41 protein-coding genes (1 of these 41 running past the window's edge) are annotated in these 57,671 nt (G+C 40.4%); 28 read left to right on the top strand and 13 right to left on the bottom strand.

The window, feature by feature from the left end; all coding sequences use genetic code 11:
• Positions 1-530 precede the first annotated feature (530 nt).
• The 3 genes from MUN53_RS08125 (at position 531) to MUN53_RS08135 (ending at position 7,934) form a co-directional block, all read left to right on the top strand.
• On the top strand, positions 531-2,522 hold the full coding sequence (locus MUN53_RS08125) for a hypothetical protein (RefSeq protein WP_243324661.1): 1,992 nt from the start codon (positions 531-533) through the stop codon (positions 2,520-2,522).
• A gap of 15 nt (positions 2,523-2,537) precedes the next feature.
• Positions 2,538-4,220, top strand: a complete 1,683-nt coding sequence (locus MUN53_RS08130) for a right-handed parallel beta-helix repeat-containing protein (RefSeq protein ID WP_243324662.1) — start codon at positions 2,538-2,540, stop codon at positions 4,218-4,220.
• A 189-nt stretch (positions 4,221-4,409) separates the two neighbouring features.
• Positions 4,410-7,934: a glycosyl hydrolase gene (locus MUN53_RS08135; protein WP_243324663.1), complete on the top strand. Its 3,525-nt coding sequence runs from the start codon at positions 4,410-4,412 to the stop codon at positions 7,932-7,934.
• Between the two features lie 97 nt (positions 7,935-8,031).
• Here the strand turns inward: MUN53_RS08135 and eno are convergent, their stop codons facing one another.
• Both eno and MUN53_RS08145 read right to left on the bottom strand, forming a co-directional pair.
• Positions 8,032-9,312 carry a phosphopyruvate hydratase gene (eno, locus tag MUN53_RS08140; RefSeq protein ID WP_243324665.1) on the bottom strand — a complete coding sequence of 427 codons (1,281 nt, stop codon included), beginning with the start codon at positions 9,310-9,312 and terminating at the stop codon, positions 8,032-8,034.
• Between the two features lie 300 nt (positions 9,313-9,612).
• Positions 9,613-10,218 (bottom strand): OmpH family outer membrane protein, encoded by a 606-nt coding sequence (locus tag MUN53_RS08145; protein WP_022456968.1) that lies wholly within the window; start codon positions 10,216-10,218, stop codon positions 9,613-9,615.
• A 380-nt stretch (positions 10,219-10,598) separates the two neighbouring features.
• On the opposite strand from MUN53_RS08145, the gene MUN53_RS08150 reads away from it, so the two are divergent.
• The 3 genes from MUN53_RS08150 to MUN53_RS08160 all read left to right on the top strand — a co-directional run bounded on the left by MUN53_RS08150 (position 10,599) and on the right by MUN53_RS08160 (position 14,734).
• Positions 10,599-12,059, top strand: a complete 1,461-nt coding sequence (locus tag MUN53_RS08150) for an aminoacyl-histidine dipeptidase (RefSeq protein ID WP_243324667.1) — start codon at positions 10,599-10,601, stop codon at positions 12,057-12,059.
• 151 nt (positions 12,060-12,210) lie between these two features.
• Complete coding sequence (locus tag MUN53_RS08155; RefSeq protein WP_243324668.1) at positions 12,211-13,683, top strand: hypothetical protein; 1,473 nt, start codon at positions 12,211-12,213, stop codon at positions 13,681-13,683.
• A gap of 25 nt (positions 13,684-13,708) precedes the next feature.
• The gene (locus MUN53_RS08160; RefSeq protein ID WP_243324671.1) at positions 13,709-14,734 is read left to right on the top strand and encodes an endonuclease/exonuclease/phosphatase family protein; all 1,026 of its coding nucleotides are present in this window, start codon (positions 13,709-13,711) and stop codon (positions 14,732-14,734) included.
• A 253-nt stretch (positions 14,735-14,987) separates the two neighbouring features.
• Here MUN53_RS08160 and MUN53_RS08165 read toward each other — a convergent pair whose 3' ends face one another.
• From MUN53_RS08165 to argR, 5 genes are read right to left on the bottom strand one after another with little or no spacing between them, the layout of a single operon-like run.
• The gene (locus MUN53_RS08165) at positions 14,988-16,121 is read right to left on the bottom strand and encodes an aspartate aminotransferase family protein (protein WP_243324672.1); all 1,134 of its coding nucleotides are present in this window, start codon (positions 16,119-16,121) and stop codon (positions 14,988-14,990) included.
• A gap of 20 nt (positions 16,122-16,141) precedes the next feature.
• Positions 16,142-17,110 carry an N-acetyl-gamma-glutamyl-phosphate reductase gene (argC, locus tag MUN53_RS08170; protein ID WP_022456975.1) on the bottom strand — a complete coding sequence of 323 codons (969 nt, stop codon included), beginning with the start codon at positions 17,108-17,110 and terminating at the stop codon, positions 16,142-16,144.
• Positions 17,107-18,306: an argininosuccinate synthase gene (locus MUN53_RS08175; protein ID WP_022456976.1), complete on the bottom strand. Its 1,200-nt coding sequence runs from the start codon at positions 18,304-18,306 to the stop codon at positions 17,107-17,109. The genes argC and MUN53_RS08175 overlap by 4 nt, the downstream gene beginning before the upstream one ends.
• A 50-nt stretch (positions 18,307-18,356) precedes the next feature.
• Entirely contained in the window at positions 18,357-18,923 is a 567-nt protein-coding gene (locus MUN53_RS08180) for a GNAT family N-acetyltransferase (protein WP_243324673.1), read from the bottom strand.
• A 26-nt stretch (positions 18,924-18,949) separates the two neighbouring features.
• On the bottom strand, positions 18,950-19,393 hold the full coding sequence (gene argR, locus MUN53_RS08185; protein ID WP_243324674.1) for an arginine repressor: 444 nt from the start codon (positions 19,391-19,393) through the stop codon (positions 18,950-18,952).
• 506 nt (positions 19,394-19,899) lie between these two features.
• Between argR and MUN53_RS08190 the strand changes: the two genes are divergently transcribed.
• The 16 genes from MUN53_RS08190 to MUN53_RS08265 all read left to right on the top strand — a co-directional run bounded on the left by MUN53_RS08190 (position 19,900) and on the right by MUN53_RS08265 (position 43,103).
• Positions 19,900-21,837 (top strand): glycogen debranching enzyme N-terminal domain-containing protein, encoded by a 1,938-nt coding sequence (locus tag MUN53_RS08190; protein WP_022456980.1) that lies wholly within the window; start codon positions 19,900-19,902, stop codon positions 21,835-21,837.
• A gap of 14 nt (positions 21,838-21,851) precedes the next feature.
• A complete protein-coding gene (locus MUN53_RS08195; protein WP_022456981.1) occupies positions 21,852-23,117 on the top strand; it encodes a glycosyltransferase in 1,266 nt (421 codons plus the stop codon).
• Between the two features lie 38 nt (positions 23,118-23,155).
• On the top strand, positions 23,156-24,481 hold the full coding sequence (locus tag MUN53_RS08200; RefSeq protein ID WP_243324675.1) for a glycoside hydrolase family 57 protein: 1,326 nt from the start codon (positions 23,156-23,158) through the stop codon (positions 24,479-24,481).
• Between the two features lie 408 nt (positions 24,482-24,889).
• Complete coding sequence (locus tag MUN53_RS08205; protein ID WP_022456983.1) at positions 24,890-26,053, top strand: efflux RND transporter periplasmic adaptor subunit; 1,164 nt, start codon at positions 24,890-24,892, stop codon at positions 26,051-26,053.
• 1 nt (position 26,054) lies between these two features.
• Positions 26,055-30,557, top strand: coding sequence for a multidrug efflux RND transporter permease subunit (locus MUN53_RS08210; RefSeq protein WP_243324676.1), 4,503 nt, complete (start codon positions 26,055-26,057; stop codon positions 30,555-30,557).
• 381 nt (positions 30,558-30,938) lie between these two features.
• Entirely contained in the window at positions 30,939-31,526 is a 588-nt protein-coding gene (locus MUN53_RS08215) for a nucleotide exchange factor GrpE (protein ID WP_243324677.1), read from the top strand.
• A gap of 15 nt (positions 31,527-31,541) precedes the next feature.
• Complete coding sequence (dnaJ, locus tag MUN53_RS08220) at positions 31,542-32,696, top strand: molecular chaperone DnaJ (protein ID WP_243324678.1); 1,155 nt, start codon at positions 31,542-31,544, stop codon at positions 32,694-32,696.
• 266 nt (positions 32,697-32,962) lie between these two features.
• Complete coding sequence (mce, locus tag MUN53_RS08225; protein WP_243324679.1) at positions 32,963-33,376, top strand: methylmalonyl-CoA epimerase; 414 nt, start codon at positions 32,963-32,965, stop codon at positions 33,374-33,376.
• Positions 33,377-33,526: 150 nt separating this feature from the next.
• A complete protein-coding gene (locus tag MUN53_RS08230; RefSeq protein ID WP_022456987.1) occupies positions 33,527-35,080 on the top strand; it encodes an acyl-CoA carboxylase subunit beta in 1,554 nt (517 codons plus the stop codon).
• A gap of 19 nt (positions 35,081-35,099) precedes the next feature.
• The gene (locus MUN53_RS08235) at positions 35,100-35,999 is read left to right on the top strand and encodes an OadG family transporter subunit (RefSeq protein ID WP_243324682.1); all 900 of its coding nucleotides are present in this window, start codon (positions 35,100-35,102) and stop codon (positions 35,997-35,999) included.
• A 26-nt stretch (positions 36,000-36,025) separates the two neighbouring features.
• Positions 36,026-36,457 carry a biotin/lipoyl-containing protein gene (locus tag MUN53_RS08240; RefSeq protein WP_243324685.1) on the top strand — a complete coding sequence of 144 codons (432 nt, stop codon included), beginning with the start codon at positions 36,026-36,028 and terminating at the stop codon, positions 36,455-36,457.
• A 4-nt stretch (positions 36,458-36,461) separates the two neighbouring features.
• Entirely contained in the window at positions 36,462-37,658 is a 1,197-nt protein-coding gene (locus MUN53_RS08245; protein WP_243324687.1) for a sodium ion-translocating decarboxylase subunit beta, read from the top strand.
• Between the two features lie 497 nt (positions 37,659-38,155).
• Positions 38,156-39,886 carry a lysine--tRNA ligase gene (gene lysS / locus MUN53_RS08250; protein WP_243324689.1) on the top strand — a complete coding sequence of 577 codons (1,731 nt, stop codon included), beginning with the start codon at positions 38,156-38,158 and terminating at the stop codon, positions 39,884-39,886.
• 15 nt (positions 39,887-39,901) lie between these two features.
• Positions 39,902-40,897, top strand: a complete 996-nt coding sequence (locus tag MUN53_RS08255) for an NAD(P)H-dependent glycerol-3-phosphate dehydrogenase (protein ID WP_243324690.1) — start codon at positions 39,902-39,904, stop codon at positions 40,895-40,897.
• A 12-nt stretch (positions 40,898-40,909) separates the two neighbouring features.
• Positions 40,910-42,256 (top strand): glucose-6-phosphate isomerase, encoded by a 1,347-nt coding sequence (locus MUN53_RS08260; RefSeq protein WP_243324692.1) that lies wholly within the window; start codon positions 40,910-40,912, stop codon positions 42,254-42,256.
• 106 nt (positions 42,257-42,362) lie between these two features.
• Complete coding sequence (locus MUN53_RS08265) at positions 42,363-43,103, top strand: HAD family hydrolase (RefSeq protein ID WP_243324693.1); 741 nt, start codon at positions 42,363-42,365, stop codon at positions 43,101-43,103.
• Between the two features lie 54 nt (positions 43,104-43,157).
• Here MUN53_RS08265 and MUN53_RS08270 read toward each other — a convergent pair whose 3' ends face one another.
• Both MUN53_RS08270 and MUN53_RS08275 read right to left on the bottom strand, forming a co-directional pair.
• The gene (locus MUN53_RS08270; RefSeq protein ID WP_243324694.1) at positions 43,158-44,057 is read right to left on the bottom strand and encodes a sugar phosphate isomerase/epimerase family protein; all 900 of its coding nucleotides are present in this window, start codon (positions 44,055-44,057) and stop codon (positions 43,158-43,160) included.
• A 155-nt stretch (positions 44,058-44,212) separates the two neighbouring features.
• Positions 44,213-44,734, bottom strand: coding sequence for a DUF4251 domain-containing protein (locus MUN53_RS08275; RefSeq protein WP_243324695.1), 522 nt, complete (start codon positions 44,732-44,734; stop codon positions 44,213-44,215).
• 123 nt (positions 44,735-44,857) lie between these two features.
• Between MUN53_RS08275 and MUN53_RS08280 the strand changes: the two genes are divergently transcribed.
• On the top strand, positions 44,858-45,781 hold the full coding sequence (locus MUN53_RS08280) for a TIGR01212 family radical SAM protein (RefSeq protein WP_243324696.1): 924 nt from the start codon (positions 44,858-44,860) through the stop codon (positions 45,779-45,781).
• A gap of 25 nt (positions 45,782-45,806) precedes the next feature.
• Here MUN53_RS08280 and MUN53_RS08285 read toward each other — a convergent pair whose 3' ends face one another.
• On the bottom strand, positions 45,807-46,787 hold the full coding sequence (locus tag MUN53_RS08285) for an alpha/beta hydrolase (protein ID WP_243324697.1): 981 nt from the start codon (positions 46,785-46,787) through the stop codon (positions 45,807-45,809).
• Between the two features lie 122 nt (positions 46,788-46,909).
• Here MUN53_RS08285 and MUN53_RS08290 point away from each other — a divergent pair, with 122 nt between their 5' ends.
• From MUN53_RS08290 to MUN53_RS08300, 3 genes are all read left to right on the top strand, one after another.
• Positions 46,910-49,591, top strand: a complete 2,682-nt coding sequence (locus tag MUN53_RS08290) for a calcium-translocating P-type ATPase, PMCA-type (protein ID WP_243324735.1) — start codon at positions 46,910-46,912, stop codon at positions 49,589-49,591.
• A 65-nt stretch (positions 49,592-49,656) separates the two neighbouring features.
• The gene (gene tsaB / locus MUN53_RS08295) at positions 49,657-50,370 is read left to right on the top strand and encodes a tRNA (adenosine(37)-N6)-threonylcarbamoyltransferase complex dimerization subunit type 1 TsaB (protein WP_243324699.1); all 714 of its coding nucleotides are present in this window, start codon (positions 49,657-49,659) and stop codon (positions 50,368-50,370) included.
• Positions 50,371-50,379: 9 nt separating this feature from the next.
• A complete protein-coding gene (locus MUN53_RS08300; protein WP_243324701.1) occupies positions 50,380-51,417 on the top strand; it encodes a DUF3810 domain-containing protein in 1,038 nt (345 codons plus the stop codon).
• A 190-nt stretch (positions 51,418-51,607) separates the two neighbouring features.
• Here the strand turns inward: MUN53_RS08300 and mutY are convergent, their stop codons facing one another.
• Positions 51,608-52,687 carry an A/G-specific adenine glycosylase gene (gene mutY / locus MUN53_RS08305; protein ID WP_243324703.1) on the bottom strand — a complete coding sequence of 360 codons (1,080 nt, stop codon included), beginning with the start codon at positions 52,685-52,687 and terminating at the stop codon, positions 51,608-51,610.
• Between the two features lie 184 nt (positions 52,688-52,871).
• Here mutY and MUN53_RS08310 point away from each other — a divergent pair, with 184 nt between their 5' ends.
• Both MUN53_RS08310 and MUN53_RS08315 read left to right on the top strand, forming a co-directional pair.
• Positions 52,872-53,144 carry an HU family DNA-binding protein gene (locus MUN53_RS08310; protein ID WP_022457004.1) on the top strand — a complete coding sequence of 91 codons (273 nt, stop codon included), beginning with the start codon at positions 52,872-52,874 and terminating at the stop codon, positions 53,142-53,144.
• 226 nt (positions 53,145-53,370) lie between these two features.
• Entirely contained in the window at positions 53,371-54,945 is a 1,575-nt protein-coding gene (locus MUN53_RS08315; protein ID WP_243324704.1) for an Rne/Rng family ribonuclease, read from the top strand.
• 84 nt (positions 54,946-55,029) lie between these two features.
• On the opposite strand, the gene MUN53_RS08320 is transcribed toward MUN53_RS08315, so the two are convergent.
• Complete coding sequence (locus tag MUN53_RS08320; RefSeq protein WP_243324706.1) at positions 55,030-56,862, bottom strand: LTA synthase family protein; 1,833 nt, start codon at positions 56,860-56,862, stop codon at positions 55,030-55,032.
• A gap of 74 nt (positions 56,863-56,936) precedes the next feature.
• A protein-coding gene (locus MUN53_RS08325) for an ABC-F family ATP-binding cassette domain-containing protein (protein ID WP_243324709.1) crosses the window boundary here: on the bottom strand, positions 56,937-57,671 show its end. It continues 882 nt past the right edge of the window; only the last 735 of its 1,617 coding nucleotides appear in the window; its start codon lies off the right edge, out of view; it ends in the stop codon at positions 56,937-56,939.

The raw sequence follows: 57,671 nt of genomic DNA on the forward strand, positions 1-57,671 counted from the left end.
TTTTTGCAACACTAAGATAAGTGAAAATTCTGACATGGCAAAATCCTGGGCAACTTTTTGTTGCTCAGGAACTTATAAATAAAGTTAAATTATAGTGTTGCGGAATTAAGGATGAAAATATGTTTTTCGTGTTAATCAACCTCTGTCTCTTATATAATTTTGTGTAGAGACAGAGGCTTATTTGCTTATATAGTATTATTGCCTTCATTGGATATAAAGTGAACTAACATGTATATATAACTTTTCAATATGGCAAAAATAAAATATATTCTCTTTCAAATATCATCTTTTCCCCACATCCCAAATTCCAAACAAGGGTTCACACACCCCTCTATATAAATAATATTCAGTGAATTACTGTGAAGGGTGTGAAATCTCTTGACTTTTTTACTATGAAGACTATTAAAGCATGTTTGTTAAGCTAGAGAAGATATACTGAGAGAAATATTATCGTGATTCTTTTCTCTTGAAGAAAGAGAATCCAATAAAAAACATAACTTTACCTTTCAATAACATAAAGATAATTATCCATGAAAAAAGTAGTATTGTTTATTTGTTTAGTATTTAGTTATTCAGTGGGTATATATGCCCAGCAGCGATGGTATTTGAATCAGGATGGAGGAATCTCTTGGGAAGTAAAATCGGGAGATAACGCTCATAGTGATCATATTGAGATGAGTGGCTTAAAAGTCTCAACAGTGGTTCGTTATGGTGTTGATGATGAGGGAAATTTTCTTTTGAACAGAGGTATGGTTTGGCCAATGCTGAGAACGATTCCGAATGATACCCATGCAAGTCTGATGCGAAAATTGGGTTGGAATCCGCTGGAGAATGTGTTGATTAATAATGCTCAGATAAAGGAACAGGTACGTCGGATCTCTTTGGATGGAACGATGGAAGTGGAAAGTGATTTATCTACCCGACAAGGTGTAGTTGGCTTGACGCGTATCTTATTTCCTTCTATAGCCCAACCGATGTTTTGTGAGAAATATGTATTGGAGAATAAGGGTAATAAAGCTGTTACTGTCGAGATTAATCAGGTTAAGAATGTAATGACGACTGCTGCAGAGAAAGGCGTGAATGGTAGTTACCGGATTATTCAGGCATTGAACGGAGCAGCATATACTTCATTGCAACCTGGACAGTCTGTTTCTTTTTATGTTTATACGGTGGGATATGAACAGGGGGAGCCGGAAGTGATTCCTGATATAGAGCGTGAATTAAGCAAACGTCAGGCTTTCATTCAGGAGTTGTGGGGAAAGTTGGTGTTGAATACTCCAGATCCGGTGATCAATACAATGTTTGCCTTTGCTAAAATCAGAGGAGCAGAAAGTATCTATGATACCGCTTGCGGATTGTTGCATGGTCCGGGTGGAGAATCTTATTATGCAGCGATTTGGGCAAACGACCAGGCTGAATATATCAATCCTTTCTTCCCGTTTTTGGGATATGATAAAGGAAATCAATCGGCATTGAATGCTTATTTGCAGTTTGCCCGTTTTATGAATGATGCGTATAAACCTCTGCCTAGTTCGATTATTGCTGAAGGAGCGGATGTCTGGGGTGGAGCGGGTGATCGTGGTGACGCTGCTATGATTGCTTATGGTGCATCACGATATGCTTTGGAGAGAGGAAGTAAAGAGGAAGCCGAGCAGTTATGGCCACTTATTGAATGGTGTTTGGAATATTGTCATCGGAAGGTGAATGCTGACGGAGTAGTCGCATCTGATTCGGATGAATTGGAAGGACGTTTTCCGGCAGGTGATGCGAATTTGTGTACTTCGTCTTTGTATTATGATGCCTTGAATTCGGCAGTGTATTTGGGAAAAGAATTGAAGAAAGAGGGGAAGTTACTGAAACAGTATACCAGTCAGGCTAAGTCTCTGAAGGCAAATATCGAAAAGTATTTTGGGGCAGAAGTTGAAGGTTTCCAAACGTATCAATATTATAAAGGAAATGATGTGTTACGTTCGTGGATTTGTATCCCTTTGACGGTGAATATTTTTGATCGGAAAGAGGAAACTGTACGGGCGTTGTTTTCTCCTCGTTTATGGACTGAGAACGGACTTCTGACACAAGCTGGTAGTGAAACGTTTTGGGACCGCTCTACTTTATATGCGCTTCGAGGTGTGTATGCGTGTGGAGAAACAGAAAAGGCTACGGAATATCTGAAGTTTTATTCCGGTCAGCGATTGTTGGGCGAACATATCCCTTATGCCATTGAAGCATGGCCGGAAGGTAATCAGCGGCATTTATCGGCTGAAAGTGGATTGTATTGCCGGATCATTACAGAAGGTATGTTTGGTATTCGTCCAACGGGATTTAAATCGTTTGTCTTGACTCCTCGTTTACCGGCAGAATGGAATCAGATGAGTTTGCATAAAATTCAGGCATTTGGTTCTTCATTTGATGTAGAAATCCAAAGAGCAGGAGAGAAGTTACAAATTACCGTACTGAATCAAGGTAAAGTGTGTATGAAGAAGACTATCAAGGAAGGAGATAGTTTGATGGTTAAATTATAAATTGAATCTATAAAGATGAATAAAAGAAGATATATACTGTTTTCTGTTTTGAGTATCTTGGCTTGTCATTTGGTAATGGCTTCTGGCCAAGATAAGATGATTAATGTAACAGATATGGGTGCCCGTCCGGATGACGGTAAAGACGATACCCGGGCATTAAGAAGAGCCGTTGCTTATGCCTGTGAACATCCGGGAACGACTTTATATTTTCCGAAAGGTATTTATGAATTAAAAGATAAAGAGGCCATAACCTTGGAAACGAAGGTGCTGAATGGCGAGATGGGAGAAAATCCAGAAAAAGTCATTTATACGCCTTATTATCCATATGTGAAGGGATTGGATTTCACCGGAGCTAAACAGGTAACAGTTTTGGCTGATCAGGCAACTTTATTGTGTGAGGGTTGGATGGAACCAATCTCTTTGGATCAGTGTGAAGATGTTACCGTAAAAGGTATCACGATTGATTATAAACGAAAACCGTTTGTGTCTGGTGATATAGTAGAGATCACATCTGATTATTTTGATGTCCAATTTGGAGAGGATAAGATTGTCACGGAAAAAATGCCTCTGACGCGGATGACGTTTTGGGATAAAGAAAAGAACCGGTTGTATCCGGAGCCGATTTATTTCCCGAAAAGAGAATTGTTGGGAGGCAATAAAGTCCGTTTTTATCATTCTCTTCCACAAACATTGAAAGGAAGTAATGCCACAGCCTTAAATTCATTCCATTTTCGTCCGGCCATATTGGTTTATAGATCTGTATCAACTTGCCTGGAGGATGTTACGATTCATGCTCAGCCAGGTATGGGGATTGTCGGTTTCGACAGCAAGGACATTTTTATAAAACGCCTGTCAATCCGTCCGTCTTCTAGTTATTACCAGTCCACCAATACCGATGCAACACATTTTGCCTGTTGTGAAGGTGTATTGCATTTCCAAGGGTGTTATTTCCAAGGTCAGGGAGATGATGCGACAAATGTTCATGGTTATTATCAGACAATAATTAGAGCGGAAGGAAATAGTGCGGATCTGGAAGTAAAAGCAGGAACTTATACGCACGCACAAGTGGCGGATGTCCCAAGAGTTGGGGACGAAATGGAACTGGTTGAAATACGGACATTAAAACCTGTACAAACATATAAAGTAAAGGATGTCCGGCATTCGATTCCGGAAACTCAAGTTCATGTTACTTTATCAGATCCATTGCCGGAAAATATCTCAGACTATTATCTGATGAATGTGACGAAACTTCCTCAACTGATATTTGAAAATTCGGTGATAAACAGCCATCTGGCCCGTGGTATCTTGGTGAAGACCCGAAACGTAACTATTCGGAGCAATGTTTTTCGGAATTGTACGGGCACGGCAATTCATATAGGAGCAGAAGCTTATTGGCACGAAGGAACTCATGCTAAGCATGTATTGGTAACCGACAATGTGATGATGGGGTGTGGCAAAGGTGCCGGAAGTCAGGCCGGTGCTGCCGGGATTGCTGTTATCATCGAAGCAGAAGATACAGGAAAGGAATATCTGCATGAAGATATAAAGATAACCGACAATTTGATTGCTGGAGAAGGAAATGATTGTGGTATCTATGTGGGTAATGCAAAAGATGTATTATTGCAGGGGAATAAAATCACCGGGTGTAAGCAGGCATATAAATATCATAGTGCAGACCAGGTACTATTGGAAGAATAAGTAACGAGAATTGAAAAAGAAAGTAACGGGAATCATTTTTAAATCCCGTTACTTTTGTTTTCAAATACGCCAGCTTTTCATCAAAAGCCGGCGTATTTGAAGAAAAAGCCGGCGTATTTTGGAAAGGAAATGATGTTGAATATAGAGTGTTGATTTTATGTATGTCAAACTGATAATAATAAAAGTCAAATGAAAAAATTACTCTTTTTGTGGGGGATGATGGTGCTTTCTGCCTCAATGGTAGCGCAATCTATTCTTCCAGCAGGACATCCAAGTCGGGATAAGGATTTGGATGTGCTTCCAGGATTTCAGAATCCTCCGTCTGGTTATGGGGAAGTTCCTTTTTATTGGTGGTTGGGTGATACGCTGACACGTGAACATCTGACTGGGCATTTAGATTTGCTGAAAAATAAAGGAATCAGTAGTTTGCAAGTCAATTATGCACATAGTGACAAAGGAGGTAAGTTATGGGGACTAACGTTTAAATCTAAACCGGAAATCTTTACGGAGGAATGGTGGGATTTGTTCGGTTGGTTCATGCGTGAAGCCAAGAAGCGTGGAATGACCGTTAGCTTGAGTGATTATACTTTGGGCGTTGGTCAGGAACAGTATGTGGATGAAATCTTAGCTGATTATCCTGAAATTTCCGGAAGCGAGTTGCGTTTCATGAAGAAAAGAGTGAGTGGATCATTACATTGGGAGTTACCGGAGAAACCTCTTTCCGTACAAGCTTATCGTTTTGAGAAAGATAGTTCTTTGATCGCTTCGTCTGTGATCAATTTGGAATCTTCTTGTTCTGGTAAATCGTTGAATTGGAAATCGCCGGCAGGAGAATGGTTGGTAACAGTTGTATATGCTTCTCCCAAAAGTCTTTCTTACAATCCGATGCATCCTTTGTCTGGGAAAAAATATGTGGAATATTTTTTCCAGCGTTTTGAAGATCGTTTTCCGGAAGATTCAAAAGGTGGATTGAATTTCTTTTTCTCTGATGAATTGAACTTCCAGTTAGGAAATTTAATTTGGGATGATTATTTCCAGTCGGAGTTTAAGAAACGGAAAGGTTACGACATTGTGCCGTATTTGTCGGCCTTATTTGTGGATATGGGAGAGAAAACATCTAAATATCGTTTGGATTACAACGATGTGATGGTTTCATTGAGTGAAGAACATTTCTTTGAACCGGTATATCGCTGGCATGAAGACAGGGGATTGATTTACGGTTGTGACCATGGCGGACGAGGACTTGATGTGGCTGAGTTTGGAGATTATTTCCGTACCCAACGCTGGAATCAAGGTCCGGGTTGCGATCAGCCGAAGTTATCAAAGCATATTATCAAGAACAAAGTGGCATCTTCAATAGCCCATATGTACAATCGCCCTCGAGTTTGGCTTGAAGGTTTCCACAGTAGTGGTTGGGATACTTCTTCCGGTAAGTTGCTGGATGCTATTTTTGCCAATTTTGTACAAGGACAGAATTTGCTGAGTTTACATGGTTTATATTATTCTACACCGGGCGGATGGTGGGAATGGGCACCACCTTGTAACCATTTTCGTATGCCTTATTGGGCCGAAATGGATAAACTGTTGGCTTGTTCTGAACGATTGAGTTATCTTTTATCCCAAGGTTATCACTGTGCTGATGTTGCTATGTTGTATCCTGTTGAGCCGGTTGTGGCCGGAAATGGACGGGCATCGGTTGACTGTGCATTTAAATTAGGAGAAGAGCTCTATCATCAGGGAATTGATTTTGATTTTATGGATTATGAATCATTGGCTCGGGCCGAGATTAAAGGTTCTGAATTGCAAGTGGCAGGTGAATCTTTTCGAGTATTGATTGTACCAGAAATGGAAACGATACGTTCGACTTCCATTGAGAAAGCTGTTGCTTTTCAGAAAGCCGGTGGAACTGTTATTTGGGTAAATCGTTTACCTAATGCAACAGAACAGGGTGAAGCCGATGAAACTATGCTGCGTTTGGTGGCAGAACAGATAGTGACTCCAGCTTCATTGGTGTTAAGCGAGGTGAATCAGGCTACGAAACGTGACTTTGCTATTGTTGAGGGGAAGATTGATGAACCCAATGTCATGCATCGGAAAGTAGGTCATCGGGATTTGTATGCAGTTTATCATGTAGATAAAGGAGCCAAATGTTATTTCAGGAGTTTAGGTGGAGCAGAATTATGGAATCCTTGGACGGGAGAAGTTCAACCGTTATCTGTTTGTCAAACTGACGAAGAAGGTTCGTATATCCGTATGCCATTAGAGAAGACTGAAATGCAACTGATCGTGTTTGATCCGAATAAACCGGCAAAAATAGAAGATGTTCATCCGGTTGTTCCAACAACTACGTATCCTATTTCCGGGAAATGGGAAACAGAACTGATCCCCGTGTTGGATAATCGTTGGGGAGATTATCATTGGCCGGCCACACCTGCGTTGATAGGAGCCGAGATTCGTAAGATGGATTATGCCACGCAAGTCTCCGACAATTGGAATACTGCTTTATGGGAAACAAGAGGTTGGACCGAACAAAGCGTAGGATTCGGGGATTATATGATTTGCTTGGAAGCTCTTTCCCAACCAATTGATGAGACAGATTTGCTGCAAAATACTTCTCGTTTCCCTTGGAAACCTTATGCCTTTTCTTGGCGTTGGGGTGTAGAAAACGATTATGGGCATCAAGGATATCATGGGTTGAAAACCGAAATGTATGCTGATTTCATTCGTTTGGGAAGTATAAAGGATGAGTTTACTCAGCTAAAACGGGTGGATGATCCGAGAGGAAAGCATTATTATCTTTTGACAGATGTGGTAGCTCCGCAAGCAGGTATGTATGAAGTTGTATGTGATACGATTCTTCCGATGGATGTTTGGATTAACGGTAAGAAGATACCTATCAGGAAAAATGGGGAACGTATATCTTTACAATCGGGTAAAAACCGGATGATCCTTCATTATCAAGGAGCTTGCACCACTTATTTCTTGTTGCGTGATCCTGATAAGAAAGGGCAGATGGTGGAAGAGACCTTGGCCGAACGTCCTCTTTCGATGCCATGGAACGGCGATTTATCTCTTCTTCCTTTTATCTCTCCTTCCCATTCTTCGAAACAGTACTATCGTTTTGTTTCGGCACCGGGATTACAATCACTGTCGTTTTCGGCTTATACTTCCCAACTGAAAGTCTGGATTAATGGTGAACCGGCCCAGGTAAAAGAAGGAACAACCCGAAAGGATGGATTGACTTCATTCGAAGTGAAAGGGGAAGCAAGAAAATCTCCGGCATTGATAACTATGGAAGTTGAAAGTTCTTATCCAGGAGGCGCCGTTTTCCCTTATCCGATCCAGCAACATTGTGGCAAGGGCGAGATTGAGTTAGGTGATTGGAGCCGTTTATCCGGTCTTAACTGTTATTCAGGAGGTATGTGGTATCGAAAGGAAATCGAGTTGACGAAAGAAGAATGTGAGCGCGCATTAACACTTGATTTAGGAGATGTTGTTTCTACGGCAGAGTTGTTTGTCAATGGAAAATCTGTGGGTTTGCGTATGGCCGCTCCTTGGAAATTTGATTTATCTGGAGTATTGAAGCCTGGAAAGAATTTGTTTGAAATTCGAGTTTATAATACGGTTGCTACGCATTATTTGTCGATACCTACCATGTATCGAGGAGAAGTCACATCCGGTATTTTAGGTACTCCGCAATTGTTGATGAAATAACAAATCGTATCATTACTGATAAACCATGAAAAAGCCCGGAGATTATTACACCTTCGGGCTTTTTTATAACTAAATCTCAAATGATGATTTACCTGTTTTATTTCAATCGCTTGTAACCATATACAGCGCGTTCTCCCAATTCCTCTTCAATACGTAACAGTTGGTTGTATTTAGCCATACGGTCTGAGCGGCTCAACGAACCGGTTTTAATCTGACCGCTGTTGGTTGCTACAGCGATGTCTGCAATGGTTGCATCTTCCGTTTCGCCTGAACGATGAGAAGTTACTGTTGTATAGCCATGTCGATGTGCCATTTCGATTGCGTTAAGCGTTTCAGTCAGTGATCCGATCTGATTAACCTTGATCAGGATAGAGTTGGCACATCCTTTCTGAATTCCCTTAGATAAGAATTCAACGTTGGTAACAAACAAATCATCTCCTACCAATTGGCAACGATCTCCAATGCGTTCGGTCAGTTTTTTCCAGCCAGCCCAATCATTCTCACTCATACCATCTTCAATCGAATCAATCGGGTAGGTGTTGATAAGCTTTTCCAGATAGTCAATCTGTTCGTCGGATGTGCGTTTCACGCCCTTCTCTCCTTCAAAGATGGTATAGTCATAAACTCCGTCTTTGTAGAATTCGGAAGAGGCACAATCCATACCAATCATAACGTCTTTACCCGGTTTGTATCCGGCTGCTTCGATGGCTTTCAAAATTGAATTCAAGGCATCTTCTGTTCCTTCCAATGCCGGAGCAAAACCACCTTCGTCTCCTACAGCCGTACTTAATCCTCTATTATGCAATACTTTCTTCAAGGCATGAAATACTTCTGCTCCCATTCGCAATCCTTCGTGGAATGAATTGGCTCCAACTGGGCGGATCATAAATTCCTGAAAAGCTATCGGAGCATCGCTATGTGAACCACCATTGATGATATTCATCATCGGAACCGGCATTACACAGGTATTGGTTCCGCCAATGTAGCGGTATAAAGGAATATCCAGATAATTGGCTGCCGCTTTGGCAACTGCCAGGGATACTCCTAAAATGGCATTGGCTCCCAGATTGGATTTGGTAGGAGTTCCGTCCAAAGCCAGCATGGCGTTGTCAATACCCATTTGGTCTAATACTGACATTCCTTTTAAGGCTGGAGCAATCACGTCGTTGACATTTTTGACAGCTTTCAGAACGCCTTTACCTCCATATCGGTATTTGTCTTGATCCCGTAGTTCTAGCGCTTCATGTTCGCCTGTTGATGCTCCGGAAGGTACAGATGCTCGTCCCATTACTCCTGATTCCAGTAATACATCTACTTCAACTGTTGGATTGCCTCTTGAATCCAATATTTCACGGCCTGTAATTTTTTCTATTCTCATAATTACTTTAATTAATTTGTTTGGCAAAGATAGTTTGCCATCTCTTGTTTCTAAATAACTATTTATGATGATATTTAGTTCTTAAGCCTCCCTTTATTTAGGTATTTTTATAGGGGGAGACAATATGGATATTAGAGAGGAAAGAAATAATCGGAGAGAGTAAATACAAAAAAGGCTATTTCCCTTTGTGAGGAAAATAGCCTTCATATAAATTTATTTGTTTTGACTTGGTCAAACGATATTCGTTGGAATTAATTTTAATTCTAGTGAGTATTAAAATCGATTCTCGTTACTTCTAAATTATTTCTTAGTTGCGTAGTTTTTGTTCAAATATTCCAATAATTCAGCAGTGATATCATAAGCGTCGTTTGCTAAAAGAATATTGTCGCCTGCTGTATTGCTGAATACCACTTGGAAACCACGGCTCTGATTGAATACTTTTAATTGAGAAACGATAGAATCACGTAATTGTTCGTTTAATTTTTGCTGTTCTTCCATCAACTCTTGTGAAAGGCGGTTGTCAAGATCCTGAAGTTCCTGACGTTTGTTCAGTAAGCGCTGTTGTTCTTGTTCTGCTCTTTCCTGAGTTAAAAACGCATTATTGGCTATTTTCCGTTGGAATTCTTGCATTTCACTTTGCAGGGAGGCTGCCTTCTGGTTCACATTAGCCCTTGAATTTTCAGCCTTTTTCAAAATGATTTCATTCAAATCTTTTGCATAATTATAATTCTCCAGCAGAGAATCAACGTTGACATACGCTACAGGAAGGGTAGAAATCGTATCCCCTGTTTCAGTGGCAACTGCTTTAGTTTCACTAACTTCTTTCTTTCCTGAAAATTGCATGACAAACAGAATCACAACGGCAACAGCTAGTACACCATTGATAATGTAGTTAACGTTCTTCATAAAATGTAAAATATTATCTTTTTATTTTTTATCAGTTTGTTTTTCCAATCTATCATATAGATTCTTATGCTGAACTTGCAAACGATGCTCTGTCTTAGCACAATATATGCCTTTCTTGGCCAAAGCTTTATTCCCTTCAATATGAGTGTTCGGGAAGCGTCCGCCTTTTTTCAGGAGCACTTTCACACAAAGTAATACTACACAGATTACAATAATTATGAATGTAAGCAATAACGTTTTTAGCATTTTCTATATATTTGTGGACGCAAATATAAGGCTTTCACCGATTATAAAGTAGATTTTTCCAATTTAATTCTACTTTTTTTCGATAATAAGTTCAATTTGTGTGTATAATTAACGTTATTAATACCTGAAAAGAAATGAAAATAACAGATTTAGAACCTCAGATTGTGTGGAAATATTTTGATGAGATTACAAAAGTTCCACGTCCATCCAAAAAGGAAGAGAAGATTATTGCCTATTTGGAAGATTTTGCTCAGAAGAATCATATAGTCTATAAGAAGGATGAAGTGGGTAATATCGTAATGTCTAAACCCGCCACTCCGGGTATGGAGAATCGGGAAACAGTCGTTTTGCAATCGCATGTCGATATGGTGTGTGAAAAGAATAATGGTACCCAACATGATTTTGAGAAAGATCCGATTGAGACTATTGTTGACGGCAACTGGCTTCGGGCTAACGGAACAACCTTAGGTGCTGATAACGGTATTGGAGTTGCTGCTGAATTGGCTTTGTTAGCTTCGGACAATATCGAGCATGGTCCAATTGAATGCTTGTTTACGATTGATGAAGAGACAGGTTTGACAGGAGCAAAGGCTTTGAAATCCGGATTCATGACCGGTAATATCCTGCTGAATCTGGATAGTGAAGATGAAGGACAGATTTTTATGGGCTGTGCTGGTGGTAAAGATACGCAAGCATTATTCCATTATCAGGCAGAACAAACTCCGGCAGATCGTCAATATTTCCGAATTGATGTAAAGGGATTAAATGGAGGACATTCTGGTGGTGAAATACATAAAGGATTGGGTAATGCCAATAAATTATTGGTTCGCTTCTTGTTCTTATTGAAGAAAAATAAGATAGATTTCTTACTTTGTTCGATTGATGGCGGTAATTTGCGGAATGCCATCGCTCGTGAAGCTCATGCAGTGGTTGGTCTTCGTCCTGAAGATAAAGAAACTGTGCGGATTTTATTAAATCATTTTGCGGCAGATGTCGAAAATGAATTGAAGCATGTAGATAAGAATGTCCGTTTGGTAATGGAATCAACGGATAAGCCTGAAACTTATATTGATTCTGCAACAGCCGAAAAAGTTATTTATGCAATGCATGCGTGTCCTCATGGTGTATTAGGTATGAGTCATGATATCGAAGGACTTGTTGAAACTTCTACTAATCTGGCTTCTATCAAGATGAAAGAGAATCATACAATTTTAGTAGGAACCAGTCAGCGAAGCTCAATAGAATCATATAAGGAAATGGCTGCTAATCAGGTTGCTTCAACCTTCCTGCTGGCAGGAGCAGAGGTTTCTCATGGAGATGGTTACCCTGGTTGGGCTCCGAATCCGGATTCTGTTATTCTGAAAGTTGCTCAGGAAACATACGAACGTCTATTCCATAAGCAGCCGGAAATTATGGCTATTCATGCAGGTCTTGAATGTGGCTTGTTCTTGGAAAAGTATCCTACACTGGATATGATATCATTTGGTCCGACATTGCGTGATGTTCATTCACCAAATGAAAGAATAGAAATCAAGACTGTTGGTATGTGGTGGAGTCATTTACTTGAATTGTTAAAGAATATTCCTGTAAAATAAATTACAATCTAATCCGTTATAAAAGAGAAGTTGTATGAATATCATTCATGCAATTTCTCTTTTTTATTTTTCTATTTACATAATTTATATTACTTTTGTGAAAGAATAGCGAATAAATGTATGTAGAAAAATAATCTTAACTGGAAAAGATATGAAGAAAATAACATTACTTATATTAGGATTGTTGTCATTATTTTCATTGATAGGTACATCATGTGACGGGCTGGATGAACATTATTCTACGAATCCGAATTATCGTTTGTCATTCTCTGTTGATACTTTATCTTTTGATACTGTTTTTACAACGATAGGTTCCGCAACAAAACAATTTATGGTTTATAATCCGAATAAAGAAGCCTTGAATATACAGTCAATCATGTTGGCTAGTGGAGGTGAATCGGGTTTTCGTTTGAATGTGGATGGCCGTAAAGGAGATTATTTTGACAACGTAGGGATTTTGGCAGAAGACAGTATGTTTGTCTTTGTTGAAGTAAATGTGAATCCGAACGATTCTAATCAGCCTTTATTAGTGGAAGATTCGGTTGTCTTTATGACGAATGGCGGAAAACAGACAGTTCTGTTGGAGGCTTACGGACAGAATATGCATTTGTATAAAGGAGGTTTACATATCACGAAAGATACAACATTTACAGCAGATTTGCCTCATCTGGTATATGATAGTATTATGGTAGCCGAAGGTGCAACTTTGTATTTGACAGAAGGAGCAACCTTATATATGCATGATAAAGCCAATATCGTTGTTTCTGGTCGGTTGATCTCTGAAGGATCGTTGGAGAATCCGGTTGTGATACGTGGCGATCGTTTGGATTTTGTTTTGGATGATATTTTACCATACGATCGGACTCCAGGACAATGGGGAGGAATTTTCTTCAAATCGGGAAGCTTTGGAAACCGGATGGAACATACAATTGTCCGGAATGGAACAAGTGGCATTACCATTGAAGCCTCAGAGCCTGTGGATACAAAACTGGAAATTTCCAATTCTCAGCTTACAAACATGAAAGGAAACGTTTTGACGTCTATCAATAGTAAATTAATGGTGACGAATACCGAGATAAGCAATGCCGGAGGATCTGTAGTTGCCTTGGCCGGAGGTGATTATCAGTTTACCCATTGTTCGTTGGTCAATTATATGCGTTTGGTTCAACGTTCAACAGAATGTTTGGTTATGGCTAATGCTTATATGCAAAATTCTGAAAATAAAGTTGTCCCTTTAAAAGCTCGTTTTGACAATTGTCTAGTAGATGGAAGTTTTGGCGCCGGAAAGAATCCTCTTTCAGGAGAAATCGCATTGTCTTCAGTGGATGAGGCTGATTTTGATTATTATTTTAATCATTGTGTGTTGACAACGGTTGGAAGTGATAATGGTTGTTTTGAGTCGACTTTGTTTACTACAGAAGATAATTATCCTAGTTATCGGAAAACTGGTGGCGAAGCCAATAAATATCAGTTTGATTTCCGTCCGGACACGGTTATCTCTTTAGGTGTTGGAAAAGCCGATCCTGCTGTCTCTGCGAACTATCCGGTAGATCGGTTGGGAATAAATCGACTGGAAAGTAGTGATGGTCCGACGATAGGTGCCTATGAATTTGTGAAAGAATAAGCTGTAATAATAGAAAACTTTAGCTATGAAATTTATCTGTTTGCTGATTGGGGCGGGAGTATTCTTGCCCTTTTCTTGTTTTTTAGGAAAAGCTCAAAATACTTTTCGGGTGATGAGCTATAATGTGGAGAATCTGTTCGATACGGAAAATAATCCGTTGATGGAAGACGATGAATTTACACCCGATGGAAATCGTTTTTGGACAAAAGGACGTTATTACCGGAAGTTACAGCATGTGTCTCAGGTGATTCAAGCGGCTGGAGAATGGAATGCACTAGCTTTAGTTGGTCTATGTGAAGTCGAAAATGATTCTGTAATGGAACATTTGTTACGAAGGACACCTCTTTATAAACAAGATTATCGGTATTGTATGACACATGGCTGCGATATACGGGGAATAAACGTTGCATTACTTTATCAGAGAGAGCAATTCCGTTTGCTTGGTTCGGAAGAATTAAGGGTCCCGACAACCGGAAAAGAACGTCCTACCCGTAACATTCTTCATGTTTGGGGAGAAGTTGTTTCGATCGATACGTTGGATGTATTTGTTTGTCATCTTCCTTCCAGATATGGAGGTGAGTTGGCTAGCAGAAAACGCCGAAAGGATGCAATAGGAGTCTTGAAGAAGTGTACAGATTCGTTATACTATTGCCGGAAATATCCGAAGATACTTATTATGGGAGATTTCAATGATACTCCTCAGGACGAATCTTTGGAAGAGGAACTGGAAGCGAAAGCTTATTCTCCGGATAACAAACCAGTGAAGTATAAACTCTACAATCTTTTTTACGATGCCAAAGGTTCACATAAGTATCAAGGAGAATGGAATCAGTTGGACCATATTATTGTGAATGGAGCTTTGCTGCAAGAAAATCAAGCATTGCATGTACAGAAGGATAGTTACCAGGTGTTTTCTCCTTCTTTTCTGCTGATCCCTGATAAGACATGGCGTGGTGTTCGTCCGTTTCGGACCTATTATGGCTTTAAATATGAAGGAGGTTATAGTGATCATTTACCACTGGTTGTCACGTTTGAATGGAATAAAATGTGACTTAAAATCAAGAAGAAGTCACATTCATTGTTTTTTTGTGACTTAAAAATGAAAAGGAGTCACATTCTTTGCTCTTTCTTGACTTAAAAACGAAAAGGAGTCACATCCTTTATACTTTTGTGACTTAAAAATAAAAAGTGGTCACATTCTTTATTCTTTCGTGACTTAAAAATAAAAAGTAGTCACACCTGAAGACCAGATGTGACTTAAAATGAAAAAATATGTCTTTCAACGATCGAATACAAAAGCTGAATTATTCGTTTACTCCTAAAACTTTGCGGAATCGGCTGATAAATTCAGCAGCTTCTTCCATGCTCAGACATAATGGCGGTAATAATCTGATTGTATTAGTTCCCGCAACTCCTGTAAATACTTTTTGTTCAAACAATAATTTAGAACGAATTTCTTTGATAGGTTCTTCGAATTCGATACCGATCATTAATCCACGTCCACGAATTTCTTTGATACCTGGGAGTTTGTGCAATTCTTCGAGCAAGTAAGAACCTACTTTTTCGGCATTTGCAACCAAACCTTCGTCGTGCATGATGTCTAATACCGCAATAGCAGCAGCACAAGCCAAGTGGTTACCTCCAAATGTAGTTCCTAACATACCATATATAGGTTTAAATATAGGACTGATCAGGACAGCGCCCATCGGGAAACCATTCGCAATACCTTTTGCTACTGTAATCATATCCGGACGTATTCCGGCATACTGGTGAGCAAAGAATTTACCACTACGTCCATAACCCGACTGAATTTCATCAATAATCAATACGGCCTGATATTTTGTACATAGTGACCGCAATTCCTGCAGAAAATCATCAGTTGGTACCTGAATACCTCCAACTCCTTGGATACCTTCGATGATAACAGAAGAAACATCTCCTTTTTTTAATTCGGCTTCAACAGCTGCCTTATCATTCAGCGGTAAATAAGAAACGTCTAATCCTTCATTAACCGGAGCAATGATTTTAGGATTATCTGTTACACGTACAGCGGCAGAAGTACGTCCGTGGAATGAATGCTGGAAAGCCAAAACACGTTTTTTCCCGTTGTGAAAAGAAGCCAGTTTCAACGCGTTTTCATTGGCTTCAGCTCCAGAATTGATCAGGAACAATGAGTATTCATCATAACCGGAAGCTTTACCGAGCTTGTCTGCCAAGGTTTGCTGCAAGCTATTGATGACAGAATTTGAATAAAATCCCAGTTTACTTACTTGTTCACTGATTGCTTTTACGTATGTTGGATGACTATGTCCGACTGAAATAACCGCGTGGCCACCGTAAAGATCCAAATATTCGTTACCTTCTTTGTCCCATACATGGCAACCTTTTCCTTTAACGATCTCTATATTGAATAAAGGATAAACATCAAAGAGTTTCATACGCTTTAATTTATTATTTGTTAGAAAGCTGATGGTTTGAGATGCAATCCGACTTTTTCTTCTAAGCCAAACAGCAGATTCATGTTGTGGACTGCTTGTCCGCTGGCACCTTTTAACAAGTTGTCGATCATGGAAACAATCAGCAGTTTATCTTCATATTTTTGTAAATATATCAAGCATTTATTGGTATTTACAACTTGTTTCAAATCTGGATTCTTATCGACTACGAATGTGAAAGAATGATCTTCGTAATATGACTCATAGATACGTTTGATTTCTTCCAAATCAATTTTACAATCCAAATAGGTTGTTGCAAATATACCACGAGAGAAGTTCCCTCTTACAGGAATGAAGTTGATACTACTATCAAAGCTATTCTGCAATTGTCTTAAACTTTGCTTGATTTCTGCCAAATGTTGATGTGTAAATGGCTTATAAATCGAAATATTATCATTTCTCCAGCTGAAGTGTGAAGTTGCAGAAGGCTTGACGCCGGCTCCCGTTGAACCTGTAATGGCATTGACATGTAAATCCGAATTCAACATCAGGTGCTTGGCTAAAGGCAAAATACCTAATTGAATACATGTAGCAAAACATCCTGGATTGGCAATGTGCTTGGCAGCACAGATCCGACGACGGTTTAATTCGGGTAGTCCATAGACGAAATCGTGTTCTTCACTTTCGATACGGTAATCCATGGAAAGATCAATGATCTTTACGTTTTCCGGAACAGTATGTGCTTCCAAAAACTTCTTTGTATCACCATGTGCCGTACAGAAGAACAGACAGTCTATGCTGTCTAATGGCAACTCTCCAGTGAAACGCATGTTTGTTTCTCCATAGAGTCCTTCGTGGACATCAGTGATCAGATTTCCTGCATTACTGGAACTGTTTATAAAAACGATTTCAACGTCCGGGTGATTAATCAGCAGACGAATTAATTCGCCTGCTGTATATCCTGCACCTCCAATAATACCAACTTTAATCATATTTCCTCCTCTTTGTGGTTTGTATAATAAACACGTAAAGGAGTAGAAAGAACTTTGATAAATCCTTTGGCATCTTCTGCTGTCCAACCTTTTTGCATTTCTCCGTATTCACCAAATTTGGTTTTAACCAAATCATCTGCTGATTCAACACCAACCGTTGAGAATGAAAGCGGACGAAGTTCCAGAATAGCCGTACCATTTACATTACGCTGTGATTCCTGCAACATAGCTTCTATATCACGCATAACTGGTTCCAAGTACTGACTCTCATGTAAGAACATACCATACCAGTTGGCTACTTGATCTTTCCAATACTGTTGCCACTTACTTAATGTATATTTCTCCAAGAAGCGGTGTGCTCCAATGATTAGCATCGGGGCTGCAGCTTCAAAGCCAACGCGTCCTTTAATACCGATGATTGTATCACCTACGTGCATATCGCGACCAATACCATAGGCAGCACCAATTTCTTCTACTTTCTGGATAGCTTTGATCGGATCATCAAATGTCTCTCCGTTGACAGCACATAATTCTCCTTTCTTGAATTGCAGACGGAGCTGTTCGCTTCCCGTTTTAGTAACTTGTTTCAGATACGCAGATTCGGGTAAACCTTGGGCAGAGTCGAGAATTTCACCTCCACAGATGGAAGTACCCCATAAACCTACGTTGTATGAATATTTTAGTTTAGTGAAATCAGCTTCAAATCCGTGTTCTTTCAGGTAGTTGATTTCGTAGTCACGACTTAATGCCATATCACGTGTCAGTGTGATGATTTCAACATTAGGAGCCAATACTAAGAATGTCATATCAAAACGGATCTGATCATTACCTGCTCCTGTTGAACCATGAGCAATCGCATCAGCTCCGATCTCATTGGCATAACGTGCAATGGCTAAAGCTTGAAAGATTCGTTCAGAACTTACTGAAATAGGATAAGTACCGTTGCGCAATACATTACCGAAGATCATGTATTTCAGACTCTTCTCGTAATATTCTTTCGTTACGTCTAGTGTAACATATTTTACGGCACCTAATTTATATGCATTTTCTTCGTTCTTCTTCAGTTGTTCTTCACTGAATCCACCTGTGTTGGCACAAGCTGCATATACTTCATATCCTTTTTCTTTTGCCAGATACATCACTGTGAATGAAGTATCCAACCCACCACTAAATGCGACTACTACTTTCTTTTTCATATATATTATGTATTTATTGTTTGCAATTAAATTATTAAGACAATCTGTTTTTATTTCTCCATTTTGTCAGGATGCGGTACTTCCGGATCAAAAAGCATACCGGTACAAATACAGTAACGTCGGTTCGTACGCTCTAAGATATCATGATTAACGCAACCTTGGCATCCTCTCCAAAAAGCTTCATCGTCGGTCAAGTCAGCAAATGTAACGGGAACGTATCCTAATTCCGTATTCATTTTCATCACTGCAGCTCCCGAAGTAAGACTGAAAATCTTGGCATGTGGCCATCTCATTCTTGCCAGTTGGAAAGTCATTTCTTTAATTCGTTTGGCAATTCCCAAGCCACGATAATCAGGATGAACAATTAATCCGGAAGTGGTTACATATTGTTTGTTTCCCCATGATTCAATGTAGCTGAAACCGGCAAATTTATCTCCTTCTAAGGCAATGACAGCTTTCCCTTCTTTCATTTTTTGTGCCACATATTCGTGTGTTCGTTTAGCGATACCTGTTCCGCGTACTTTAGCGGCAGCCTCAATCGTTTCGAGAATAGTATCTACATACACCTCGTGTGAGGCTTCTGCAATCATGACATCAATTTGTTTTTCTTGTTCCATTTCTATATTTGTACCTTATTTTATCTTCATATAAAATGTGCTAATGCATCCACTATGTTCTGTCGGCTGAATCCTTCACGAGGAATCACTAAAATAGTGTCATCACCAGCGATCGTTCCTAATATCTCTTTGGGAGCATGTGTATCAATATCTGAGGCTATCCCCATCGCATAACCCGGACGTGTTTTGATAACTGCCAAATTCCCCGAGAATTCAATGTTTGAATGAATACTTTGTGCTGGATTTTTTACAACTTGCAAAGCTTGTTTCTCCGGTAACCGATAAACATACATACCATTTGCATCGTGTACTTTGATTACCTTTAATTGCTTGATGTCTCTAGACAATGTGGCTTGTGTAACGGCAAATCCCATTTCACTCAACCGTTTGCTTAATTGCTCTTGGTTGTTGATCGATTCATTGCCGATGAGCTTACAAATCATTTCCAGCCGTTCTTTTTTTGTACACATACTTGTATAAATATTCAAATCGGCGGCAAATTTATGGATTAATATTGAATATTTATGCAAGAATATGGATATTTTTTCAATAAATATTCAAGAATCAGAAACAAGGGTGATTTGTATGTTCCTGTAACTATTCGTATCCTGATACAGATCTTGTTATCAAGTTATTTTTTGACAGATGTCGAAAAGCTTTATCACATTTGTCAAAAAGCTTTATCACATATATGGAAAAGCTTTACCACATCTGTCAAAAATATAAAAAGTAACGACAATCGCATTACAATATGCGATGGAAATTATCCGGCGGTTACATGTTTCATAGCATATATTAACAACATATACTTTCTGTAAGTTATTGATTATTAGATTTGATTCTATTTAATGCTATAAAATAATTTAAAATATTTCTGAATAAGAATTTGTTTTTTTAGATATTAAACTCTACTTTTGATACACAATAATAAATCAAACAGAAAAACACGAACAATAACATAAAAATTGATATACTTATGAGTTATCTTAAATTTGATAAGACAGTTATGATCAATTTGGAAGAGTCGCTAACACGAGAAGTTTTGAGGACAAATCGCTTAGGGGCTTACCATAGTAGTACTGTCGTAGATTGTAATACTCGTAAATACCACGGATTACTGGTGATGCCTGTGCCCGCTTTGGACGATGATAATCACGTACTTCTATCTTCACTCGATGAAACCGTAATCCAACATGGTGCTGAATTTAATCTGGGTTTACACAAGTATGGGGAAAATAATTTCAGTCCGAAGGGACATAAGTATATACGTGAATATACTTGTGATACGGTACCTCGTACGGTTTACCGTGTGGGCGGTGTTATCTTCTCAAAGGAAAAGGTCTTTTCCATGTTTGAAAATCGAATCATGATTAAATATACCCTTGAAGATGCCCATTCTGCAACAACTTTACGGTTCCGTCCGTTTTTGGCGTTCCGAAGTGTGAAGGAATTGACATATGCCAATGGTAATTTAAACCAGAATTATACAGTCGTTCCGAATGGAATCAAAATGTGCCTTTATCCTGGGTATCCGGAATTGTTTATGCAATTCAGCAAAAAGGTAAATTTTGTTTTCGATCCGAAATGGTATTACGGCATTGAATATTCAAAAGAACAGGAGAGAGGCTATCCTTATAAAGAAGATTTGTTTGTACCGGGATATTTTGAAGTACCTATAAAGAAAGGGGAAACAATTGTCTTTAGCGCAGGCGACAGTCAGGTAGCAACCACCCGTTTGAAGACATTATATGATACAGAAGTTGCGGCGCGTACACCACGAACTAGCTTTTATAATTGTTTAAAGAATTCGGCACAGCAGTTCTATTTCCGTCCTAAAAAACAGGATGCCTATTTGCTGGCCGGTTATCCTTGGTTTAAAGTAAGAGCTCGTGATTTGTTTTTGGCAACTCCGGGATGTACCTTATCTATTGATGATCCGGTACGTTTCGAAAAGATTATGGCTACAGCTTTACCGGCTCTGAGAGCATTTATGGAAGATGGTGCCCAGGATCCGGTGATTCAGGAAATTGAACAGCCCGATGTTATTTTGTGGGCAATTTGGGCTATCCAGCAATATGCCAAGGTGGTTGGTATAGACAAGGCGAGAGAACTATATAAAGAGTTTATAGATGAGGCTCTCGAATATATAATGTCGCAGAAACATCCGGGATTGAAAGTGATGGATAGTGGTTTGTTGTTTGCCGATGGAGGACGCGACAAAGCAATCACTTGGATGAACTCAGTAGTTAACGGTCGGCCGGTAGTTCCGCGTTCTGGTTATATTGTTGAGTTTAATGCCGCATGGTATAATGCGTTGTGTTTCTCTCGTGAAATGAATGGCGAAGCAACAGATAAAAGAATTGATAAATTAATCAGTGCGATCAATGTTTCTTTCCCAAATACCTTCGTTAATGGATACAATTATTTATTTGACTATGTAAATGGTTCGTTTGTTGACTGGAGTGTTCGTCCGAATATGATTTTCGCAGTAGCACTTCCTTATTCACCATTGACACGTATGCAAATGCGTTCTGTGTTGGATATTGTTACAAAGGAATTGTTAACGCCTAAAGGTATTCGTTCATTGAGTCCCAAAAGCGAAGGATATCGTCCTTATTGTACAGGGCCTCAGGTTGAGAGAGATTTGGCCTACCATCAAGGTACAGCTTGGCCTTGGTTGTTGGGGGCTTATCTGGAGGCTTATCTTCGAGTGTTTGGTAAATCGGGAGCAGCGTTTGCCGGACGTATGTTGATTAGCATGGAAGAAGAAATGACCAATCATTGTATTGGTACTATTTCAGAAATCTATGATGGAAATCCTCCTTTTACAGGTCGTGGAGCCATCTCGTTTGCCATGAATGTGGCTGCTATTCTAAGAATAGAAGAAATGTTGAAGAAGTATAACGCCGAATAAACTATACATACTATATGAAAGCATTAATGTTTGGTTGGGAATTTCCCCCTCATATTTTAGGTGGTTTGGGTACTGCTAGTTATGGATTGACTCGTGGTATGGCCATGCAACCTGATATGGATATTACCTTTTGTATTCCTAAACCTTGGGGAGATGAAGATCAGAGTTTCCTGAGGATTATTGGGGTAAACAATGTGCCCATTGTCTGGCGCGATGTCAATATGGATTATGTCAAAGAGCGCTTGGGCAAATTTATGGATCCACAACTTTATTATGATTTCCGAAATAATATATATGCTGATTTTTCATATCGGCACGTAAATGATTTGGGATGTTTGGAATTTTCCGGACGGTACCCGAATAATTTGTTGGAGGAAATTAATAATTATTCGATTGTGGCTGGTGTTATTGCACGTACAATACCGTGTGATATTATTCATGCTCATGACTGGTTAACCTATCCGGCAGGTATTCATGCTAAACAGGTAACTGGAAAGCCATTGGTTATACATGTACATGCTACGGATTATGATAGAAGCCGTGGAAATGTGAATCCGGATGTTTATGGCATAGAAAAGAATGGAATGGACCATGCTGATCATATCATAACAGTTAGTAACCTAACCCGTCAGACGGTCATAGAGAAATATCATCAGGATCCGGCAAAAGTAACTACGGTTCATAATGCAGTAGAACCTTTGAGTCCGGAAATCTTGGCCATTCAGGATAAAAAAGGAGTTAAAGATAAAGTCATTACTTTCTTGGGCCGAATTACCATGCAGAAAGGACCTGAATATTTTGTTGAGGCTGCAGCCAAGGTATTGAAACGGGCTCCTCATGCTCGCTTTATTATGGCTGGTAGCGGTGATATGATGAATCAGATGATTCGTTTAGCTGCTTCCCGAAATATATCAGATCGTTTTCACTTCACCGGATTTATGAAAGGAAAACAGGTATATGAAGTCCTGAAGGCTAGTGATGTATATGTGATGCCATCTGTATCAGAGCCATTTGGTATATCTCCTTTGGAAGCAATGCAATGTGGTGTACCTACCATTATTTCTAAACAGTCGGGTTGTGCAGAGATTTTGGATTATGCCATCAAAGTTGATTATTGGGATATTGAGGCGTTGGCAGATGCTATGTATTCAATTATCACATATCCTGCTATGCACGAATTCTTGAAAGTTGAAGGCAAGAAGGAAGTGGATAATATCAAATGGGAATATGCCGGACAGAAAGTTCGTCGTATCTATGATATGGTGTTAGGTAACAAATAAAACAAATTCAAACAGAAAACAAATAAACAGAAATTATTATGAAAACTATATGCTTCTATTTTCAGATACATCAGCCGTTCCGTTTGAAAAGATATCGTTTTTTTGATATAGGGAATGACCATTATTACTATGATGATTTCCAAAATGAGGAAATTATCCGTCGAATTGCAGAGAAATGTTATTTGCCTGCCAATCGGACTATTTTGGAAATGATCAAAGCAAGCGGGAATAAGTTTAAAGTGGCATTTTCTATTTCAGGTGTCGCTTTGGAGCAAATGGAAATCTATACTCCTGAGGTAATAGATTCTTTTAAGGAGTTGGTTGCAACGGGAAATGTAGAGTTCTTGTCAGAAACCTATGCTCATTCTCTTTCTTCATTAGGTGATCCGGATGAATTTAAACATCAGATAGACAAACAGGAAGACAAAATCCAAACATTGTTTGGTGTAAAACCCAAAGTTTTCCGTAATACAGAATTGATTTATTCAGATGATATTTCTGAGATCGTTTACGAAAAAGGATATAAGGGCATGTTGACAGAAGGAGCAAAACATATATTAGGTTGGAAGAGTCCTAATTATATGTATAGCTCAAGTGTACAACCTAATTTGCACTTATTGTTGAAGAACGATCGTTTCAGCGAAGATCTATCTGAACGCTTCAGTGACTATAGCTGGAATGAATATCCATTGACTGCTGACAAGTTTATTTCATGGATCGCTGCAACACCTGAGTCAGAACAAGTAATTAATTTGTTCATGAACTATGAAGTGTTAGGTTCTTTGCATCCGGCAGAAACAGGAATTTTTGACTTCTTCAAAGCTTTGCCTCGTTTTGCGGCAGAAAAAGGTATCAGTTTCTCAACGCCATCAGAAGTATTTTCTCTCTTGAAGCCAGTTGATAGTATTTCTGTTCCATACCCTATTTCATGGGTAGATGAAGAACGTGATTGTAGTTCTTGGTTAGGAAATGTTTTGCAACAGGAAGCATTCAAGAAGATTTGTGAAATTGGTGAACGGGTTCGTTTGTGTGATTTACGAAGAATCCGTCAAGACTGGTATTACTTACAGAGCAGTGACCATTTCTATTATATGAGTACAAAGCATATGGGACGTGCCGGTTTCAGTCCATACGATAATCCTTATGATGCATTTAATAACTATATGAATGTGCTTTCTGATTTTATTGAGCGTGTCAATGCCCAGTATCCTCAAGATATCGATAATGAAGAATTGAATTCATTATTGACTACTATCAAAAATCAGGGAGAAGAAATTGAAGGATTACAAAAAGAATTGGATAAGTTGAAGAAAAAGTCAACTTCAAGGAAGGCGAAAGATTCTTCAGCTGGAACAGACAAATAAACAAGTCGTCATAGTATTTTATATATTAATTGGACAAATAATTGCTTATACTATTTAAGTAGAAGTCATGTTTTTTGAGTTGGAGGGCTTATGGATGTAATTTTTTGTGATATAGTGGGAAGTTAGGTTTTGCCCTCTAGTTTAAAGGTTTTTAATAGTTGATATATGTGGAGCCGTTTCTTTGTGAAAAGAGACGGCTTTTTTTGTGGAATGGGGTAACGTAGTGTGGAAATATTCCTCATTATAATGGTGCTCATGTTCGGCATTTGTAGTAAATTTGCACCATATAATTCTAAATATTAGGTTAATAACCAAATTGGGTGATTTTTAAGTGATATTTTGGTACGATTATTTCTTTGTTCTATGCGATGTAATATTAATTTTTTAGGTAGAAAAACAATGTTAGGTATGTTTGGAAAAAAGCAATGGCCGCTTTACGCTTTCTTGGGTTTAGCCGTTATAATGGCTGGTTGTAAGAAAAAAGTAGAGCCGCAATTGCCAATTGTCATCGTAGAAAAACCTGTTAAAAAGGATGTTCAGATTTATGGTGAATATGTCGGAACAATCAAAGCTGAGAGTTTTGTAGAGATACATGCTCGAGTAGAAGGTTATCTGGAAAATATGATGTTTGAAGAGGGTAAGAGAGTGAAGCAAGGTGATCCGTTGTTTATTATCAGTCCGGCTCTATATAAAGCTCGTGTAGAAAAGGCAAAGGCTCAGCTGAAAAAGAATGAAGTACAAGCCGCAAAAGCAGCACGTGATGTACAGCGTTTGACTCCTTTGTATGAACAGCATGCAGCCAGTCAATTGGATTTAGATAATGCAATTGCTGCTAAAGAGAATGCTGAAGCAGATGTAGCTATGAGTAAAGCTGATTTGGATCAGGCTAATTTGGAATTGAGTTATACACGAGTGACTTCTCCGATTACAGGATATATCAGTGAAAGATTAGTGGATATTGGTACTTTGGTAGGACCAGGTTCTAAGTCCAAGTTGGCGACAGTGGTAAAAAGCGATACTGTCAATGTAGATTTTAAGATGACCGCCTTGGATTATTTGCGAGCAGAACGGCGAAATGTTAAATTCGGAGTTCAGGATACGACGCGTTCCTGGCAGCCGACTGTTACTGTAACATTGGCCGACAATTCCGAATATCCAGTCAAAGGTATAGTCGATTTCGCCGATCCTTCTGTAGATCCTAAAACGGGAACATTTACGGTACGTGCTATTTTGCCTAACCCGAACCGTAAATTATTGCCAGGTCAGGCAACGCGGGTAAAATTATTGTTGGATGTTCGTGAACGGGCTATAGTTATTCCTCGTAAAGCTTTATCGATAGAAAAAGGCGGTGCCTTCATTTATGTATTGCGTCGAGATGACGTGGCTGAAAAGCGTTTTGTGCAGATTGGACCGGAATTTGATAATTCAGTCGTAATCGAACGTGGTTTAGGTGAGAACGAACGGGTCGTAGTTGAAGGTTATAATAAGTTAGAGCCGAATGTCAAAGTACAACCCGTATTGTCGAGTGATGATAAAGCTATTCAAGCATTAAGAGAAAAGGAGGAAGAATAATATGAAGCCTGGTTTCTTTATTGATCGCCCGGTATTTTCTACTGTTTTGTCTATTTTGATCGTATTGGTAGGACTTATCGGTCTGATTATGCTGCCTATTGAGCAGTATCCCCAGATAACACCTCCGGTAGTAAAAATTGGAGCAACTTATCCCGGTGCAAATGCGTTGACGCTTTCACAAGCTGTTGCTACGCCGATTGAGCAGGAATTGAATGGAACGCCGGGAATGATTTATATGCAGAGTAGTAGTTCTAACTCCGGCTCATTAAACATTACCGTGACATTTGATGTTTCTGCTAATCCGGATTTGGCGGCTGTTGAAGTTCAAAACCGTGTCAAACTGGCCGAAAGTCGTCTGCCGGCTGAGGTGATTCAAAATGGTATTACCATTGAAAAGCAGGCTCCGAGTCAGTTAATGACGTTAACACTGATGTCTGATGATCCAAAGTTTGATGAAATTTATCTGAGTAACTTTGCGACAATTAATGTATTGGATGTTATTCGTCGTATTCCTGGAGTAGGACGTGTTTCTAATATTGGTAGCCGATATTATGGTATGCAGATTTGGGTATATCCGGATCGTCTGGCCAATATGGGATTAACGGTAAAGGATTTACAGGATGCCTTAAAAGATCAAAACAGAGAATCGGCTGCCGGAGAATTTGGTAAACAACCGATTCTGGATGTAGATGTGACATTACCTGTTACTTCTTCCGGTCGTTTGTCAACCGTTGAGGAATTCGAAAATATTGTGATTCGTGCTAATTCGGATGGTTCTATCGTCCGGATGCGAGATGTAGCCCGAGTATCATTGGAAGCTTCTTCTTATTCGACAGAGAGTGGTATTAATGGTAAGAATGCTGCTATATTGGGAATTTACATGTTACCAGGAGCGAATGCTTTGGAAGTAGCTAAAAGTGTACGTGCAGAAATGGCTGAAATCAGCAAGAACTTCCCGGAAGGTGTAGAATATAATTTCCCGTTTGATATGACGGAATATATCTCCCAATCGGTACATGAAGTTTATAAGACATTGTTTGAAGCATTGTTCTTAGTTATTTTAGTTGTATTCTTGTCATTGCAGAACTGGCGTGCGGCATTAATCCCAACTATCGCTGTTCCTATCTCTTTGATCGGAACATTTGGATTTATGTTGGTCATGGGCTTCTCATTGAATATGCTGACATTGTTAGGTTTGATTCTGGCTATTGGTATTGTGGTGGATGATGCCATTGTCGTGGTAGAAAACGTTGAGCGTATTATTAATGAGGAAAATATTTCAACCCGAGAGGCTACACACCGGGCTATGAAGGAATTGTCGGGAGCTTTGATCGCTACCTCAATGGTTTTGGTGGCTGTATTCGTCCCCGTAAGTTTTCTAAGTGGTATCACCGGTCAGTTGTATCGGCAGTTCTCTATAACGATTGCTGTATCTGTAATGCTTTCTACTGTAGTAGCGTTGACGTTGAGTCCGGCTATGTGTGCCATTATCTTGCGTCCGTCAAAGCATGAAAAGAAGAATATCGTGTTCCGGAAGATTAATGAGTGGCTTGAAAAGGGAAATCATAAATACACAAATATCTTACGCCGGGTAATGAATATGCCGAAACGCATCCTGGCAGGTTTTGGTATGGTATTGGTTATGATTTTTGTTATGAGTCATTTATTACCGACTTCGTTTATACCGGAAGAGGATCAAGGTTTCTTTACTGTAGAAATCGAATTGCCTGAAGGTGCGACATTGGAACGTACACGAGTTGTAACGGACCGGTTGATTGATTTCTTGAATCATCAGCCTGCCGTAGCTTATGTGCAAAATGTAACAGGTAGTAGTGGACGATTGGGTACTACGCAAAACAGAGCAACGTTAACGGTTATCTTAAAGCCGTGGGAAGAACGTAAATCTGGTGATATGGGCGTGGAAGATGTGATGGAAACCGTACGGAAAGAACTTTATTATTATCCGGAGGTTGTGGGTTACGTAAACCGTCCGCCGGTTATTCCAGGCTTGGGTGAAAGTGGAGGTTTGGAAATGCAGTTAGAGGCTAGAGGTGATGCTACTTGGGACGATTTAGTACAAGCTACAGATACATTCTTGTATTATGCTAAAAAAGCTCCTGAATTGCATAGTGTATCATCTGCAATGCAAGCGGATATTCCTCAAATTTACTTTGATGTAGATCGAGATCATGCGAAGTTCTTGGGGATTCCAATGGCTGACATCTTCTCTACTATGAAAGCTTATTTGGGATCTGTGTATGTGAACGATTTCAATATGTTTAATCGTATTTACCGTGTTTACATTCAGGCAGAGGCACCTTATCGTGCGAATAAAGAGAGTTTGGGACTTTTCTTTGTTCGGACAGGAAGCGGTGAGATGGTTCCGTTGACAGCTTTGGGTACAACGCAGTATACAACGGGTCCTGGAACAATCAAGCGTTTCAATATGTTCTCTACGGCTCCTATCAATGCTGTTGCAGCTCCAGGATATAGTACCGGTGAGGCGATGAAAGCATTGGAACGTATTGCGAAAGAACATTTATCGGATAATATTGCAATTGAATGGAGCGGCTTGTCTTATCAGGAAAACAAGGCAGGTGGACAGACGGGATTTATTCTGGCATTGATCTTCTTATTTGTATTCTTGTTCCTGGCTGCCCAGTATGAAAGCTGGATTGTTCCGATTGCCGTGTTACTTTCGTTACCGATTGCTGCTTTGGGGGCCTTCCTTGGAATTTGGGTAACCGGATTGGAAAACGATGTATATTTCCAGATCGGTTTGGTAACATTAATTGGTTTGGCTGCTAAGAATGCCATCCTGATTGTCGAATTTGCTAAAGTTCAGGTGGATGAAGGAGCGGATCCTGTGCAGGCAGCTATTCATGCGGCTCAGATGCGTTTCCGTCCGATTTTGATGACTTCATTGGCATTTGTCTTAGGTATGTTGCCATTGGTTCTTGCTTCAGGTCCGGGATCAGCTTCTCGTCATAGTATCGGAACAGGTATTTTCTTTGGTATGTTGGTTGCAATCACCGTTGGTATTGTGATGGTTCCTTTCTTCTTTGTGTTGATTTATAAGATAAAGAAAGGTATCCGTTTGAATCAGATTTCTCGCTTGCCACGCATACCGCATATTAAGAAAGCTGCTCCTTGGATGGTCTTGGCTTTATCTATGTTGGCTTTATCTTCCTGTAAGTTAGGAAAAGAATATGCACGTCCTGATCTGAATTTGCCGGAGTCAATAGATAGTTCTGTAACAGATACGGCTTCTGTTTCGGAGATTCCTTGGCAAAGTTTGTATAAGGACACTGTTCTTCAAGGATTGATAAATAAAGCTTTGGAGAACAATAAGGATATGAAGATTGCTGCAGCCAAGATAAAGGAAATGGTCGCTGCCAAACGTATTTCTTTTTCACGTTTATTCCCGGCGGTAGGGGCGAATTTACATGCCGAGAAAGAAGTCTTGAATTACGGTGGAAATAACAGAAAACCCGATCCTGAGTTTGATGCCAAACTGACATTAGCGTGGGAGCTGGATTTATGGGGAAATATCCGTTGGGCAAACGAGGCTGATTTGGCTGCATATATGCAGAGTGTCGAAGCGCAGCGTGCATTGAAACTGACAATTGTGGCGGGTGTTGCGTCATCGTATTATCAGTTATGTGCATTGGATCAAGAATTATCAATTGTGCGACAAACATTGGAAGCGCGAAAAGAAGGTTTGCATTTGGCCAAGTTGCGTTATGAAGGAGGATTGACCTCTGAAACAGCTTATAACCAAGCTGTCGTAGAGTTGGCTCGTACTGAGACTTTGATTCCGAATTTGGAACGTCAGATTAAAATAAAGGAAAGTGATCTGGCGATGTTGTTGGGTGATTATTCGCATGACATACCTCGTGGTCAGCGATTGTCAGAACAGCAGTTGCCGGATGCTCTGCCAATCGGTTTGCCTTCTTCTTTATTGGAGAGACGTCCGGATATCCGTCAGGCGGAATTTAGTCTTAAAGAAGCAAATGCCCAAGTAGGTGTTGCTTATACAGACTTGTTCCCTAAAATTGCTTTGACAGGTAATTTAGGCTTTGAAAGCGCTGAGTTAGGTGATCTTTTGAAAAGTCCGGCTTGGTTTTTAGGAGGTAATTTATTACAACCTTTATTTGCCATGGGACGGAACAAGGCGAAAGTAAAAGTCGCTCAGGCTAAATATGAGCAAGAAGTGTATAGCTATGAGAAGACAGTCATCGGAGCATTTAAAGAAGTGAATGATGCGATTGTTTCCATCCGTAAAGCTAAGGAAGTTCGTCAGTCACAGGCTAAGTTGGAGATCGCAGCCCGTAAATATTTGGAACTTGCTCAGTTGCAATATATCAATGGCGTTTCGAGTTACATGGATGTGTTGGATGCGCAACGTGAGTTGTTAAGTGCTCAATTAGGGTTGAACTCGGCTGTATGTAGCGAACTGTTATCTGTAGTTTATTTATATAAGGCTTTAGGCGGAGGATATTAAACTATATTTAGTGGATAAAAAAGAACCTGCAAACGAAGGGAATGATTACATTCTGTTTGTTTGCAGGCTTTTTTTATGTTAGTAGACTAAAGGTTCTTTCATTGTTGATTCTCGTTGCTTTCAAAATCAATTCTCGTTGGTTTTGATGTTGATTCTCGTTACTTTTGCAAAAGTATGATTATCTCATGCTTTTTATTTGTCTTTGAAGCAGAAAGAGAGTCAAAGCTTCCGGTGGATCAAAGGCTTGCGAATATCATTTTGGCAACCTTTTTGTATTTACTAAGTAAAGTACACAAGAGAAAACGGATGAACGGAAGTTTATCCAGCAGGAAAAGATCTTGTATATAGAAAATAATGAATTGAAAATAAATATATTATAATATGAGCAATAAGCATTTTGAACAGAACGAAAATTCTTCGGAAAAAGAAAATCAAGAAGTCGTGAATGAAGAAACGACAAATTTGCAGGAAGAAAAAGAAAATTTGGCAGAAGAAACAAATGATGCTGACAAAGTGTCTGCAGAGTTGGCTGAATTACAAAAGAAATATGATGAATTGAATAATTCACATTTACGTTTGATGGCCGAGTTTGACAATTATCGGAAACGCACATTACGCGAGAAAAGTGAATTGATTAAAAATGGAGGTGAAAATGCGCTGACTCAACTGCTTCCTGTAGTAGATGATTTTGAGCGTGCTTTGCAAAATATTCATAAGGCTGAAGATTTGACGGGTGTTGCAGAAGGCGTTGATTTGATATACAATAAGTTTGTTTCTTATTTGGCAAGTCAAGGTGTAAAAGCAATGGAGGTTGTTGGTAAGCCTTTTGATTTGGATCAGAGTGAAGCGATAGCTACTATTCCGGCACCGGAAGAAGGTTTGAAAGGAAAAGTTCTGGATTGCGTACAGACAGGCTATCTGTTGAATGAGAAGGTGATTCGTCACGCAAAAGTTGTCGTAGGAGAATAATAATAGTTTACCAAAATGGCGAAGAGAGATTATTACGAGGTTCTGGGTGTAGATAAAAATGCAACCGTAGAAGAAATAAAGAAGGCTTATCGTAAAAAAGCTATTCAATATCATCCGGATAAAAACCCGGGAGATAAGGATGCAGAAGAAAAGTTTAAGGAAGCAGCAGAAGCTTATGATGTACTGAGCGATCCTCAGAAACGTCAGCGATACGATCAGTTTGGCCATGCCGGAGTAGGCGGAGCTTCACAGGCAGGTGGCTTCGGCGGAGGAATGTCTATGGAAGATATTTTCTCGCAGTTCGGTGATATTTTTGGCGGTCACTTCGGAGGCTTTGGTGGTTTTGGCGGCTTTGGAGGCCAACGTGGCGGACGTCGGGTAAACCGAGGTTCTGATTTGCGTGTGAAAGTTAAGTTGTCTTTGAAAGATATTGCAACTGGAGTCGAGAAGAAAATCAAGGTAAAGAAATATGTATCTTGCTCTCATTGCCATGGAACAGGTGCTGAAGGAAGTGACGGAACAAAGACTTGCGATACATGTAAAGGTTCGGGTGTTGTAACACGAATTGCAAATACTATCTTAGGACAAATGCAGACGCAGACAACATGTCCTACTTGTGGTGGTGAAGGTAAAGTCGTTGTAAATAAATGTACACACTGTAACGGAGAAGGTATCGTACGGGATGAAGAGGTTATAACCATCAATATTCCGGCTGGTGTAGCAGAAGGTATGCAACTTTCAATGAATGGAAAAGGTAATGCCGCTCGCCATGGTGGTATTAATGGTGATCTTTTAATCTTGATAGAAGAAGAACAACATCCGGAACTCTTGCGTGATGAAAATGATTTGATCTATAACCTGCTGTTAAGTTTCCCACAGGCTGCTTTGGGAGGTTCTGTTGAAGTTCCTACAGTGGACGGAAAAGTAAAGGTAAAGATTGATCCGGGTACACAGCCGGGTAAGGTCTTGAGATTGAGAAATAAGGGACTTCCTTCGGTAAATGGATATGGTACAGGTGATTTGCTGGTAAATGTCAGTGTCTATGTACCGGAAACTCTTTCTCAATCTGAAAAAGATATGTTGAACGGATTGGAGAATTCTCCTAATTTCCAACCCAATAAAACGATGAAAGAAAAGTTCTTTGATAAATTCAGACGGCTTTTCAATTAATATTAAATATATCCCTTTAGTAATAGCCAGGCTTTTTTAATTCTTGTTTCCTTTTTATGGATAAAAGGGAAACAAAGAGACAAAAGGCCTGGCTTATTTTATATAGAAACGCCATGAAAAGAATATGTAGAATAAATATTTCGCAGGAAATTGTTTTTTCGTGATAAATATTAAAAAAAATCCCTCTACTTTCCAAAAAGAAGTGTACCTTTGCCCTAAAGGATCATGAAAACCTGAAAAATATAAACTAATAAATTCTAAACACAATGGAACTTACACACATTGAACATTTAGGAATTGCTGTTAAGAGCATTGAAGCATGTCTTCCTTATTACGAACAAGTATTAGGATTGAAATGCTATAGTATTGAAGAAGTAGCTGATCAGAAAGTAAAGACAGCTTTCTTTAAGATTGGACAGACAAAAATTGAATTGCTGGAACCGACAAGCGAAGATAGTACAATCGCTAAGTTCATTGAGAAGAAAGGTGAAGGTATTCATCACATCGCTTTCGCAACACCTGATGTACAGGCTTGCTTGGACGAAGCCGAATCTAAAGGTATTAAATTGATCGATAAGGCTCCTCGTCGTGGTGCTGAAGGTTTGGATATCGCATTTATGCATCCGAAATCAACTTGCAGTGTATTAACTGAGCTTTGTATGCCGGGTAAGAAAGACTGAATTTGAGGAAAAGTTAGAAGATAAAAATGAGGGGAGAGGAGAAATGAATGATTAATGTCTTCTTGAAAAGTAAACACCTTCGTTTTTAACTTCTAACTTTTGTTTTATAAATAAATAGGTAAATCATTACTAACAACAAATCAAAATACAATGAGTAATCAGCTTGAAAAAGTAAAAGAGCTTATCGCTCTGCGTGAACAGGCACGTCTGGGTGGTGGTGAAAAAAGAATCGAGTCACAACATAAGAAAGGTAAGTACACAGCCCGTGAACGTATCTCTATGTTGCTGGATGAAGGTAGCTTCGAAGAAATTGATATGTTCGTGAAGCACCGTTGTTCTAATTTTGGAATCGACAAGACAAAATTCTTGGGTGATGGTATCGTAACTGGTTATGGAACGATCGATGGCCGTCTGGTTTATGTATATGCACAGGACTTTACCGTATTCGGTGGTGCTTTGTCTGAAATGTTGGCTTTGAAGATCTGTAAGATTATGGATCAGGCTATGAAGATGGGTGCTCCTGTTATCGGTTTGAATGATTCGGGTGGTGCTCGTATTCAGGAAGGTGTAAACGCTTTGGCAGGTTATGCTGAGATTTTCCAGCGTAATATCTTGGCTTCTGGTGTTATTCCGCAGATCTCTGGTATTTTTGGCCCTTGTGCCGGTGGTGCTGTTTATTCTCCAGCATTGACAGACTTCAACATCATGACACGCGGAACCAGCTATATGTTCTTAACCGGACCGAAAGTTGTTAAGACTGTAACCGGTGAAGATGTTACACAGGAACAGTTAGGTGGTGCTAGTGTTCACTCAACGAAGTCGGGTGTTGCTCATTTCGCTGTAGATACAGAAGAAGATGGTTTGAAGTTGATCCGTCAGTTGTTGAGCTATTTGCCTCAGAACAACATGGAAGAAACTCCGCTGATCGAATGTAAAGATCCGATTGATCGTTTGGATGATTACCTGAATGAGATCATTCCTGATAATCCAAACCAGGCATACGATATGTATGAAGTGATCGGTACAATCGTTGATAATCACGAATTCTTGGAAGTACATGCTGATTATGCTAAGAATATTATCGTAGGTTTTGCACGTTTCAATGGTCAGGCTGTAGGTATTGTTGCTAACCAACCTAAGGTAATGGCTGGATGTTTGGATAGCAATGCCTCTCGTAAGGCTGGTCGTTTCGTTCGCTTCTGCGACGCTTTCAATATTCCATTGGTTACTTTGGTTGATGTTCCGGGATTCTTGCCGGGTACAGGTCAGGAATATAACGGTGTTATTCTGCATGGTGCTAAATTGTTGTATGCTTATGGTGAAGCTACTGTACCTAAAGTAACGGTTACTTTGCGTAAGTCTTACGGTGGTGCTTATTGTGTGATGAGCTCTAAACATTTGCGTGGTGATATGAACTATGCTTGGCCGACTGCAGAAATCGCTGTAATGGGTCCGAGTGGAGCTGTTGAAATTATCTTTGCAAAAGAAGTGGCTGCTGCCGAAGATCCGAAGGCTTGTGCTGCTGAAAAAGAAGCAGAATACAAGAAAGCATTCGCTAATCCGTATAATGCGGCACAGTATGGTTATATTGATGATGTTATCGAACCGCGTAATACTCGTTTCCGCATCATTCGTGCCTTGCAGCAGTTGCAAACTAAGAAGTTGAGCAACCCGGCTAAGAAACATGATAACCTGCCTCTGTAATTCTAAAAAAAGAAAGCGTATGACGAATAAAAAATTCGGGGCTCTGTTGCTGTTGTTGGTTCTGTTTACGTTCGGAGCCAAAGCTCAGCTAACAACTTCCGTTAAAATCAATGAAGTGTTGGTCGTTAATGAAGATAACTTTGTTGACGACTACGGTAAGCGTCACCCTTGGATTGAGTTGTACAACAACTCGGCGGGAACTGTTGACTTGAGAGGTTGTTTCTTGACTAACGATAAGAATAACCCTAGAAAATACATGATTCCGAAGGGCGATGTGTTGACAAAGATTCCGCCTTATCAACATACTTTGTTCTGGGCAGATGATCAACCGACCCGTGGAACTTTCCATGTTAATTTCACGTTAGATCCTAATAAGGATAATTACATTGCTTTGTATGATGCCGATGGTACTACTTTGATCGACGAAGTAGTTGTTCCTGCCGGCCAGAAAGCTGATATCAGCTACGGTCTTGATATGGACGGAAAAGGCAAATGGATGGTTTTAAGCAAAGTGACTCCGAGTACTAACAATGTGACTTTGGATAGCAATGAAAAAGTAGAGAACTTCCAGAGAAACGACTCTTGGGGTATTGGTATGACCATTACTGCTATGGCCGTTGTATTCTTGGGACTTATCGTACTGTATCTGGTATTCAAGCAAATTGGTAAAGCTGCTATTAAGGCCAGTCAGCGTAATGCTCAGAAGGCTGCAGAAGCTAGTGGTACTAAAATGTCGGCCAATGCTGGTCAGGAATCAGGTGAAATCTTTGCTGCTATTTCGATGGCTCTGTATGAATTGAGCGATGACAATCACGACATCGAAAATACAGTATTGACCATCCGTAAAGTTCAACGTAGTTATTCTCCATGGAGTTCTAAGATTTATAGTTTGCGTCAGACTCCGGTAGTTAAAAAGTAATTTTCCTTATTAAATCGAATTGAAGAATGAAAAGTTTTAAATATACCATTAACGGTAACGTATATAAAGTACACATTAATTCAATTGTTGATGATGTGGCAGAAGTAGAAGTAAACGGAACTCCGTATAGCGTGAAAATGGAAAAGCCGGCTAAGAAGCAGATCGTTGCTTTGAAGCGTCCGGCTCAGGCTCCGACTACGGCTGCCGGTGATCCGGTTGTTTCTCGTCCGGCTGCTTCTAGCGTAGCAGGTGCTGTGAAATCTCCGCTGCCAGGAGTTATCTTGAGCATCGACTGCAAAGTTGGCGATGTAGTGAAGAGAGGTCAGAAGATTTTGGTATTGGAAGCTATGAAGATGGAAAACAATATCAATGCCGACCGCGATGGTAAGATTGTAGAAATTAAAGTAAACAAAGGCGATTCTGTACTGGAAGGTGCTGACCTCGTCGTAATTGGATAATGTTATGTTAGCATCAGTATTATTACAAGCGGCGGCAGGAGCAAATGAAAGTTTCATGCAATTCTTGGCTGAAAACATTCAGGTGTTCTTGTCTTATACAGGATTTGCGAACGCAACGCCGGGGCATTTCATCATGTTGCTGGTTGGTTTGTTGTTCATCTTCCTGGCCATTAAATATGAATTTGAACCGATGCTTTTGATCCCGATCGGTTTCGGTATCTTGATTGGTAATATTCCTTTTAAAGATGCAGGTCTGCAATTGGGTATTTACGAAGAAGGTTCAGTGTTGAATATTTTGTATCAAGGTGTGAAGCAGGGTTGGTATCCGCCTCTGATTTTCTTGGGTATTGGAGCAATGACCGACTTCTCGGCGTTGATTTCTAATCCGAAGTTGATGTTGGTTGGAGCTGCTGCTCAGTTCGGTATCTTCGGTGCTTATATCATTGCATTGCAGATGGGATTTGATCCGAGTCAGGCGGGTGCAATTGGTATCATCGGTGGTGCAGATGGTCCGACTGCTATCTTCTTGTCTTCTAAACTGGCTCCGAACTTGATGGGTGCGATTGCCGTCTCGGCCTATTCATATATGGCCTTGGTGCCGATCATCCAGCCTCCGTTCATGCGTTTGCTGACTACACAGAAAGAACGTCTGATCCGTATGAAACCGCCGAGAGTAGTTTCACAGACAGAAAAGATCATGTTCCCGATCGTTGGTTTGCTGTTGACAGCCTTCTTGGTACCATCAGGTCTGCCTTTGTTGGGAATGTTGTTCTTCGGTAACTTGTGTAAGGAAAGTGGTGTGACACGTCGTTTGGCTGAAACAGCCCGCGGTCCGCTGATTGACGTTATTACCATGTTGCTGGGTGTTACGGTAGGTGCTTCTACACAGGCTACACAGTTCTTGACGATCAACTCAATCAAGATCTTCGGTTTGGGAGCATTGTCATTCGTAATCGCTACTTGCGCCGGTGTCTTGTTCGTTAAGTTCTTCAACTTATTCTTGAAGGAAGGCAACAAGATCAATCCGTTGATCGGTAACTCTGGTGTATCTGCCGTTCCTGATGCTGCTCGTATTTCTCAGAACGTAGGTTTGGAATACGATCCAAGCAACTACTTGTTGATGCACGCTATGGGTCCGAACGTAGCAGGTGTAATCGGTTCAGCTGTGGCTGCCGGTATCTTGTTAGGTTTCTTAGGATAATCCGATTGTAGCTTATACGCTATTTGATAGATATTTTAAACCCGGTTGGAACACAATTTGTGTTGCGGCCGGGTTTTTTCGTGTCTTGTCTTCGCCTGGATGGATAGTTGTATAATCGCTGGAGTAGGAGATTAATCCGGAAAATTCACTGGATTTAATGGATAATGATATGGCAAATTCTTTATTCGCCGTCGGCGAACATATATTCAATAATAGCGAATATATATTCAGCGTGGGCGAATATAAAAACGCCCTTGGCGAATAAAGTTTCGATTACTTCTTTCTGGAAAATGTCTCGGAGCCGGAAGGAAAATGAAATTCTAGGGAAAGAATGAATCAACTAGCCCCTTCTTGTCAGGATTTTGGAATAAAAATGAGGAATAAATCTGGTGGAAAACGTGTCAAAATAGCTTTTTATGTGAAAAGCCATCCTGTTACATCCTGATTACCGATATTTTTCTTATTTTTGCACTGTATTTATACAAAATAATAGCGCAATGAATCTATTAGAACTGAGCGAACAGGAAATCATTAGACGTAACAGCATGGAACAGTTGCGTCAGATGGGGATCGAGCCGTATCCCGCAGCAGAGTATGTAACAAATGCTTTTTCTACAGAAATAAAAGAATCATTCAAAGACGATGCAGAACCGCGCTCGGTGTGCATTGCCGGCCGAATCATGAGCCGTCGTATTATGGGAAAAGCTTCGTTTATGGAGCTGCAAGACTCGAAAGGCCGTATTCAGGTGTATATTTCTCGTGACGATATCTGTCCGGATGAAAACAAAGACCTGTATAATATTGTATTTAAGAAATTGTTGGATATAGGAGATTTTGTGGGTATCAAAGGATTCGTGTTCCGTACCCAGATGGGCGAAATCTCTGTTCATGCGCAAGAAATGACAGTATTGTCGAAATCATTGCGCCCGCTGCCTATCGTAAAATACAAAGACGGTGTAGCCTATGATGGTTTCAACGATCCTGAGTTGCGTTACCGTCAGCGTTATGTGGACTTGGTGGTTAATGATGGAGTAAAGGATATTTTCTTGAAGCGTACGAAAGTATTCAACTCTATGCGTAACTACTTTAATGACCACGGATATCTGGAGGTTGAAACTCCGATCCTGCAGTCTATTCCTGGTGGTGCAGCAGCCCGTCCGTTTATTACTCACCACAATGCTTTGGATATTCCTTTGTATTTGCGTATTGCCGACGAGCTTTATCTGAAACGTTTGATCGTAGGTGGTTTTGAAGGTGTATATGAATTCTCGAAGAACTTCCGTAACGAAGGTATGGACCGTACACATAATCCGGAATTTACTTGTATGGAAATCTATGTTTCCTATAAGGATTATAACTGGATGATGGACTTTACAGAGAAGATGCTTCAGAAGATTTGTCTGGATGTCAACGGAACGACAGAAGTTAAGATGGGTGATAATATCATCAGTTTCAAGGCTCCGTTCAAACGTATCACCATGTTGGATTCTATCAAGGAATTTACCGGATATGACTTGACAGGAATGGATGAAGACCAGATCCGTGAAGTCTGCAAGAAACTGAATATGGAGATCGACGAAACGATGGGTAAGGGTAAATTGATTGATGAAATCTTTGGAGAATTCTGTGAAGGTAATTATATCCAGCCAACCTTTATCACTGACTATCCGATCGAAATGTCTCCGCTGACCAAGAAGCACCGGACCAATCCGAGCCTGACAGAACGTTTCGAGTTGATGGTAAACGGAAAAGAGTTAGCTAATGCTTATTCTGAATTGAACGACCCGATCGATCAGTACGAACGTTTCCAGGAACAGCTCCGTCTGTCGGAAAAAGGAGATGATGAAGCCATGTTCATCGATCAGGACTTTATCCGTGCATTGGAATACGGTATGCCTCCGACTTCCGGAATGGGTATCGGTATGGACCGTCTGGTTATGTTGATGACAGGACAGACTACAATCCAGGAAGTTTTGTTCTTCCCGCAGATGCGTCCGGAAAAGACCGTGAAAAAAGATGCTGTTGATAAATATACAGCCATAGGAGTGGATGCAAATTGGGTTCCTGCTCTGCAGAAGGCCGGCTATGTAACAGTAGAAACGCTGAAAGAGGCCAACCCGAACAAAGTAAGACAAGAACTGTGTGAGCTCAATAAGAAATATAAGTTGGGATTGGAAAATCCGAAAGCGGAAGACATTGAAGCTTGGATTGCCAATGCTGCCAAATAAAATCTGATACAAGAAATGAATTTGCCTGGAAAAATTGCAATAATGGGAGGCGGTAGTTGGGCTACCGCCTTAGCCAAGATTGTACTCTCTACTCAAGAGCGCATCAACTGGTATATGCGGCGTGACGATCAGATTCAGGATTTCCTGCAGACAGGACACAACCCGAGTTACTTGTCGGCCGTAGAGTTCGATATAAACCGGATTAATTTCTATTCCGATATTAACCGGACGATAGAAGAGTCGGATACGCTCATCTTTGCAACGCCGTCACCATTCTTGAAGCAGCATCTGAAAAAGGTGACTACTTCGCTGGAAAATAAGTTTATTGTTTCAGCCATCAAAGGAATTGTGCCGGATGAAAATATGCTGGTGGCCGATTACTTTTCGGAATATTATCATGTTCCGATCAATCATATCGCTGTGATAGGCGGCCCGTGCCATGCCGAGGAAATTGCGTTAGAGCGTCTTTCGTATATCACCTTGGCTTGCCCGGATATTGATTATGCTTACCAGTTATCTTCGGTATTTAAGAACCAATACCTGAGGAATTATTGCTGCAAGGATGTGACAGGTATAGAGTATGCCTCGGTCTTGAAGAATGTATATGCAATTGTTGCAGGTATTTGTCACGGAATGAAGTATGGAGATAACTTCCTGGCGGTATTTATCTGTAATGCGATCGAGGAAATGCGAAACTTCCTGTATGCGGTTCATGGACTCGAACGTGATATTACCGATTCTGTCTATTTGGGAGATTTACTGGTAACCGCTTATTCCCGTTTCAGTCGTAACCGGACTTTCGGTACGATGATTGGAAAAGGCTATTCGGTAAAAACGGCCCAATTGGAAATGGAGATGATAGCCGAAGGTTATTACGGGACAAAGTGTATTCATGAGATTAACGAGAAATATCAAGTCAATATGCCGATATTGGATGCCTTGTATGCGATTTTGTATGAACGGAAATCGCCAATGGTTGTTATCCGGCAGTTGACACAAACATTTAAATAAATCATTCGCTTTATGAAAAACATTTGTTTGAACTTTGAGAAAGCATTAGGCGTTGTTTCTAAAGAGCAGATTCTGACACAGGAAGCAACAGTAAACGCTTGTATGGATACATTGCATAAAGGTAATGGCGCTGGGAATGACTTCCTGGGTTGGTTGCATTTGCCTTCTTCTATTACAGACGCTGAATTGACTGAAATAGAAAATACAGCGAACGTTTTGCGCTCAAAATGTGAAGTTGTTGTAGCTATTGGTATCGGTGGTAGTTATTTAGGAACCCGTGCCGTTGTTGAAGCGATGAATAACAGCTTTGACTGGTTACATGCAAACGACAGAAAGAATCCGATCTTATTGTATGCCGGTCACAACATTGGTGAAGACTATTTGTATGAACTGAGTGAAGTATTGAAAGGCAAACAGTTCGGTATCATCAATATCTCTAAATCAGGAACGACAACTGAACCTGCTATTGCTTTCCGTATCTTGAAGAAACAATTGGAAGATGCAGTAGGTAAAGAAGAAGCTAAACATCGTATCGTAGCTATTACAGATGCCCGTAAAGGTGCTTTGCGTACTTTGGCAGATCAGGAAGGTTACAAGACTTTCGTTATTCCTGACAATGTAGGTGGACGTTTCTCTGTATTAACACCGGTTGGACTGTTGCCAATTGCTGTGGCAGGAGTAAATATCCGTGAATTGGTAGCAGGTGCTGTGGCAATGGAAAAGGCAACTGATCAGAGTGTTCCTTTTGCAGAAAATATCTCAGCTCAGTATGCTGCTGTTCGCAATGAATTATACAAGAGTGGAAAGAAAGTAGAAATCTTGTGTAACTTCCATCCGAAATTGCATTACATCGGCGAATGGTGGAAACAGTTGTATGGTGAAAGTGAAGGAAAAGACGGAAAAGGAATTTACCCAGCTGCTGTAGATTTGACAACTGATTTGCATTCAATGGGTCAGTGGATTCAGGAAGGCGAACGTACCATCTTCGAAACAGTTATCTCTGTAGAGAAGGCTAATCATTCAGTAGTAGTTCCGACAGACGAGGCTAACTTGGATGGTTTGAATTTCTTGGCTGGTAAACACGTAGATGAAGTTAATAAGATGGCTGAACTGGGTACACAATTGGCTCATGTTGACGGTGGTGTTCCCAATATTAAAGTAACAATGCCGGAAGTTTCTCCGTATTACATCGGACAGTTGTTCTACTTCTTTGAAAAGGCTTGTGGTATCAGCGGTTATATCTTGGGTGTAAATCCGTTTAATCAACCGGGCGTAGAAGCATATAAGAAGAATATGTTTGCTTTGTTGAACAAACCAGGATATGAAAAGGAAAGTGAAGCAATCAAAAGCAGATTATAAAAAGATTATTTCATACTGATATTTTTACAGATTGCCTGAAAAACATGCGGAGATATATTTCTTGCATTGGTTTTTCAGGCAATCTTTTTTATGAAAAAGGGAAAGCATGGAACTGGATTTTATTAGGAAAGCCGTACAAGATTACGAGGTAAGAAAGGGTTCTAAATTGAATCCGAAAGCTGTCTTGTTTGATATGGATGGCGTATTGTATGATTCAATGCGTTTTCATGCACGGGCTTGGAAAGAGGTGGCTGATGCGCATTTATTGATAAGTACGGAAGAAGATTTTTATCTGTACGAAGGGCGTACCGGCTCAAGTACGATCGATGAACTTTATATGCGTACCTTTCAGCGGAAAGCTACGGATGAAGAGAAACAGGCAATATACGAAGAGAAATCGGCTTTGTTTTGCCATTACAATGACGGAGAACCGATGCCGGGAGCTTCGGATGTTTTGGAAAAAGTAGCAGCTGCTGGATTGCAACGCTTGGTGGTAACAGGATCAGGACAGAAGAGTTTGATCGATAAACTGGAACATACCTATCCACATTGTTTTACTCCGGATAAGATGGTAACGGCTTTTGATGTCAAGTATGGGAAACCGGATCCCGAACCTTATTTGATGGGTTTGGTAAAAGCCGGAGTCTCTGCTCATGAGGCTTTTGTTGTTGAGAATGCACCGTTGGGTGTTCGTGCCGGAGTTGCAGCAGGAATATTCACGATAGCAGTAAATACTGGTCCTTTGGCTGATGAAGTCTTGTGGAAAGAAGGTGCTAATCTGCTTTTTCCATCTATGGAATCATTGGCCGTTCATTGGCCATTGCTGATGCAGGCAGTGGGAAAATAAAAAAGGAAGCAGAGAGTTTACTCTCCACTTCCTTCTGTTATATTAATTCTGTCTTTATTTTACGTAAGCAGCATTGTTCAAGAAGTCATAGCTCTTCTGAACATCTTCCTGCGGTGTTCCATCGTAGCGTTCTACTTCTACATACCAGTCTTTCATACCGTTTGCATAAGCTTGTTCAAAGATTGGTTTGAAGTCGATTGTACCACTAGCACCAATAGCTGTTTCGTCTTTGATGTGTAATACCGGGAAACGGTTCGGATATTTCTTCAGATATTCTACAGGATCTTTACCACCTCGTTTAACCCAATAAACATCCATTTCGAAGAAAATATGATCCGGACTTGAGTTTTCAAGCATCAAATCATAAATAGTCTGACCTTCGATCTGTTTGAATTCGTAATCATGGTTGTGGTAACCGAATTTGATACCGGCACCGGCAGCAGCCAAACCGATTTGATAGAAGTAGTCGCTGAAATATCTCTTCAAATCGTCCATGCTTGCTTTTTCGTTGATCGGAGAAACAGGCATAACCATGTATTTCATACCTGCTTTCTTATGTGCTTCGATAGCAGCATTCCACCAAGCCAAGTCTTTATTCATATCGTCACCGATGAAGTGAGACAAGTGTGCGCTGGTTGGCTTCATACCTAAATCGTTACAAATCTTCTTGAATTCAGCGGGATCTAATCCGTAAATCTTACCGTCGTCGCTGTAACCGGCAGTTTCCAGATTTACATAACCCATTTTGGAAACGATTTCCAATACTTTCTGGATACCCAGATCATTAATGTCATCACGCAAAGAGTAAAGTTGAAGACCAATGTGTTTTTTGGCTGTTTCACTTGCTGCACTAGAAGCACCTTTTCCACCACAAGAGGTTAACAATTGCGGTGCTACTAAACCACCGGCAAGCAATAAAGAAGCCTGCTTTAAAAATTCTCGTCTGTTTTGCATAGCACTAAAATTTTGAGTAAAATAATTTGCCACGAAATTAAGGTTTATATTTCTAAATATGGATAATTTGTGTAATAAATTTTACTCTTTTCTTGCTATTATTATCTTTTTTCTGCATTTTCTTCCTTTTCCCGTCTTGTTAATGCTTTACTAACTTATTTGGAAGGTCCTTGTTGATCGTTCGGATTAATTTTACCACTGAATGAAATGGATTGCCGGTTGTTGGGTTGGACATGGATTCGCGAAGTTCCATCTTTATAGATGGTAATACGGAATGTATAGGAATCTTCTTCATTACGGGTTTTCAATAGAACTTCGGTAGCACCTTTTTTCCCTTCCTTTGATTCGTACTGGCAGATAGGAGCCCGGAAGTTTAATCCTTTACCTCCGCCATAAGGAACACTATATGCTTCACCTACGTAAGGCAGATAAGAATAGATTGAATCATTCTTGACTTCTAAAGAATAAAGACTGGTCAAAGCCCGACTTCTGCCTTTCATCGGATACATGTAGTCTACATCTATTTTATAAGTTTGTGCATCGAGGGCTTTTTGAATGGTTTCGGCTACTTGCTCTTGTCTGTTTTCTTTTTCTTGCGCTTCAGCCATTTGTATAGAAGCACTCATCATCATAAAAATCCATACACATAATGTTTGTATCAGAAAATTCTTTTTCATAATCATCTTCATTTTATTGTTATTCTAACAAAGTACTTAATCTTTTATAGGAATAACAATTGGAGAAGATTGAATGTTGGACCTTTTTAAATCTATTTAGATATGAAATATTATCTTTGCGTTATGGAAAAAAGAAAACCTTATAACGACTTGGGAGATTTTCTGCGGAAGTGTTTTGCGTGGAAAGTACAGAAAATATCAATCAATGCAGGATTTACATGTCCGAATCGTGATGGAACCAAAGGATGGGGCGGATGTACGTATTGTAATAATCAGACATTCAGTCCGGAATATTGTCATACGGAGAAAAGCGTAACGGAACAATTGGAAGAGGGCGTTCATTTCTTTTCCCGAAAATATCCGGAGATGAAATACCTGGCCTATTTCCAGGCTTATACGAATACGTACGATTCGATGGAAGCCTTGATGAAAAAATACGAAGAGGCTTTGGCTTTTCCAGGTGTGGTAGGTCTGATTGTCGGAACTCGTCCCGACTGTATGCCGGATGAATTGCTGGATTATTTTGCATCGCTGTCGAAACATACATTTGTCATGATCGAATATGGGGTTGAAAGTACGAAAGAGGAGACATTATTGCGTATTAATCGGGGACATTCTTATCGGGAATCGGAAGAGGCTATTCGTCGGACGGCGGCTCGTGGTATTTATACCGGAGCTCATTTGATATTAGGATTACCAGGAGAAAACAGGAAAGATATCTTGGAACATGCCCATCGTATTTCTTCATTACCGCTGACAACATTGAAATTACATCAGCTTCAGTTAATCCGGAATACACGGATGGCGAAAGAATATGCAGAAAATCCATCTGATTTTCATCTTTATACAGTGGATGAGTATATTGATTTGGCGATCGACTTTGTCGAACGGTTGAATCCTTCATTCATTGTGGAGCGATTTGTTTCTCAGTCGCCCAAAGAGTTGTTGATTGCACCTGATTGGGGACTGAAAAACTATGAGTTTACCGCAAAGGTCAACAAACGATTTGCTGAACGAGGTACTTGGCAAGGAAAATTGTATGAGTAAATCTGTCCGACCTTTTCTTTCTTTTTTACTTCAGATTATTGTTTAGATAATCTTGTAATGTAAAACGAGGGTTGGTTATTTGTTCAATTGGAATTGATTCTTGGCTTTCAATCACTATGGACTCTTTATGGATGATTAGTCGGGTGATAAAACTCATAACATCATATTGGTTACGATGAAGAGGCAAGTCGGCAATTTCATGTCCTGCATTTTCAACAATATGGAATTGATAAGAAGCCTTGACTTTTTTTAGACTTGCAGCAATAGTTTCGGAACCCCAAAGTCCACCGAAAGGTGCCAGTGTCGCTTGCTGAAATGGTACGATGTTATCGGCACGACCTTGAAACAGGAGCATAGGACAAGGCTTGTTTTTCCAAGTCGGAACATGACTGTCCAGAATAGCTCCGGCAAAAGAAATAACGCCGGCATACTGGAATGTATCCGGCAGTTGCAGAGCAAATGTAGCTTGATTACATCTATAATAAGTAGCTTGTAAGGCAGTGATGGCTCCGGCACTGGAACCACAGGCTATGATTTGCTGTGGATTGATATTCCATGCGTCATGATGAGATAGAATAAAAGAAGTAGCATCATAGAAATCCGTAACAGCCGTGTCGATGGCTTGTTGTAGAACTTGCATAAAATCGATCGGCGATTGAATATTTGAAGTTTCCAGATTTTTTAGCTCGGTCCGATAATCAGTAGATACAACAACAAAACCTTGTCGTGCCAAAAAGTGGAAAAAGCTGATATAACCTTTGTATGCCTTATCGCCTCCTTTGAAACCTCCACCAAAAGCAAATAGAATGACAGGTTTCTTTATCGAATCTATGGTAGAATGAAATTCGTACTTATCGAGTGACAAGGTATCATTCCCGTGGGTGGCAAAGACGAAATTCTCTTTTATGACTTCTGGAGATATTGGTTGATTACTTGCCGATGGCAAAGAATGAGTACAAGCAACTAATGTAATCAAGCAGGATATGTATAAACAAAGTTTTGTCATGGCTATGGTGTTTCTTGATGTTAATATATAGCAAAGGTATAGAAAAAACAAAAAGCATTGTTTATCTGTTAAATCTTTATGTATTTTTGTGACTCGTTTTAGTAACCCTTTAATTAAGTATGATGGAAAATAAACAGCAATATCAGGGGCTTACTTCTGCACAGGTAGAGGAAAGCCGCCGTTTGCATGGTGAGAATGTACTGACTCCTCCGGAGAAAACTCCTCTTTGGAAACAGTTTTTGGAAAAGTTCGAAGATCCGATTATCCGGATTTTGTTGGTAGCTTGGCTTTTGTCAATGGTGATTGCCGGTGTGCATTGCTGGGGACCTGAAGCAGCGGGCTTCTCAGCCTTCCTGGAGCCACTGGGTATTTTCTTTGCCATTATGTTGGCTAGTTGTGTTGGCTTTTTCTTTGAAGTAAAAGCGAATCGTGCGTTTGATATCTTAAACACGGTAAATGATGATATTCTGGTAACAGTGATCCGGAATGGACATATCACGGAAGTGCCGAGAAAAGAGGTAGTGGTTGGTGATATTGTCATGCTGGGAACAGGAGAAGAAATTCCGGCCGACGGTCATTTGTTGGAAGCCGTTTCTTTGCAGGTCAATGAATCAACGCTGACGGGTGAACCGATGATTGGAAAGACCACCAAGGAAGAAGACTTTGATCCTGAAGCAACGTATCCATCCAATGTGGTCATGCGTGGAACGACTGTTGTAGATGGTCACGGTGTCATGGTGGTTGAACAGGTTGGCGATGCTACCGGTTACGGAAAAGTATATGAAGGTTCGCAGATTGACAATAATATAGATACGCCCCTTCAGATTCAATTGAAAGGATTAGCCAATGTAATCAGTAAGGCCGGTTATGCGATTGCTGCTGTTACCTTTATTGCATTAACGGCGAAATTGTTTATAGGTGGTCAGGATTATTCATGGATGGAATTGATTTCCCATCTGCTGAATTTCTTTATGGTGGCTGTTACTCTGATTGTAGTATCAGTTCCCGAAGGTTTGCCGATGAGTGTGACCTTGAGTTTGGCTTTGAGTATGAATCGGATGTTGAAGACGAATAATCTGGTTCGTAAGATGCATGCTTGTGAGACAATGGGGGCAACAACAGTTATCTGTACCGATAAGACCGGAACACTGACACAGAATCAGATGCAAATTCATGAGACGAAGTTTTATAATTTGCCGGATCAGAAACTGACGGATGATACATTAAGTCGTTTGATCAAGGAAGGTATTTCTGTCAACTCGACTGCCAATCTGGAACGTGAAGGAGATAAGGTAAAGACTTTGGGTAATCCGACAGAAGCGGCTTTGTTGTTATGGTTGAATGCACAAGGTGTAGATTACCTGAATGTGAGAGATGCTGCATCGGTCGTTAGCCAGCTGACGTTCTCTACCGAAAGAAAATATATGGCCACAGTAGTGGATTCGCCTTTGTTGGGTAAGAAGGTTTTGTATGTGAAAGGTGCTCCCGAAATCGTCTTGTCAAACTGTAAGCGGGTAGCGATGGATGGTGATTATGTATCGGTAGAAGCAGCCAAGCCTAAGATTGAAGCACAATTACTGGCTTATCAGAATATGGCGATGCGTACGTTGGGCTTTGCTTATCAGGTATTGGACGATGGTGCGAATCTGGCGCCTTATACGGATGGACGTCTGAATAAAGATTTGGATTTGACGTATGTTGGTATTGTAGCTATTTCCGATCCTGTTCGTCCGGATGTGCCGGCTGCCGTACAAAGTTGTATGGATGCGGGTATTTCTGTCAAGATTGTTACGGGTGATACACCGGGTACTGCCCGAGAAATCGGTCGTCAGATTGGCATTTGGAAACCGGAAGATACTGACAGAAATATCATTACCGGTCCGGCGTTCGAAGCTTTGAGTGATGAAGAGGCTTTGGATCGTGTATTGGATCTGAAGATTATGTGCCGGGCTCGTCCGACGGATAAGCAGCGGTTGGTTCAATTGTTGCAGCAGAAAGGGGCTGTTGTAGCTGTTACTGGCGACGGAACCAATGATGCTCCGGCGTTGAAAGCAGCACAAGTCGGATTATCAATGGGCGATGGAACATCGGTTGCCAAGGAGGCCAGTGATATCACAATCTTGGATAATTCATTTGGAAGTATTACCCGTGCGGTGATGTGGGGGCGTTCGTTGTATCGGAATATCCAGCGTTTCTTGCTGTTCCAGCTGACTATCAATGTCGCTGCCTGCTTGATTGTCTTGTTAGGTTCATTGATTGGAACCGAATCTCCGCTGACTATTACGCAGATGCTTTGGGTGAATCTGATCATGGATACCTTTGCTGCCGGAGCTTTGGCTTCATTGCCGCCGAACGAGAAAGTAATGAAAGATAAACCCCGTAAGAGTGGAAAAGACGGAGATTTCATTATTACGCGCCCGATGGCTTATCGGATTTTTGGTGTCGGTGCAATATTTGTGATTATATTGATGGGCTTATTGTTGCATTTCCATGCTTCCGAAGGATTGTCGCCCCGTGATTTGTCGTGGTTCTTCAGTTTCTTTGTTATGTTGCAGTTCTGGAATATGTTTAATGCGAAAGCATTTATGGAAGGAAGTTCTGCTTTTGCTCATTTGGGAGCTTGTAAGAGTTTCTTGTTTGTGGCCTTGTTGATTCTGATCGGTCAATACTTGATTGTGACGTTTGGCGGACCGATGTTCAACGTCGTTCCTTTGTCATGGTCTGACTGGGGAATTATTATTGGATCTTCTTCGCTGGTACTTTGGGTAGGAGAGATTGCCCGGTTGTTCGGCAAGAAATCATAAAGCGTTTAGCGTAATATTAAAAAGGAATGCGTAAGTTTGCATTCCTGAAAATATAAATTATAGTTATGCCTTGTATATTACATATTGATACATCTACCGATGTTTGTTCAGCTGCGCTGACGAACAATGGTGTAGTCGTAGAAGAAAAGGTTTCTTACGAAGGTCATTCACATGCCTCGTTGTTGGGATTGTATGTAGCCGATTGTTTGAAGAGTGCGAAAGAAAACGGACTTTCGCTGGATGCTGTTGCCGTAAGTTCCGGTCCGGGTTCTTATACAGGATTGAGAATCGGTGTCTCTATGGCGAAAGGAATTTGTTTTGGCTTAGGTATTCCTTTGATCAGTGTTCCGACTCTGGAACTGCTGGCTTCTACTGCCATTCGGAATTATCCTGAGAACGATGCTTTGTATTGCGCGATGTTGGATGCACGTCGGATGGAAGTATATGCTGCCATCTATAATCAGAGACGGGAACAAGTACGTGAAGTGAAGGCCGACATTGTCACTGCTGAAACGTATGCACCCTATCTGAACGAAGGAAAAGTATGTTTCTTCGGTAACGGTTCCGGTAAATGTAAATCCGTGATAGAGCATCCGAATGCTGTCTTTATTCCGGATGTACATCCGATAGCAGCACAGATGATGTCGTTGGCTGAAGAACGTTATGCCAACCGTCAATTTGAAGATGTAGCCTATTTCGAACCTTTCTATCTGAAAGAATTCCAGGCTACGATTGCCAAGAATAAAGTATTAGGCGAAGTATTGCATCCGCATAAATAATAAGCGGATATGAAGAAGATACGAGTCCGCTGGATTATACAGGCAGTTTGTCTGGTGTTGGTCTGGTTGCTGAAACTCTTTCCGCATGGAGGAGAATGGTATGCAACCACCATTTACCCTGTATGTTCCGGCGGACTCGCTTGTTTTTCTTCCTTCTTTCCTTTTTCTCTCAATGATTTGTTTATTTATGGGAGTTTGGCTGGTATTTTGTTGTATCTGCTTTATGCGCTGTTGTGTAAACATCGGGTAAAACAAGCGTTGGTTCATGTAGTAGAATATTTAGTTTGGGTGTATATCTGGTTTTATGCGGTGTGGGGACTCAATTATTACCGGAATGATTTTTACCAGCGCACTCAGTTACAACGGCAAGTCTATTCAGAAGAATTGTTCGGACGTTTCTTGCAAGTTTATACTGATTCTTTGAATGCAGCCTATTGTCCTGTGGATACGGTGGAAAAAGAAAAGGTGGAAGCGGCAATTAAAGCTAGTTATGCTGTTTTAGATACGAAATATGGTTTAACTTGTCCGCCTGAGAATTTACGGCCGAAACCTATGTTGTTCCCTTCCTTGATGAGTGGAGTAGGTGTGATGGGATATATTGGCCCTTTCTTTATAGAATCTCATCTGAGCAAAGATTTGCTTCCGGTTCAGTATGCTGCTACTTGTGCTCACGAAATGGCGCATGTCTTGGGAATTTCCAGTGAAGCCGAAGCCAATTATTACAGTTACCTTATCTGTACGACATCATCTGAACGGGAGATCCGTTTTTCCGGTTACTTTTCTTTGTTGCCTTATGTTCTTTCCAATGCTTATCGTGTTTTGCCCGAAGCTGATTTCAAAGCCTGGCGAGAGACACTTCGCCCTGAGATTGTTTCTTTATATCGGGAAAAAGCTGATCATTGGCAGAATCTTTATAATCCTTTGCTGGGTGAAATACAAGACAAGATGTATAACTGGTATCTGAAAGGAAATCGGATTTCTTCCGGAACGGCCAATTATTCCGAAGTGATTGGTTTGATTATGGCGGCTCAGTCTGCTTCCTTCTAAAACCTGCTGGCTGGTATGGTAACTATAAGTAACGAGAATCAAAAATGATTCCCGGGAGTTTCATTTCTGATCCTCGTTGGTTTTGTCGGAAAAGCCGGCGTATTTTGCCAAAAAGCCGGCGCAAATTCATCAAAAGCCGGCGTAAATTTTTTCATTTCCTATAGGCTTTTTATACGCATCCCTAAGTTTTCTATAAATCTAAAGAAATCAGGTATTTATGGATAAGTATAGGAACTGCGTATGAATCCAGCTCGTCTGTCGCTATTTGTTGGTAGTTCGATGAGAGATCGCCTGTATTTTCTACTTCGATTTGATAGAATGTCGCATAAAGAGTCTGATGAGACAGAACATGCTTGCGTACCGGACTTATGGTTTGTACCGTTATTTTTCCACAGCCCTGAAATACCTTTTTCCATTCTTCCATTTGAGATAAAGCTTCCCATTCGCATGGCTGTTCGGTTTCAATCAGCGGAAACTGATACAAACCTTTCCAAATATCATCATCTTGCCTTTTCTGAATCCAGGTAGTTTGTTTCTTATATATAATGTATAAGTAATGGAAATAACGGTTACGTGTTTTAATCTTTCCTTGCTTCTTTGGATAATCCGATACATTTTGCTGGAGATAAGCCATGCAAACATCGGCTAGGGGACAAATTGTACAATCGGGATTTTGCGGAACACATTGTAAGGCTCCCAGTTCCATGATAGCCTGGTTGTGCAAACCAGCCTGCTGGTGCGATAGCAAAGAAGAAGCCAGTTCGGCAAAAACTTTCTTTCCTTGCGTAGTGTCGATAGGCGTTTCGATGGCAAACAGACGTGAAAGTACCCGATAAACATTTCCATCGACAACGGCGTAGGGTTTATTCCAGGCAAAAGAGACAATAGCTGCGGCTGTATAATCGCCAATGCCTTTCAATGATTTTACGTCTGAGTAGTCGGTCGGAAACTTGCCTCCGAATTGCTGCATGATCGTCTTTGCTGCCGTATGTAAGTTCCTTGCCCGGCTGTAATAACCTAATCCTTGCCAGTATTTCAGGACTTCATCTTCTGAAGCCTCGGCCAATGCTTGCACATTCGGGAAACGGGCAACGAACCGATTGAAATAATCTAGTCCCTGTGCTACGCGTGTTTGTTGTAAAATGATTTCGGAAATCCAGATAATGTAAGGATTTGTTGTTTCTCTCCAAGGCAATTCCCTGCGGTTTGTCTGGTACCAAGTAATGAGTTTATTGCTGATATAAGTGTCATTATTCGTCTCTATCTTCATGAAAGTCTGTGTTAAATGAATTACATAACTGATTGACATGTGCAAACATACGGATATAATCAGGAATAAGCAGAAATATTTTTCCTAAAAAATGCGATAGAATTACTTTTTCTCTTCAAGAAAAAGCTATATATTTGCATTCCAAAAAATTATAAGGTCCAATTAATTAAATAAATTATAAGACATGACGAAAGCAGATATTGTTAGCGAGATTTCAAAAAGTACTGGTATTGATAAACAAACAGTATTGGCAAGCGTGGAATCATTCATGGAAATAGTTAAAGGTTCTTTAGCTAAGAATGAAAACGTTTATTTGAGAGGTTTCGGTAGTTTTATTGTGAAGAAGAGAGCACAAAAAACAGCTCGTAACATTTCAAAGAATACGACAATTATTATTCCAGAACATAATATTCCTTCATTCAAGCCCGCGAAAACGTTTTTGAATGAAGTAAAATAAGTAAAATTTATACGTTTAATCTTTTAAATTTTTAAAGCGATGCCAAGCGGAAAGAAAAGAAAAAGACATAAAATGTCTACTCACAAGCGTAAAAAAAGACTGAAGAAAAACAGACATAAGAAGAAGTAAGTCTTTTTTTGTGTCAAAAGAACAAACTTAATAAGAGACCTTTTAAGTTTGTTCTTTGCTTATTTTATAAGGTCTCCATTCTTAAATGAAACCTGAAGTGATTAGTGAATTAGTTGTAAATGTTGAACCCCAGGAAATGTCGATTGCCGTACTGGAAGACAAGAATCTGGTAGAGCTTCAGAAAGAAGCCCGGAATCTTCAGTTTGCGGTAGGCGATATTTATTTAGGCAAGGTGAAGAAACTGATGCCGGGGTTGAATGCTGCGTTCATTGATGTAGGGTATAAAAAGGATGCATTTCTTCATTATCAAGATTTAGGATCGAACTTCAACATGCAGCAGAAGTATTTGAAACAGGTCTTGTCTGATCCTAAAAAGGCTGTTTCTATATCGAAGTTGCAAAACGAACCGGAAATCGAGAAAGACGGAAGTATTGGGGATATTCTGAAAATCGGTCAGGAAGTTTTGGTGCAGATCGCCAAAGAACCGATTTCAACAAAAGGTCCGCGTCTGGCTTCCGAGTTATCATTCGCCGGCAGATACATTGTTTTGATTCCTTTTGGCGATAAGGTTTCTGTTTCTTCCAAGATCAAGACATCGGAAGAACGTGCCCGGTTGCGCCAATTGATTCAGAGTATCAAACCGAAGAATTTTACGGTGATTGTTCGTACTTCTGCCGAAGGAAGACGAGTTGCTGAACTCGATCATGAACTTAGGACTCTGGTAGCGCGCTGGGAAGAAAGTATTGCTAAGCTCTCGAAAGATAAGAATCCTTCTTTAATCTATGAAGAGACAGGACGTGCGGTGGCTTTGTTGCGCGACATTTACAATCCTTCGTTCCAGAATATCTATGTGAACGATCCGGATGTCTATAATAGTATTCGGGCGTATGTGAGCCTGATTGCTCCCGGAAGTGAGAATATTGTACAATTATATACCGGCGGATTACCTATCTTTGATAATTTTGCAATTACCAAGCAAATAAAATCTTTATTCGGACGTACAGTAACGTATAAGAGCGGTGCTTATTTGGTGATCGACCATACGGAAGCCATGCACGTCATTGATGTGAACAGTGGTAACCGGGCGAAGAGCAGCGAAGATCAGGAACAAACAGCTATGGAAGTCAATCTGGCTGCTGCCGATGAAATTGCCCGTCAGTTGCGCCTGCGAGATATGGGCGGAATTATTGTGGTCGATTTTATAGATATCCATGATAATGCGAATAAGCAGAAACTTTTCGAGCACATGACAAAAGCAATGGCTTGCGATCGGGCAAAACACAATATTTTGCCTTTGAGTAAGTTCTGCCTGATGCAGATAACACGTCAGCGTGTTCGTCCGGCGATGGATGTTGAAACCTCTGAGACTTGTCCCGCCTGCTATGGTTCTGGTACCGTGAAACCCTCTATTTTGTTTACGGATAGTTTGGAGGGAAAGATTGATTGTCTCGTCAATAAACATCATTTGAAGAAATTCACCCTACATATCCATCCTTATGTGGCAGCTTATGTGAATAAAGGGTTATTCCCTTTAAGTTGGCAATGGAAGATGAAATATACACATGGGCTAAAGATTGTCCCAAACCAAAGTCTTGCATTTTTGGAATATAAGTTTTTCGATGAAAATAACAATGAATTGGATATGAAAGAAGCGCAAGAAGGCAAAGGCTGATCGCTCCTTTTATAGTATGAAATAAACGCCGGTAAGTTCACTTTTCAGTTTGACTTATCGGCGTTTTACTTTATTCATCTGTTATTATCTTCTCCCCAAATCATCATACAGCGTTTGCAGGATAGCTTTTCCCTTTTCAAGCCGTTGTTCGCGTTGCTGGGCATCCGATTCTTGAATAACCCGATTGCTTTCGTTGTCATATACCGAATAACCGGTACTGTCGATGTATGCGAAACCGTTTCCGAAGGTATAGAAAGCAAATGGTTCGTGTGTCAGGATATTCTTACTGAAACGGAATTCTTCGTGTGGAAGATCCAACTGGCTCAGTAATGTTGCTGCCAAGTCTGTCTGGTTACATAAGGTAGAAATCACACGCGGCTCTCTAATGGCTCCTCCCAACCAAAGCATCGGAATGTGATAACGAAGCGGTTCGTAGTCTTTTACCTTGTCGGGATAGCGGAAGCCGTGATCAGCTGTCAGGATGATAAGCAGGTTGTCCCATACCGGTGTTTCCTTGACTTTACGGACGAAGGCTCCGAGGCAGCTGTCGGTAAATGCCACTGAATTAAGATAAGGATGTTCGAAATGATGATAAGGCACTTCGAAAGGCTCGTGACTGCTTAACGTGAGGAATGTTGTCATCCACGAGTCTGTTTCTGAAGCCCTGTCTTTGATTACCTGATATAAATGATTGAAGGTGACATTATCATTGGCTCCCCATTTGTTCAGCCGTTCCGAAATCGGGAAGTCCTTATCGGATGTGATGGCTGCATATCCCGAGTTATAGAAATAACTCTGCATGTTGGTAAAGTTAATATCTCCGCCATAAAGCATATCGCATGTATAGCCTTGTCTGTTCAGACTGTGGGCGATCGATGGAAGTGTCTGGCTTTTGGCTGGATACTTCATAATCGATGTGGTAGGTTGTGCCAAATATCCGTTAAGGATGGATACTAATCCGCGGTCTGTCCGGAATGAATTGGCATACAAATGATCGAATAAGATACCTTCTTTACTCAGTTCGTTCAGATTGGGTGTTACATGGGCTTCTCCTCCAGTCGTTGCAATGGCATTGGCCGAAAAGCTTTCCAGAATGATGATCAGGATATTTGGCCGGGTAACATTCAATAAACGACAAGTATCAGGAGTCAGTTCATTCTGTGCACCGTATCGGTCTGCAAAGAGCTTCTCCCGTTTTTCTTCGGGGAAGAAATTAAACTGTTCGGCAAAGTCCTGTTGTTTGGAGATGGAAGTCAACAGACTGAAGCATGGGTTAATGGCCGAATGATTTAGAAAGGTGTTGTCGCTGTAATAAACCATGCCGACATTGGCGGTCGAAGTCGTTACGCCTCCTCGAATTGGAATAAACATCAGGCCTCCTAATACTAAGATGGCTAACGAAGTCAACCATCGGTTTCCGGCAGACTTGAAGTCTGCCATTGGCAAAACTAGTTTTGCCAGGTATTTATAAGCCAGATAAGCGTAAATCAAAAAGGCTACACTCTGGACCGGAAACAAGCCGGCAGGAACGCTGGCCAAAGCATCTCCCGGTGATTTCAGGTAGAAGAGCACTGTCGCATCCATACGGAAGCCCCAAAAAGCATAAAGGGCAACATCCACAACAAAGATGGCTGCAATGATAATGGCCATGATTAGGAAATAACCCTTCAGTGTCTTGCGAAGCCAATCCCCATTATACCAAACCGAAATAAGGACGAATAATAAAGGGAGTGCCGTCAGATAACCGGCCACTGTCAAGTCAAGTTTCAATCCATGCCAGATGACTTGGAAATAATCGGCTACACTCAGCGTCTCTGTCATGCTTCTGTTATAGAAGAGAAACCAAGGTTTCTGTATGATGAAGACCGGTAGCCAGGCAAGAAAGAGGAGAATAAGAAAAAGAATTCTTTTCTTCATAGGAAACAGATAAAAAACGAGGTTATGAAGGTTCTGCCAGGCAGAGATCATAACCTCGTTATAGTGTTTGTATTTTATTTGTTATACAGCTTTTCCCGTAATTCAGCGATGGCCGGATCAGAGATATAATCATCGTATTCCATCATCTTATCGATGATTCCGTTTGGTGTCAGTTCGATGATTCGGTTAGCCACGGTCTGAATGAATTCGTGGTCATGGCTGGCGAACAAAACATTTCCTTTAAATGTCTTCAAGGTGTTGTTGAAGGCTTGGATTGATTCCAAATCCAAGTGGTTGGTCGGTGTATCGAGGATGAGGCAGTTGGCATCCGTCAACATCATCCGCGAAATCATACAACGCATCTTTTCACCTCCAGACAAGACACTTACTTTCTTCAACAGTTCTTCACCCGAGAATAGCATTCTTCCCAAGAAACCTTTCAGGAATACTTCGTTAGTATCAGGCGAGAATTGAGATAACCAGTCGATCAGGTTATAATCTGAATTGAAGTAGTTGGTATTATCCAACGGAAGATAAGAAGTCGTGATGGTCTGTCCCCACTGATAAGTTCCGGCATCTGGTTTCTCTTCTCCGTTGATGATTTGGAACAAGGCTGTCATGGCACGCGGGTCATGGCTGATGAAGACAATCTTATCATCTTTCTCGACATTAAAGTTCAAATCCTTGAACAGATACTTGCCTTCGATGCTCTTGGTTAATCCCTTCACTTCCAAAATCTGATTTCCCGGTTCGCGGTTCGGTGTAAACAAAATACCCGGATAGCGGCGTGAAGATGGTTTGATTTCTTC

Source organism: Parabacteroides faecalis, from assembly GCF_022809355.1.
Taxonomy (GTDB): domain Bacteria; phylum Bacteroidota; class Bacteroidia; order Bacteroidales; family Tannerellaceae; genus Parabacteroides; species Parabacteroides faecalis.

Bases quoted from the DNA above. Each gene is read 5' to 3' on its own strand.
- MUN53_RS08210 (WP_243324676.1), top strand. From the start codon at position 26,055: ATGAAGCCTGGTTTCTTTATTGATCGCCCGGTATTTTCTACTGTTTTG.
- MUN53_RS08215 (WP_243324677.1), top strand. From the start codon at position 30,939: ATGAGCAATAAGCATTTTGAACAGAACGAAAATTCTTCGGAAAAAGAA.
- MUN53_RS08165 (WP_243324672.1), bottom strand. From the start codon at position 16,121: ATGAAACTCTTTGATGTTTATCCTTTATTCAATATAGAGATCGTTAAA.
- MUN53_RS08200 (WP_243324675.1), top strand. From the start codon at position 23,156: ATGAAAACTATATGCTTCTATTTTCAGATACATCAGCCGTTCCGTTTG.
- MUN53_RS08310 (WP_022457004.1), top strand. From the start codon at position 52,872: ATGACGAAAGCAGATATTGTTAGCGAGATTTCAAAAAGTACTGGTATT.
- eno (WP_243324665.1), bottom strand. From the start codon at position 9,312: ATGAGAATAGAAAAAATTACAGGCCGTGAAATATTGGATTCAAGAGGC.
- MUN53_RS08235 (WP_243324682.1), top strand. From the start codon at position 35,100: ATGACGAATAAAAAATTCGGGGCTCTGTTGCTGTTGTTGGTTCTGTTT.
- MUN53_RS08160 (WP_243324671.1), top strand. From the start codon at position 13,709: ATGAAATTTATCTGTTTGCTGATTGGGGCGGGAGTATTCTTGCCCTTT.
- MUN53_RS08260 (WP_243324692.1), top strand. From the start codon at position 40,910: ATGAAAAACATTTGTTTGAACTTTGAGAAAGCATTAGGCGTTGTTTCT.
- argC (WP_022456975.1), bottom strand. From the start codon at position 17,110: ATGATTAAAGTTGGTATTATTGGAGGTGCAGGATATACAGCAGGCGAA.
- MUN53_RS08270 (WP_243324694.1), bottom strand. From the start codon at position 44,057: ATGCAAAACAGACGAGAATTTTTAAAGCAGGCTTCTTTATTGCTTGCC.
- MUN53_RS08255 (WP_243324690.1), top strand. From the start codon at position 39,902: ATGAATTTGCCTGGAAAAATTGCAATAATGGGAGGCGGTAGTTGGGCT.
- dnaJ (WP_243324678.1), top strand. From the start codon at position 31,542: ATGGCGAAGAGAGATTATTACGAGGTTCTGGGTGTAGATAAAAATGCA.
- MUN53_RS08205 (WP_022456983.1), top strand. From the start codon at position 24,890: ATGTTTGGAAAAAAGCAATGGCCGCTTTACGCTTTCTTGGGTTTAGCC.
- MUN53_RS08130 (WP_243324662.1), top strand. From the start codon at position 2,538: ATGAATAAAAGAAGATATATACTGTTTTCTGTTTTGAGTATCTTGGCT.
- MUN53_RS08230 (WP_022456987.1), top strand. From the start codon at position 33,527: ATGAGTAATCAGCTTGAAAAAGTAAAAGAGCTTATCGCTCTGCGTGAA.
- MUN53_RS08265 (WP_243324693.1), top strand. From the start codon at position 42,363: ATGGAACTGGATTTTATTAGGAAAGCCGTACAAGATTACGAGGTAAGA.
- MUN53_RS08245 (WP_243324687.1), top strand. From the start codon at position 36,462: ATGTTAGCATCAGTATTATTACAAGCGGCGGCAGGAGCAAATGAAAGT.
- MUN53_RS08195 (WP_022456981.1), top strand. From the start codon at position 21,852: ATGAAAGCATTAATGTTTGGTTGGGAATTTCCCCCTCATATTTTAGGT.
- MUN53_RS08180 (WP_243324673.1), bottom strand. From the start codon at position 18,923: ATGGAACAAGAAAAACAAATTGATGTCATGATTGCAGAAGCCTCACAC.
- MUN53_RS08150 (WP_243324667.1), top strand. From the start codon at position 10,599: ATGAAAATAACAGATTTAGAACCTCAGATTGTGTGGAAATATTTTGAT.
- MUN53_RS08275 (WP_243324695.1), bottom strand. From the start codon at position 44,734: ATGAAAAAGAATTTTCTGATACAAACATTATGTGTATGGATTTTTATG.
- MUN53_RS08240 (WP_243324685.1), top strand. From the start codon at position 36,026: ATGAAAAGTTTTAAATATACCATTAACGGTAACGTATATAAAGTACAC.
- MUN53_RS08320 (WP_243324706.1), bottom strand. From the start codon at position 56,862: ATGAAGAAAAGAATTCTTTTTCTTATTCTCCTCTTTCTTGCCTGGCTA.
- MUN53_RS08280 (WP_243324696.1), top strand. From the start codon at position 44,858: ATGGAAAAAAGAAAACCTTATAACGACTTGGGAGATTTTCTGCGGAAG.
- MUN53_RS08155 (WP_243324668.1), top strand. From the start codon at position 12,211: ATGAAGAAAATAACATTACTTATATTAGGATTGTTGTCATTATTTTCA.
- MUN53_RS08285 (WP_243324697.1), bottom strand. From the start codon at position 46,787: ATGACAAAACTTTGTTTATACATATCCTGCTTGATTACATTAGTTGCT.
- MUN53_RS08190 (WP_022456980.1), top strand. From the start codon at position 19,900: ATGAGTTATCTTAAATTTGATAAGACAGTTATGATCAATTTGGAAGAG.
- MUN53_RS08290 (WP_243324735.1), top strand. From the start codon at position 46,910: ATGGAAAATAAACAGCAATATCAGGGGCTTACTTCTGCACAGGTAGAG.
- MUN53_RS08135 (WP_243324663.1), top strand. From the start codon at position 4,410: ATGAAAAAATTACTCTTTTTGTGGGGGATGATGGTGCTTTCTGCCTCA.
- mce (WP_243324679.1), top strand. From the start codon at position 32,963: ATGGAACTTACACACATTGAACATTTAGGAATTGCTGTTAAGAGCATT.
- MUN53_RS08145 (WP_022456968.1), bottom strand. From the start codon at position 10,218: ATGAAGAACGTTAACTACATTATCAATGGTGTACTAGCTGTTGCCGTT.
- MUN53_RS08300 (WP_243324701.1), top strand. From the start codon at position 50,380: ATGAAGAAGATACGAGTCCGCTGGATTATACAGGCAGTTTGTCTGGTG.
- argR (WP_243324674.1), bottom strand. From the start codon at position 19,393: ATGTGTACAAAAAAAGAACGGCTGGAAATGATTTGTAAGCTCATCGGC.
- tsaB (WP_243324699.1), top strand. From the start codon at position 49,657: ATGCCTTGTATATTACATATTGATACATCTACCGATGTTTGTTCAGCT.
- MUN53_RS08125 (WP_243324661.1), top strand. From the start codon at position 531: ATGAAAAAAGTAGTATTGTTTATTTGTTTAGTATTTAGTTATTCAGTG.
- lysS (WP_243324689.1), top strand. From the start codon at position 38,156: ATGAATCTATTAGAACTGAGCGAACAGGAAATCATTAGACGTAACAGC.
- mutY (WP_243324703.1), bottom strand. From the start codon at position 52,687: ATGAAGATAGAGACGAATAATGACACTTATATCAGCAATAAACTCATT.
- MUN53_RS08175 (WP_022456976.1), bottom strand. From the start codon at position 18,306: ATGAAAAAGAAAGTAGTAGTCGCATTTAGTGGTGGGTTGGATACTTCA.